We start from the raw sequence: 57,671 nt of genomic DNA, 5'->3' as shown, positions 1-57,671 counted from the left end.
TTATGGCGGTAGACACTTCACCATATCGCCATCAAGTCGTGATCGACAAAGGTCAGATTGATGGGGTGTATGAAGGTCAGCCGGTGATCAACGAAAAAGGCATTGTCGGCCAAGTCACTTTCGTTGCTGCTCATAATAGTCGTGTATTACTACTCACTGATGCAAACAATGCGATTCCTGTTCAGGTTATTCGTAATGACATCCGTGTGATTGCTTCGGGCAATGGCATGATTGATGAGATCCAGCTAGAGCACATTCCAACCAGTACCGATATACAAGAAGAAGATCTGTTGGTGACATCAGGTCTTGGTGGGGTATATCCAGAAGGTTATCCAGTCGCCTATGTTACGGCCGTTGATTACGACCCGAAACGTGAGTTCGCTGTGATTAAAGCAGAGCCTGTGGTTGAGTTCGATAAGCTCAGATACCTGCTGCTTGTATGGCCTGATGAAAACAAACAGATGCAAGCGGATCAATCGAGCATAGAACAAGCATTGTTAGAGGGCGAAGATGGCCAATAGCGTTTTGAGAAGCAAGGTAGTAATTTTCTGCTCATTTTTAATAGCACTGATTCTGCAGACGATCCCTTGGCCTGGTAGCTTAGATTTATTTAGACCATCTTGGTTACTGCTGGTTACGTGTTACTGGGTTTTGGCTCTACCGCATCGTGTTAACGTGGGTAGTGCTTTGATTTTAGGCTTATTGTGGGACCTTTTGATCGGCTCTACTCTGGGTATTCGAGGCATGATGATGGCAATAGTGATGTACATTATTGCGATGAACTTCCTCGTCATTCGTAACATGGCGTTATGGCAGCAAGCGATGATCATTGCCGCGTTAACGGTCTTGTTTGAGGTGTTGATCTTCTTTGGTGAATATTTGATCCAAGATGTTGTTTTCAATCCGTTATCGTTATGGAGCGCATTGATAAACTGTATACTTTGGCCTTGGATGTTTTTATTAATGAGACGCGTGCGTCGCCATTGGCATGTGAGGTAGCGTGACGATGGAAAAGAAACATTTAGTTTTGGCATCCGGCTCTCCACGCCGCAAAGAATTGCTATCTCAACTCGGTTATGAGTTTTCTGTCCTCGTAACCGATGTTGAAGAGTGTAAACACGCTCAAGAAACCGCCGAAGAATATGTTAAGCGACTATCTTTAGATAAAGCTTTAGCTGCGTTGTCTTTATTGAAAGATAACCCTTCTGAAAGGCAGCATGTCGTTCCTAGTTCTGATACTGTAGATCATGGCTCTGATATAGTCGTTCTTGGTTCTGACACAGTCGTCGTAAGCCAAGGGCAAGTGCTTGAGAAACCCACCGATTTTGCTGACTCTAAGCGCATGCTTACTCAGTTAGCGAATGAACGTCACCAAGTGATGACGGCGGTTTCTGTGGTTTCAGAAGAAAAACAAAGAACAGAAATCATTATTACCGACGTATGGTTTAAACCCCTCAGTGAAAAAGAAATAGAACAATACTGGCAAACAGGGGAGCCATGCGATAAAGCCGGTAGCTATGGGATCCAAGGTTTGGGCGGACGCTTTGTCACCCGAATCGAAGGTAGTTATTACGCCGTTGTCGGCTTACCTTTATTTGAAACGGACCAGCTACTGCAAGAATTCTTATAATTACTAACCTGAGGTGCACCATGAGTGCTGAATTGTTGCTGAACGTGACCCCGAGTGAAACTCGTGTGGCCATGATTGAAGGGGGGGCTCTTCAAGAGATCCATGTCGAACGAGATGCTCGACGCGGTATCGTAGGAAATATCTATAAAGGACGTGTAAGCCGTGTTCTTCCGGGAATGCAGGCGGCTTTTGTGGATATAGGCCTTGAGAAAGCAGCTTTTTTACACGCCTCTGATATTGTCCCACACACTGAATGTGTCGCTGAAAACGAAAAGAAACAATTTCAGGTTCGTGATATTTCAGAGCTTGTCCGTCAAGGGCAAGACATTGTGGTGCAAGTGGTCAAAGACCCTCTTGGTACTAAAGGTGCTCGCTTAACCACTGATATCACTCTACCGTCTCGTTATCTGGTATTTATGCCGGGCGCAAGTCATGTTGGTGTATCTCAACGTATCGACAGCGAGTCTGAACGTAACCGTCTTAAAAAAGTCGTGTCTCGTTACTGTGACGAACATGGTGGCTTCATCATCCGCACTGCCGCAGAAGGTGCAGATTCAAATGAGTTGGCACAAGATGCCGCATTCTTGAAGCGATTATGGCTAAAAGTATTAGAGCGTCGTGGTAAGCACAAGGCGCGTACTCGCTTGTACGGTGAGCTTTGCTTAAGCCAACGTATCTTACGTGACTTCGTCGGTACTGAGCTGAGCAAGATTCAGGTCGATTCTCGTCTAGAATATGAAAACCTAAAAGAGTTTACCTCTGAATACGTGCCTGAGCTGACAGACAAGCTTGAGCTGTATGAAGGTGATAAGCCTATCTTTGATATGTACGATACCGAGAACGAAATTCAGCGTTCATTGGAGCGTAAAGTCGAATTAAAGTCTGGTGGATATCTGATTATCGACCAAACTGAAGCGATGACCACGGTTGATATCAACACTGGCGCGTTTGTTGGTCGTCGTAATCTAGAAGAGACGATTTTCAACACCAATGTAGAAGCGACTCAAGCGATTGCTCGTCAGCTGCGTCTACGTAACTTAGGTGGCATCATCATTATCGACTTTATTGATATGTTGTCTGAGGAACATCGTAAGCGAGTACTAACTTCTTTAGAGGCTGCGCTCGACAAAGACCGTGTGAAAACCAATATTAATGGCTTCACGCAGCTTGGGTTGGTTGAGATGACTCGTAAACGTACTCGTGAAAGTATTGAGCATATCCTATGTTCGAGCTGTCCTGCTTGTGAAGGCCGCGGCAGTGTGAAGACAGTTGAAACCGTTTGTTATGAAATTCTTCGAGAGATCACGCGAGTGAATCGTGCGTACGACGCCGATAAATTTGTGGTCTATGCGGCAGCTGCCGTAGCTGAGGCGTTAGAGGGCGATGAATCTCATGCGCTTGCGGAGCTTGAAGTCTTTATTGGTAAGCAAGTTAAAATCCAGGCTGAGCCTCTGTACATACAAGAGCAGTTTGATGTTGTTATGATGTAATGGAAATTTTGTGAGCTCAAGCGTTACTCTGATTCTACGTGCATGTTTATGGTTAGTGGTTACTCTCTTAGTAACGCTAGCCATTGCCGTTACTACACTGCGTGTAGCCTTGCCCAATTTAAACAAGTATCAATCTGAAATTGAGCTTTGGGTAAACCAACACTCCGGTTTTGATTTTTCGATTCAAGATGTGGGCGGTTTTTGGCGTAACACTCACCCCTCTATTGCTCTGCAAGGCGTTAAAGCTAGCCTCCCCAATGCAGAAGATGTGACCTTCTCTGTTGAGCGTGTTGAAGTCGAGTTTGACTTGATTCAATCGCTCGTGCAGATGCGCCCGGTTGTGGCCGATCTAGTCATGAATCAAATGTATCTTGATATCCGCTCAATTGATCTGTTTGCCGGACAAAATGGCAAAGACGAACCTACAGATCCCGAGTCTTCCAAGCGAGTGATACAAGAGCTCGATAATTTACTGCTAAAAACACTCGTCGATGTAACTGCAAAAGATTCTTCTATTCTTTATCACTCTGTTTCGGGTGAAGAACGTCAGCTCGATATAGAAACCTTAAAATGGCAAAATTCAGACAAACATCACCTTGCTGAAGGTGTGGTGAGTATCAAAGATGCCAATCTAAACTCTCTGTCAGTGAGTGCTAACTTTATTGATGGTGGGTCACTGACTGATGTGACTGGTGAGTTTTATGTCAGTGCCGACAGCATTTCTGTTAAGCCATGGCTTACGCATTATATGCAGGCGGAATCCGGCATTGAAACGGGTACTGTGAGCTTGAATAGCTGGCTTACGCTGCGAAATAGCAAGCCAGTGAGCGCTTATGTTGAGGTTTTACCCTCAGAACTGGCGTGGAACGAAGATGGCGAGCATGACCTCATGCTTGAGTCCGGTGTCTTTAAGTTGTCGCCGACTGATGATGGTTGGCAAGTAAATGGTCACTCACTAAACCTTAGAACGGATGACACACCTTGGCCGGAACTCGACGTAGCGTTCAAGTGGAATCAAGGTCCATGGCAACTCAACATTTCTGAGCTGGATATTGCGACTATTACTCCGTTGATTAAGCTGCTGCCTGACTCTGAACAATCAACCAAAATGATTAACGTATTGGCGCCGGGCGGCTCTGTTTCTGATATCCGTGTTTCCATGGGTTCGGGAATTGACAGTTTACGTTATTCAGCCAGTTTTTCTGATCTTGCTATCGAGCAGTGGGAACTAGTCCCAGGCTTTAGCCAAGTGTCTGGTAGTGTGTTTGGTTCGGCCTCGGAAGCGAAAGCTAGCCTGCATGTTATTGACGATGTGTTCCCTTATGGTGACGTATTCCAAGCGCCTTTGAATATCAAACAAGGTCAGGTTGATATTGTTTGGCAGCAAGATGAAAACGGCTGGAAGCTGTGGTCAGACAAAATCACAGCTGCCACCCCCGATTTACAAGTACTAGGCGCATTCCGCTTAGACTTCCCAAAAGATGCGAGCCCGTTTTTATCCTTCTACGGCGAAGCGGACGCTTACAATGTCGGTGAAACATGGCGCTACTTACCTACACTGGCTCTTGGGCAAGATCTAACAGACTACCTTTCAACTGCGATTCAAGCCGGTAAAGCGGATACCGTAAAACTGTTGTGGCATGGTGATTTGTCTCAATATCCATACACTAACCACGATGGTATTTTCCAGGTTTGGGTTGGCTTAGAAGATGCGAAATTCAGCTTTGATACCGCGTGGCCACTGATTACTGATCTTCAGCTTGATCTGTTGTTTGAAAATGATGCGATGCATCTGGATTCTCGCTCAGCTCAACTGATGGATGTGACGGCAGATCGAATCACAGGACGCATTCCTTATTTAGGGGAAGGCGGCCATATTGAAATTGAAGCTAAAGCGACGGCGTCTGGCAACGCAGTACGCGATTACATGACGTCTTCGCCACTGGTGGGCTCGGTAGGCGCAGCCTTAACCGCACTTCAAGTGAGTGGTGATGTCTCTTCTGAGTTCCAGCTGAATATTCCGTTTGATTCTGAAAAAGAAGCAAGAGCATGGGGTTACGCCGACTTAAGTGGCAACCATGTTGAGATTGAAGCGCCGCCAATGGTGCTCGAGAACACCACGGGTCGAATTGAATTTGATAATGACGTAGTGACGGCAAATGGCCTCGCTGCGGATCTGCTTAACCAAGGTATCTCGCTTGATTTTAAGGGCCTTAATGATGGTCCTGGCTATGCAGTTGATATTGATGTGTTAGGTGATTGGGACGTCAAGCCTCTAGAACCTTACATCGGTGAGCAATGGTTAAGCCGCTTATCAGGTCATGCGCAATGGCAAAGCCAGATTGATATCCAGCTGAATGATATCGGCTTTACCTACCAACTAGACTTACAGTCAGACCTAAAATACTTGGCGAGTGATTACCCATATCCATTGGCGAAAAAATCACTAGAAAGTGGCTCTGCAAGGCTACAGACATCGGGTAACCAAGAGACGATTACCGCGCGCCTGCAATTGCCAAACACCAAGTACCAAGCTGAGATTGATATCACAGGCGACGTGCCTGAGTTAACGGCGACCAACTTAGTGCTTGGTCGCGGTGGCTACAAAATTAGCCCGGTGGTGGGCCATCACGCACTGATTCGTACAGACAAATTCAATGCCGATGATTGGTTATCGGTTGTAATGGAACCGGTAAAGCCTTCAACGGCTGTACTTAGTCAAATGAACACGCCAACCATACCTGCGCCAAGCCGCATTACCTTTGAGAGTAAAGAGCTGATCTTGGGTAGTATCTCTTGGAATGACGTCGATTTTAGTGCTCGTAAGAACAAACAGGCGTGGCAAATGGAAGTGTCTAGCCAAGAGCTAGAAGGGGATATTAACTACCTGCCTCCTTATGATTTGACAGTTTCACTGGATCGTCTGCATCTGTTTGTTCCTGAGTGGAGTGATAAGAACAACCAAGATCAGCAACTGCTGCAACGTAAAGAACAAGCTGCGCCATTGATATCCAAATTGGATAGAGAGATCCACGATGCGATGCCAAACCTGACCCTGACGCTGAACGACTTTTGGCTGCAAGGCTATAAGGTCGGTAAAGTCGATGTTGAGATGGCCAGACAAGATAATCGCATTGATTGGAAGAAGATTCAGGTTCGAAGCGGCGGCAATAAAGCGGATGTCAGCGGTTGGTGGGAACTGGACGGTGACAAGAGTCATTCCGCGCTAACGGTTGATGTTGAAGGCGAAAACAACAGTGAGCTCATGGGGCGCTTTGGTATTACTTCCGGGATTCAAAAAGCGCCATTCGCGTTGGAAGGTCAACTAAATTGGGATGGTTCGCCTTGGGGAATCAAAATGGATACCCTTGATGGCAACGTTAAAACCAAGTTTGGTAAAGGCATTATCTCGGATGTGAGCGGCGCAGCTCGATTACTTGGCCTGTTTAGCCTAGATTCGATCATCCGCAAGATGCAGCTCGATTTCTCAGATGTGTTTGATAAAGGTATGGCCTTCAACAGCATCACCGGAACGGGCGAGATTCAAAATGGTATCTTCCTGACCAATGATCTGAACATGGATGCGGTCGCAGGTGAGATGAAAATCAAAGGTATCGCTAACCTCAACACGCGTCAGGTTGATGCTGAGGTGAACTTTACCCCAGATATTACCTCGGGTATTCCCGTATTAACGGCCTTTGCGGTAACCCCTCAAACGGCGCTGTACGTATTGGCGGTGACCACGGTTATCTCGCCAGTTGTGGAAGTCTTTACCCAAGTAAATTATTCGGTGAAAGGACCATTGGATTCACCAACGGTGAGCGAACTTTCTCGTAGCTCTGGCGAGTTTCAGCTGCCAGAGAAGCTGAGAAAATTAGCCGAATAGGCCTTAAATTAGCCGAAAAGACCTTATGCCCGAGTCAGCGAATATACGGTGAAATGCTGATTTCTGAATCATAATGAATGGAGGAGCGATACACATGGATTGTGTTGGGTTGATTCAAATGACATCTGGCCCTAGCCCTGAGTTGAACTTTGAGTACCTTGCTCAAGAAGTTGCAAAGTGCAAAGGGTTGGGGGCTAAGTGGGTTGTGTGCCCTGAAAACGCGTTAGTCTTTGGCAGTAAAGCCGACTATCACCAGTATGCTGAGCCTTTAAATGATGGTCCACTGCAAAAGAAAATCTCTGAGCTAGCAAAGCTTCACAGAATTTGGATCGTCATTGGCAGTATGCCGATAAGCACAACTAACGGAGTGACGACCACCACCTTGGTGATTGATGATTTTGGTTGCCTCGTTGCTCATTACGACAAGCTACACATGTTTGATGTGGATGTCGCTGACGCCCATAAGTGCTATCGAGAGTCGGATATTTTCACTCCGGGCAACCAAGTTGTGACAGCGGAAACGCCTTTTGGTCGCTTAGGTTTGAGTATTTGTTATGATGTGCGCTTTCCACACTTGTATTCAGAGTTACGTAAGCAAGGGGCACAAATCATTGTGGTGCCTGCGGCTTTTACAGCGGTAACGGGTCAAGCGCACTGGGAAGTACTATTAAGATGCCGCGCGGTTGAAACACAGTCGTGGATTGTCGCGGTAGGTCAAGGCGGAAAACACCCTTGCCAAAGAGAAACATGGGGACACTCAATGGTGGTTGATCCATGGGGACGAGTGGTCGCACAGTTAGACCAAGATCCTAAAAGTATGGTGGTTGAGATAGACACATCCAGTTGCGAGTCCATTAGGCAAAATATGCCCATCGCGCAACACTCTCGATTTACCAATCAATTTTAATTACAAACAAGAGCCATCTATGAGCATTAATCAAATTGAAGAAGCGCTACTGAACCCGACAGGGCTTACGGAGCAAAATATCGCAGATACATTGGCGAGTATTGCTACCCGCCAAATTGATTATGCTGATATCTACTTTCAGTCAAGCTGGCACGAATCTTTAGTGCTAGAAGACAGCATTATTAAAGACGGCTCTTTCAATATCGATTGCGGTGTTGGCGTTCGTGCAGTATCTGGTGAAAAGACTGGTTTTGCTTACTCTGACCAAATCCAATTGGATGGTCTTAAGCAGAGCGCAATTGCGGCTCGTGGTATTGCTAAACAAGGTCAAAACGGCAAGGTTCAAGCGTTCAAACGCAACTCTAATCAAGCTTACTATGATGCAGTTAACCCGCTTGCGAGTTGGGAAAAACAGCAGAAAACAGAATTACTAAAATCATTAGATGCTTACATTCGCACTAAAGAGCCGATGGTGACTGAAGTATCGGTGAGTTTAAGTGGTGTGCATGAGCAGATGCTGGTTGCTGCGACTGATGGCACTTACGCTGGTGATATTCGTCCGCTGGTTCGCTTGTCTATTAGCGTACTTGCACAGAAGGGTGATCGTCGTGAGCGTGGTAGCGCTGGTGGTGGTGGCCGTTTTGGTTACGACTTCTTCTTAAGTGATGACAAAGGCACTCAAGTTGCTTACCAATTTGCGGATGAAGCGATTCGCCAAGCATTAGTTAACCTTGAAGCGGTTGCAGCGCCTGCTGGTGCCATGCCTGTGGTTCTTGGTTCTGGTTGGCCGGGCGTTCTGCTGCATGAAGCGGTAGGCCACGGTTTAGAAGGCGACTTCAACCGTAAAGAGTCGTCAGTATTCTCCGGCAAAGTTGGTGAGCAAGTAACTTCAAGCCTATGTACGATTGTCGATGACGGTACATTAACGGATCTACGCGGTTCATTGAACGTCGATGATGAAGGTGTTAACGGTCAGTACAATACGTTAATCGAAAACGGCATCCTAAAAGGTTACATGCAAGATAAGCTGAACGCTCGTCTAATGGGTGTAGCACCGACAGGTAATGGTCGTCGTGAGTCATACGCGCATCTTCCAATGCCACGTATGACGAATACATACATGCTACCGGGCGAACACACACCGGAAGAGATCATCGCGACGGTTGAGAAAGGTATCTACGCACCGAACTTCGGTGGCGGTCAGGTCGATATCACATCAGGTAAGTTCGTATTCTCAGCGTCTGAAGCGTACATGATTGAAAACGGTAAGATCACTCACCCAGTGAAAGGCGCGACGCTAATCGGTTCTGGTATCGAAGCGATGCAGCAGGTGTCTATGGTGGGTAACGACCTAAGCATCGACCGTGGTGTGGGTGTGTGTGGTAAGGCTGGTCAAAGTGTGCCAGTGGGTGTTGGTCAACCAACATTGAAACTAGACTCGCTAACCGTTGGTGGTACTGAGTAATTCAGACTAACCTCTGCCGACTTACTTCAAAATATTAAATTGAAAAGCGCCTCCAATGTGAGGCGCTTTTTGTTTTTAGATTACTGATTCAGTGAGCGTATAGAGTCACTACATGTTCTCTTCCGCAAACTCAGCTAGTCGGCTACGCACCACACCATTGAGGTGGATGTTGGCACTGCCTTCGAAGTTTTTAAAACGCTCAACCATGTAGGTTAAGCCTGAAGTCACAGGGGTTAGGTAAGAAGAATCTATCTGCGCTAAGTTACCTGAGCAGACGATCTTAGTACCTTCACCACAACGGGTGATGATGGTTTTTATCTGTGAAGCGGTGAGGTTCTGACACTCATCCAAAAGCACAAAGGCATTTTGAATCGAGCGGCCACGCATGAAGTTGATTGATTTGAACTGGATATTGGCTTTGTCACAGATGTACTTCATCGAGCCTTCTGTGCAGTGGTCGTTCTTGTGCAGCGCTTCCAGTGTATCGGTCACTGCGGCTAACCAAGGCAACATTTTCTCTTCCTCTGTACCCGGAAGGAAACCTATCGATTCACCAATATCAGGGGTGTTGCGGGTTACGATGATCTTATCGAATTGCTTACGTTCAATGGTTTGTTCAAGTGCAGCAGCCATAGCAAGCAGTGTCTTACCACTACCTGCGGCGCCAGTGAGAATCACAAGATCAATATCAGGGTCGAGCAGCGCATCAATCGCCATGCCTTGATAGACGTTCTTTGGTGTGATGTCCCATGCTCTGCGATTCATCAATCTTTCGCGGCTGAGGTCTCTCAGGGTAATGCTTTCCGGCTCAATCTCCTCGACTCGAGCGGCAAAGTCACTTTCTTCGTCAATCACATATTGGTTGAGGAAGGTTGGCTCGAACGGCGCTCTTGCTAAGGTGTGCAGCGTCTTGCCGCCTAAACTTCTGCTCTCGACATTATCGATACCATCCCAAAATGAGCCTTCCAGTTGTTGGAAGCCTTTGGTGAGGTATTGGATATCATCAATCAGTTGGTCAGTTTGATAGTCTTCAACAAAACGTACACCGGCGCCTTTTGCTCGTAAACGCATATTGATGTCTTTGGTGATGAGAACCACTTCGCGTGGTGCGCGTTTATTTTGAAGATAGAGGACAGCGTTGAGGATTCGGTTATCGCCCGCCTTGTCATCGGCAAAGGCTTTGATGCTTTCTTGAAGTTCGTAGTCAGCGAGTATTGAAATACTGCCAGATGCATTTATGTCTTTAGAAAAAGGGATGCCTTCCGATATTTGGTCTGGTGTGGCTTCCCTGAACAGGTCTTCGAGCGTTCGAATCGCAATTCTCGCATCTCGAGCAACGTCTCTTTTACTGTCTTTGATTCTGTCGAGTTCTTCTAGCACTGTCATGGGGATAACGACATCGTGCTCTTGGAAAGAAAATATAGCGAAGGGTTCGTGAAGTAGGATATTGGTGTCTAAAACAAATAGCTTCCGGTTGGTCTCGCCCATAGCATCTCCTTGCCGACGTGCGGCTTGCCTTGCATTCATTGAACGTAGATAAAGCTCATATAAAGATTAGTATCTGATTCTGGTGATAGTCAACTACTCACCTAAACTTCATCTAGAGGAACAGCACCATATCGTTACGAGTGAATATGGTGTATTCGTTTGAGAGCAGCAATCTGCTACCTATAGATTAACCATGAATTTTTGACAGTTTGATTGCACTGGCGAAAACAGAAAAAAAGCATGAAATCATCTCCTTTAGGCGTGACCTAAATCACAGCATCGAGTAAGATTAGCGACCTTTTTCTGCACCATTTTCTCGAGATATTTATTATTGAGAGCGCACTTAAAAAGTGGCTGCAAACTAGACATTTTTGGCTATATTTTTAGTTCAGGAGCGATAACGTTCTTGTTTGAAACTGCAGTTAAGAAGACCAAATTCCAACTATAAGATTGAGGTAGTCGATTCATGACATTTGCTTTGGGGCAACGCTGGATAAGCGATACGGAGAGCGATTTAGGTTTAGGTACCGTTGTAGCAATGGATGCTCGCACAGTGACACTAATGTTTGCAGCGTCAGAAGAAAACCGTGTTTATGCACGTACTGATGCTCCCGTAACCCGAGTAACGTTTAATGTAGGCGATGTCATCGAATGCCAAGAAGGTTGGTCTCTGTCTGTCGAAGAAGTTATCGAAGACAAAGGGCTGCTAACCTACTTAGGTACTCGCGAAGATACCCAAGAAACAGAAGTCACTCTGCGTGAAATCTTCTTAAGCAACCAGATCCGCTTTAACAAGCCACAAGATAAGCTATACGCAGGTCAAATCGACCGTATGGATAACTTTGTGTTGCGTTACCGTGCGCTAAGCAACCAGTACCAACAACACAAGAGCCCGATGCGTGGCTTGTGTGGTATGCGTGCTGGCTTGATCCCTCATCAGCTATACATCGCTCATGAAGTGGGTCGTCGTCACGCTCCGCGCGTTTTACTGGCTGATGAAGTGGGCCTAGGTAAAACCATCGAAGCGGGCATGATCATCCACCAACAGGTGCTGTCTGGCCGTGCTGAACGCATTCTGATTGTGGTTCCTGAAACTCTACAACACCAATGGTTAGTAGAGATGATGCGCCGTTTCAACCTGCATTTTTCTATCTTCGATGAAGAGCGTTGTATTGAAGCGTTTGCTGAATCAGACAACCCGTTTGATACCCAGCAGTACGTTCTGTGTTCTTTGGACTTCCTACGTAAGAGCCGTAAGCGCTACGAGCAAGCACTTGAAGGCGAGTGGGACTTGTTGGTTGTCGATGAAGCGCACCACCTTGAGTGGAGCCAAGACAAACCAAGCCGTGAATACCAAGTGGTTGAAGGCTTAGCGGAAAATACGTCTGGTGTGCTACTACTAACAGCAACGCCTGAACAGCTTGGTCGTGAGAGCCACTTTGCACGTCTGCGTCTGCTTGATCCTGATCGCTTCTACGATTACGAAGCATTCGTTGAAGAAGAAGACCAATACGCACCGGTTGCTGATGCAGTAACGGCTCTGTTCTCTGGAGTGAAGCTTGAAAACAGCGCGAAGAACCAGATTACGGAACTGCTTTCTGAGCAAGATGTTGAGCCTCTATTCCGCGTTATCGAAGGTGATAGCAGCGAAGAAGAGCAAGCGTTAGCTCGCCAAGAATTGATTGATAACCTTATGGATCGCCATGGTACTGGCCGTGTTCTTTTCAGAAACACACGTGCTGCAATCAAAGGCTTCCCTAAGCGTAATGTAAACCTACTGCCGATGGAGATTCCAACGCAGTACACAACCTCAATGCGTGTATCTGGCATGATCGGTGGCAAAATGGCTCCCGAAGCTCGTGCAATGAAGATGCTGTATCCAGAAGAGATCTTCCAAGAGTTTGAAGGTGAAGATTCAAGCTGGTGGCAGTTCGACTCACGTGTTAACTGGTTGATTGAAAAGATCCAAGACAAGCGCAGCGAGAAAATCCTAGTGATCGCCTCTCGTGCAAGTACGGCTCTTCAATTAGAGCAAGCACTGCGTGAGCGTGAAGGTGTACGTGCAACTGTATTCCACGAAGGCATGTCGATTCTAGAGCGTGATAAAGCTGCGGCTTACTTTGCTCAAGAAGAGGGCGGCGCTCAGGTTCTTATCTGTAGTGAAATCGGCTCTGAAGGTCGTAACTTCCAGTTCGCTAACCAACTTGTGATGTTCGATCTTCCATTCAACCCAGACTTGCTTGAGCAACGTATTGGTCGTTTGGACCGTATTGGTCAGCTGCGTGATATCGACATTCATGTTCCTTACCTAAAAGGCACATCACAGGCGATTCTTGCGCGTTGGTTCGATGAAGGTCTGAACGCATTTGCAGAGACGTGCCCAACGGGTCGCACGGTTTACGATAAGTACTCAGATGTTCTTATTGAGATGCTGGCTTCTGGTAACACTGAGCAACTTGATGAAGTGATTGAAGAGTCTGCCAAGCTAAATCAAAGCCTGAAATCAGATCTAGAAAAAGGCCGTGATCGCCTATTAGAAATGCACTCAAACGGCGGCGACAAAGCGCATGAAATTGCAGAGAAGATTGCCTCGACTGACGGCGACACTAACCTAGTAACGTTTGCACTAAGCCTGTTCGATACGATTGGCTTGAACCAAGACGACAAGGGTGAGAATGCTCTGGTTGTAACGCCGTCTGAGCACATGATGGTGCCAAGCTACCCAGGCTTACCATACGAAGGCGCAACCATCACGTTTGATCGTGATACTGCGCTTTCTCGTGAAGACATGAACTTCATTAGCTGGGAACACCCAATGATTCAGGGCGGTATCGATCTGCTACTGAGTGAAGGTGTTGGTGCATCAGCGGTATCACTACTGAAAAACAAAGCGCTGCCAGTGGGTACTATCCTGCTTGAGCTGGTTTACCTTGTGGATGCGCAAGCGCCGAAACGCAGCGGTATCAGCCAGTTCTTGCCTAAGACGCCAATTCGTTTGATGATGGATGGCCGTGGTAATGACTTATCAGCTCAGGTTGAGTTCGACAGCTTTAACCGTCAATTAAGCCCTGTAAACCGTCACCTAGCGAGCAAGCTAGTTAACTCGGTACAAGGTGAAATTCACAAGCTAATCGAAGCGGGTGAGACGCACGTACTTCCTAAAGTGGAAGAAGTGCGTGAACAAGCTCAACGAGATATGCAGACTAACCTGAACGGTGAATTAGAGCGTCTACAAGCGCTTAAAGCCGTGAATCCTAATATTCGTGATGAAGAGCTAGAGGTAATCGAAGCTCAAATCAATGAACTGACCGGTTACATCAGCAAAGCTCAGGTTCAGCTAGATTCATTACGCTTGATTGTGGTTTCTCACAACTAGTTTTGAATTAGCGAAATGCTTCAACGAAATAAGGCCTTCATTATGAAGGCCTTATTTGTATCTGTAGCTTAATTAACAATTCAAGTAGCTGGTTACATTAACCACTTCCACCAAACAAATACCGCTAGGAAACCAAATAGGTAAACAAGACCTGCTACAGACAACCATTTTAGTTTGCTGCCAATGGCTAGTGCTTCTGGAAGCTTAGCCTTATTCACTAGGATGAAGTTAAGCAGCGCGAAGAATGGCGTTGTTGCAAACGCGAGTACCATTGCGAAATCGAGCATAGGCATCAGTGCTGCGCTAAAGAACATCACAATCGCGAGTGCCGCGATAGAGACAATGATTATCCAGCCTTGCAGCATTCTTGGGCTTGAATCTTTTTTGAATAATAGACGTTGTGATTCAGCAAGCACGCGTGAGTAGCCATCGATAACGGTAATGGTGCTACCAAAGATACAGAAGAAAGCGATAAGAGCGATTAACGGGCGAGACCATTCACCAATTGTCGAAGCGTAGATGCCGACCAATTGATGAGTAAAGCCAACACCGGAGCGAGACAGTTCAACTCCCGAACCGTGAAGTACTAGCGCGCCTAACGCAACGAATACTAAAGCAAGCAGCGCCGTACCAATGTAGCCAACGTTAAAGTCGAACAGCGCTGATTGTGCGGTCACTTCCTGCTTCTCTTTTTGGCTTTTTAGCCACATAGAGGTGATGCTTGATATTTCGATAGGCGCAGGCATCCAACCCATGGTCACCACGATAAAACCAATAGCAGCCAATGACCAAGGCGACGGTGGAACAAAAGCAGCATCAGGTTCGACTGGAGAGCCGATAGCAATGGCGACTGCAGCTAAGGTTGTGATGGTTAAGATCGCCATGATCGCTTTAGATAGTGTATCTAGAGCACGATAATGGCCAGCAAACAGAATGATCAAACAGGTCGCTAAAACGATCATGCACAAGGTGCTAGTGGCTAAATCGAAAGGAACAAAGTAACTGAGTAGGCTTGCACTGAATAATAGCAGGGCAGCGGTATTCACGACCGCAGATATGGCACTCAAGATCGAAAAGATCACAAGGTATGGGCGGCCTAGGTTAGAGTAACCTTCCACCAAGCTTTGACCCGTTCCTAGCGTGTATTGGATGCCGGCTCTGAAGAATGGATATTTAAATACGTTAACGAGGATAATGAGAGCGGCAAGCTGCCAACCATAAATCGCACCCGCCTTGGTTGAGGCGACTAAGTGAGAACCACCTACAGCCGCTGCGGCCATCATAACGCCTGGGCCAAGAGACTTAATTAAACTTGATAGGGGAGCTGAGGTTGGTGTTTTTGTGTTGGTGGTTTTAACCGTACTTTCCATCATTTTTCCTTTGATGCTGACTTCTTATTATCTGTTACCCTATCAATACCATGTTTTGTAAAGCCGTCAACTTTTATGTACGAAAATATTGAAAATTGTATTTATTTATAAACGAATCAACCGTGAATTATTTGTTCACTAGCAATTAAGAGGCTTCAATGGCGTTAGAACAGTACACACCACCACGTGAACCGTGGATTGATATTGTTTATCAAGATGACGATATTCTTGTGGTGAACAAGCCTGCAGACCTGCTTTCTGTTCCGGGTAGGTTACCTGAGCATTACGACAGCATGTGGAGTCGGTTAGTTGTCGAATTTCCAGAGATTCAAGTCGTTCATCGATTGGACATGTCGACCTCAGGCTTGATGCTGCTCGCTAAACACAAACAAGCTGAGCGTCATTTGAAGAAGCAATTTCAATATCGACTGACACACAAACTCTATTACGCCCGAGTATGGGGTTCAGTAGAAGAAGCTGAAGGTTTGATTGACCTCCCTCTTATTTGCGATTGGCCAAACCGGCCGAAGCAGAAAGTGTGTTTCGAGGATGGTAAATCATCTCAGACTCGTTATGTGGTAGAACAGCAAGAACTCCAAACGACTTTACTTAAGTTACTGCCAATTACCGGGCGTTCTCACCAATTGAGAGTGCATTGCATGGAAATAGGCGCACCGATTGTGGGTGATGAGTTTTATGCAACGCCAGATGCATTTATCTATAGCGAGAGGTTAGCTCTGCACGCGTGTGAACTCAGTTTTTATCACCCGGCCAATGATCAGTTATTCAAAGCCTTTGTTCCGTGTGAGTTTTATCCTCAAGCATCGCCACAAATCGAACAGCACTTTGAAATTGCGCCTGAGCTTCCAGACTACAGTAAGCTAAAAGCTTAGAATGGACTGATTCATAGATCTAACCAAGGAAGAAGAATGCCAACGCTGAAAGTTGTGTTTCTCGATAGAGCGACTATCCCATCTCAAATTCATTTAAAGCCTCTGAGCTTTGAGCATGAATGGGTAGAGTATGATTTCACAGCTCCTGAGCAAGTATCAGAGCGAGTTGAAGAAGCTGATGTGGTGATCACTAACAAGGTAGTGCTCAATGAGTCGAATCTCGCTGGTGCGAAAAAACTCAAGTTGATCGCGGTTTCAGCGACCGGTGTCAATAATGTCGATGTGGAATACTGCAAATCTAAAAACATTGCAGTGACAAACGTGCAAGGCTATGCGATTCAATCGGTTCCTGAACATGTCATCGCAATGCTGTTTGCACTTAAACGAAACCTTGTTGGTTATCATAAAGACATTGAGGCGGGCGAGTGGCAAAAGGACAAGCAGTTCTGCTTCTTTACTCATCCGATTCAAGATGTGGCTGGCAGCACACTGGGGTTGATGGGGAGTGGCAGCTTAGGTCAAGCCACCGCAATGTTAGCCAAAGCGATTGGTATGAAGGTGATGTTTGCCGAGCGAAAAGGAGCAGAGTCTTGTCGAGAAGGGTATCTACCTTTTGATACGGTATTGAAGCAAGCGGATGCGATCAGTCTACATTGCCCATTGACTGATGCGACCCAAAATCTGATTTCAGAGCGAGAGCTCACAATGATGAAATCGAGCGCGGTATTAATTAATGCCGGGCGCGGAGGTCTAGTAGATGAACAAGCCCTAGTTGAGGCTTTGAAAAAACATGAGATTGCAGGCGCAGGTATGGATGTGTTTACACAAGAGCCAGCCGACAACTCAAATCCACTATTGGCTAATAGCCACTTACCGAACTTATTACTCACTCCACATGTGGCGTGGGGCAGTGACAGTTCAATTCAAAAGCTGTCTGATATCTTAATCGACAATATTGATGGGTTTGTTGCGGGTAATCCGCAGAACTTAGTGAGTTGATTGAAGAATTAAATTGCGTGAACGAAAAACAAAAAAGGTTGGCTTTTAGGCCAACCTTTTTAGATCGTTGTGTCGATTAAGTGATTTAGCCTTGCGGCTTAACTACCAATACATTGATTGGTGAGTTCTGTACCACTTTGCTTGCAACAGAACCAAGCACAACTTTGTCGATTTTCGAACGCTTATGGCTAGGCATCACGATAAGGTCAGCGCCCAGTTTTTCTGCGTAATCTAGAATCGTTGTGTAAGTCTTGCCTTCGGCAACGTGAACTTTATACACCACTTCATCGTCAATGTGCTTGTCAGCAAACTCTTTCAGCTGATTTTTAACATCAAGCTTCATTTGGTTCGCTGCATCTTTCGGGAAGTAAGACGCCACCATCGACATGTGAATGCCTGGTAGTACGTTCAGAATGTGGATTTCAGCATTGCTGTGTTTTGCGTGCCATACCGCCAGTTCGACTGCCTTATCAGAAAAGCCTTTGTCATTAAGATCAACAGGAACAAGGATTTGTTTATACATGTATTCGTCTCTTTTTAATCAGCGCTAAGCTTTCACTTAGCACTGTAATTATCCTTTCCATGTAATAAAGCCAAATAGCGCTAAGCACTACTCAGCCTTATCCATTACGCGCTAATCTCATCCTTACGAGCACGTCTTCTTTGGTTCATCGCTAAACCAATCAAAATGATCAGAGCTGGTAAGAATACCCACTCTTTCATTGGTCGATCTGCATCTTGGATAACGGATTTGATTTCCCAATCGAAATCAATACCAGCCGCTTCTGCTGGGCTACCGAACTCAACCATATCAACAATCATCTTGCCTTCTGATTCAGTCAGCATTAGACCCATAGAGGCAATACGATCTTCACTTGAGGTCGCAGAATCTTCAAACGGCAGGCGAACTGTCTTTTCAGAATAGTCACCTTCTAAGTTTTCGCCACCCACTCTAAGTTCAAGTGATTGTCCCACATCCAGCTTTTCCGTGATTTGAGCAATCTCAACTCCAGGTGAAAGAACTTTCTCTGGGTAAATCATGTCCCACCAGAAGCCAGGGCGGAAGAAAGTGAAGGTTAATGCAATAAGCAGCACCGTTTCCCACCACTTGTTCTTGGTGAACCACCAACCTTGTGTTGCAGCTGCGAAGATAAGTACCGCAGTCACAGATGAGAAAATCGTTAGTGCTAAGTGCCACCAAGAATCAATGCCCATCAGTAGTAGTTGAGTATTGAAGATGAACATGAAAGGTAGAATTGCGGTACGGATATCATAGGTGAAGCCTTGGATACCAGTACGAATCGGATCTGATTTCGCAATTGCCGCTGCTGCAAACGCCGCGAGACCTACCGGAGGTGTATCATCCGCAAGAATACCGAAGTAGAACACGAATAAGTGAACCGCAATCAATGGAATGATCAAGCCGTGCGCAGCGCCTAGGGTCACGATTACCGGAGCCATCAGCGTTGATACAACGATGTAGTTCGCCGTTGTTGGCAAGCCCATACCTAAGATCAAGCTGATTACTGCAGTGAATAGCAACATAAGAATGATGCTACCGCCTGAGATAAACTCAACGAAGTCCGTCATTACTAGACCGATACCCGTTAGAGTCACCACGCCTACAACCGTACCTGCAGCCGCTGTCGCGACACCGATACCAATCATGTTACGTGCGCCTGAAACCAAGCTCTCTGCGAGATCAACGAAGCCAGCTTTAGTTTGCTCTGCAAGATCGTCTGATTTGTTCATCAGAGTCATTAACGGACGCTGAGTGATCAGAATGAAGATCATGAACACGGTCGCCCAGAATGCCGACAGACCTGGAGAGAAACGTTCAACTGTTAAACACCAAACAAGCACCACGATAGGCAATAGGAAGTGCAGGCCAGACTTAATTGTTGGACCTGGATCCGGAACTTCTTTGAGATCCGCATCGATTTCCATGCCGCCTTCAGCTGCGTATTTTGCTGATACACGAACCAGAGCGACATAAGCGACTAATAGAGCCACCGTTACGATTGGTGTTGCAGCATCGCCAAAGACATCTTTCGTCCAACCGACACCGTAGTAAACTGCGGCACTGATAACACACAGACCTAAAATGGTACCCGTGAAAGACAGTAAGCTTTGTACGATAGTTGGTGTGTGGCGACGAGGTAGGCCAGTCATACCTGCTTTACATGCTTCTAGATGAACAATGTAAATCAGAGCGATGTAAGAGATCAGAGCGGGCAGTAGCGCGGCTTTGATTACTTCTACATACGAAATGCCCACATACTCAACCATCAAGAAGGCTGCTGCACCCATGATAGGTGGTGTTAATTGACCATTGGTTGAAGCCGCGACTTCTACCGCACCGGCTTTTGTGCCCGGGAAACCAACACGCTTCATTAGCGGGATAGTAAAGGTACCCGTGGTTACCACGTTCGCGATAGATGAACCTGATACCAAACCAGACAGACCTGATGCGACAACGGCTGCTTTCGCTGGGCCGCCTTTCATGTGACCAAGCAGTGAGAATGCAACTTTAATAAAGTAAGCACCGGCGCCAGCACGTTCTAGCATTGCACCAAACAGTACAAACAAGAATACGAATGACGTTGATACGCCAAGTGCCACACCGAATACACCTTCAGTTGTTAGCCACAGATGCGACATTGCCTTGTTCAGGCTCGCACCTTTGTGGGCAATAACGTCCGGCATGTGAGGGCCGCCAAAGGTATAAAGTAGGAATACTGCTGCCACAACCATAAGAGGTGGACCCAAAGCGCGTCGTGTTGCTTCAAGCAGTAAAACCATACCGAATACAGCCGCAACAATATCGAATGTTGTTGGTGCGCCCGATCGCTCAGCGAGTTCAGTATAGAAAATATAGATATAAGAAGCTGAAAAGCTACCTACAAGCGCTAATATCCAATCGACTGCGGGGATGCGATCCCTAGGCGAATTCTTCATAGCTGGATAAGCGGTAAAGGCTAGGAAAATAGCAAACGTAAGGTGAATTGCTCGAGCTTCAGTGTCGTTTAAAATTGCGAAGTTAAAAATGAACGGCAGCGGAGATGCATACCAAAGTTGGAACAGTGACCAACATAGAGGCACAAACCATAAAATACGGCCTTGGATACCACGAGGGCTACGCGCACCAGTATCTGATTGTGCCACCATTTCTTGCACATCTGGAGACGGTGATGTTGTCTGCGTCATGTACTTTATCCTTATTATTGATGGTCTGCCTTTTCTTACGAACAACCAAACGTTATTTATTTCCTATCTAGTGTAGTGAATGGATAGGGAAATGCGTTTTTTGTTCGTCTTTGTCTTAGGCTTGATACGAAGGTAAGTCCTCCAAATTGGAGAAACTTAAAGGGCTGTTCTTTTCACTTAAATTATTTTTATAAAACGTGAAAAGCCAATAAGGAGGGCTAGCCTCCTTATTGGTGTAGTAGGCTTAAAGTAGAGTTACTTTAGAAGGCCCACTTCTTTGTAGTATTTTGCTGCGCCTGGGTGAAGCGGGATAGAGATACCCGCTTTAACCATGTCTTCTTTTTTCAGGTTAGCAAATGCTGGGTGTAGGCGTTTGAAAGTGTCAAAGTTTTCAAATACTGCCTTAGCAACGTTGTATGCAACTTCTTCAGAAACGTCTGAAGTTGTTACCATAGTAGCTGCAACACCGAAGCTGTTTACGTCAGCGTCAGTACCACGGTACATACCAGCAGGAACTGTGCTGTAAGCGTAGTATGGGTTTTCAGCTACGATCTTGTCGATCTGTGGACCTGTTGCTGAAACCAGTTTTGCATCACAAGACGTTGTTGCTTCTTTGATTGATCCGTTCGGGTGACCAACCATGTAGATGAATGCATCAATCTTGTTATCACAAAGTGCTTGTGAACGCTCAGAACCTTTAAGTTCAGAAGCAAGCTTGAAGCTGTCGTTAGTCCAGCCCATAGCGTCCATTACAACACCCATCGTTGCACGGTCACCAGAACCTGGGTTACCAATGTTTACACGCTTACCTGCTAGGTCAGACACATTGTTGATGCCAGCATCAGTACGAGCGATGATGTTGAACGGTTCTGTATGTAGAGAGAACATCGCGCGAAGTTTCTTGTATTCGCCCTGATCTTTGAACTTACTTGTACCGTTGTAGCCGTGGTATTGCCAGTCCGATTGAACAACACCGAAATCTAGTTCACCAGCACGGATGGTGTTAACGTTGTAGATTGAACCACCAGTAGACTCTACAGAACAACGAATGTTGTGGTCTTTGCGGCCCTTGTTCACTAGCTTACAAATCGCACCACCAGTTGGGTAGTAAACACCCGTAACTGAACCAGTACCAATCGTGATGAACTCTTGAGCGTTAACAGCGCCAGCGCCCATTACAGCAGCTGCAATAGCACCAACTTTAATAAGTTTGGTAAATGCCATGAATTTCCCTTCCTTTATTCATTATTAACCCTGAAACAAGTGTAGTTGCTTCAGGAGTTTCCTATTTGGAAACGGCACCTTTTTCAATCCATGTGATGAAAAAGTGGCTGAATAATATCAAAAATTGGCAGAAAATTACTCGAATGTTAAAAGATATAGCTAAAAAATCTAACAAATGATGTCTTGATCTCGTGTTTGATTTGCTACTGAGTTTTTTAAAATCAATGGTTTAGTGTGATTTTGGAAGGGAGGTATGGATATTCTAGGATGTGATTTGGATCACGAAGCAAATAGATACTCGTGATCCATTAATAAGGCTGATAGTTATGAAACAGCGATCAATTATCCTGCGTATTCAAACAGTTCACACACTGAATCAAACAGTTGCTTAGTGGTAACCGATAACGTTGGGGTAATGAAGATAGTATCATCACCTGCGACTACGCCCAGTATACCTTCCGACTTACCTAGTGAGTCTAATAAACGAGCAATCAGCTGCGCCGCACCAGGACCTGTGTGTATCACCACCAATGCATTGTTGTGGTCAATATCTAGTACTAATTCTCTTAGAGAGCTAGAAACGGTCGGAACACCTAGCTCAGCAGGAAGACAGTAAACCATCTCCATTTTTGCGTTACGAGTTCGAACGGCACCAAACTTGGTTAACATACGCGAGACTTTAGACTGGTTGATGCTTTCAAAACCTTCGTGTTTTAGGGCATCCACAATTTCGCCTTGTGAGCCAAAACGTTCTTCTTTTAGTAAGGCTTTAAATGCACGAACTAAGTTGTCTTGCTTTTCTGTATTGCGCATATGTCATTCTTATTCATTAACAAAGATGTTTGCATATTTTCGCATACATATTCAATTTTAGCCAAAACATCCCTGTAATTTGTTAGTCATATCACTGTAAATATTTAATAGAATAATGTGTTATTTGCGACGACTTATTTTGTTATTTCAGTCGATTATCGCCATAATGCGAACTTGCTGTGTAGCACGGTTTTATTGACTTGCGCGAAGTCGCAAAGCTAGCGTTAATTGATTGTAATCACTTTGTGATTAATATAGTTTTTTAACTTAGATTTAGCTCAAGAATTACCCTACAAAGAATCTATAAGAGAAAGCTCTCAAGGAGAATAACAATGAAAGTAGCTGTTATTGGTGCCGCTGGTGGCATCGGTCAAGCCCTAGCCCTACTACTTAAGAACCGCCTACCTGCTGGTTCAGATCTTGCACTTTACGACATCGCTCCGGTAACACCGGGTGTTGCTGCCGATCTTAGCCATATCCCAACGCCTGTTTCGATCAAAGGTTACGCGGGTGAAGATCCAACACCAGCACTAGAAGGTGCGGATGTTGTACTTATTTCAGCGGGTGTTGCTCGTAAGCCTGGTATGGATCGTGCGGATCTTTTCAATGTGAACGCTGGCATTGTTAAGTCTCTTGCAGAGAAAATCGCAGTTACTTGTCCGACTGCTTGTGTTGGTATCATTACTAACCCAGTAAACACAACAGTGCCAATCGCGGCTGAAGTACTGAAGAAAGCGGGCGTTTACGACAAGCGTCGTCTATTCGGTATTACGACTCTTGATGTGATTCGTTCTGAAACGTTCGTTGCTGAACTAAAAGACAAAGATCCAGGCGACATCCGTGTTCCTGTTATCGGTGGTCACTCAGGCGTAACGATTCTTCCTCTACTTTCTCAAGTTGAAGGCGTAGAGTTCACTGATGAAGAAATTGCAGCGCTAACGACTCGCATCCAAAATGCAGGTACTGAAGTAGTAGAAGCTAAAGCTGGCGGCGGCAGTGCGACACTGTCTATGGGTCAAGCGGCTTGTCGTTTCGGTCTTGCACTAGTTAAAGCACTTCAAGGTGAAGAAAACGTGATTGAATGTGCATACGTTGAAGGTGAAGGCGAGCACGCTCCATTCTTCGCACAGCCAGTTAAACTAGGCAAAGAGGGCGCTGAAGCGATCCTTAGCTACGGTGAGCTAAGTGACTTCGAACGTAACGCTTTAGATAGCATGCTTGAAACGCTAAATGGTGACATCGAGATTGGTGTTGAATTCGCTAAATAAGCGAAACGCTATTTAACTCAGACTTAAGCTAATTAATAAGGGCCGGTCATTATGATCGGCTTTTTTGATCCTGAAGTTCAAGCTACTCGTATTTAGCTTTACAATTAATGTGAAGGTAAATGTTATGGCTACTGTTCAGAAGGGTATGAATGTCGAATATTTGGGGCACTTAGGAAAAGTATTGGTAATTGATGAGCAAGAGCAGTACGCGCTAGTAGAGACTTACAACGGGCATGAGCAGTACGCGGTGCCAATGGAAGAGCTTGAAGAGATTGAAGCACAACTGCCGTTATCATTAGAAGCCAGTCGATATTGAATTTGGCTCACCTACAAATATTTGTTGAAAACCAAAAAAAAAGAGCCCTGAGGCTCTTTTTGTTATTTATATAGAAGCTAGAAGCGAGTTGTCTATTAACCTGCTTACTTACTGCGTTTAACAGCTAAGTGTGCGAGCGTGGTTAGAGCTTGCTTATATTCTGAGCCAGGAAGTACAGAAAGCTCAGCGATGGCTTTATCGGCCTCTTCGTAGGCTTTATTTGTTGTGTACTCTAAAGAGCCTGTCTCTTTCATTACAGCCATAATATCGTCAAGACGTTCCATGCCGTTCGCTTTCTCAATCGCTTCACGAATCATGCTTGCTTGTTCAGGAGAGCCATTATGCATTGCGTAAAGTAGAGGCAGTGTTGGTTTGCCTTCGGCTAGATCGTCACCAACGTTTTTACCCATCTCTTTACCATCTGCAGTGTAATCCATCACATCGTCAATCAGTTGGAAAGCGGTGCCTAGGTATTTACCATAGTTCTGCATTGCTGTTTCGATCTCTGGTGATGACTCAGTAAGAATCGCACCGATTTGGGTCGCAGCTTCGAACAAACGAGCAGTCTTAGAGTAGATCACCTGCATGTAGCTTTCTTCTGTGGTGTCTGGGTTATTGCAGTTCATTAATTGTTGAACTTCACCCTCGGCAATCACGTTTACCGCTTCACTCATTAGCTCAAGGATCTTTAAAGATCCTAGCGTTGTCATCATTTGGAATGAGCGTGTGTAGATAAAGTCACCCACCAAAACGCTAGCGGCATTACCAAAAGCGGCATTGGCCGTCGCTTTACCGCGTCTCATGTCTGATTCATCGACAACATCGTCGTGAAGCAGGGTTGCGGTGTGAATAAACTCGATAAAGGCTGCAGAGGTGATATGAGCTTCACCTTGATAACCAAGTGCGCGAGCAGATAAAAGAGCAAGCAAAGGGCGTAGGCGTTTGCCACCACCGCTAACGATATAAAAACCAAGCTGGTTGATTAAACTTACGTCAGAATTAAGTTGGGCTTGAATTGTTTCATTCACTTTTGCCATATCATTGGCAGTAAGCGTTTGGATAGCTTTAAAATCCATTGTTCATCCGGCTGAAGTTAGACCCTGTAAGGCTTATACGTTGTATTTAATTGTTGAATAATACACTAAAAAACGTTGATTAATACATCGCTAAAGGGCATGATTGCCGCACTTTTCTTTGGCGAACAGGTTTTCGCCAATTTTTTAAAAATATGGCTTGTCATAGCGCCATGATTCCCGTAGAATCTGCGCCCTATTGATTAGTTTAGCGCACACCCGAGTTGTACAATTAACAACCATAGGCTGTGCGGAAAAAGCGGAGTAAAATATGTACGCTGTTTTCCAATCTGGTGGCAAACAACACCGAGTAAGCGAAGGTCAAACACTTCGTTTAGAGAAATTAGACGTTGAAACTGGTGCAACTGTTGAATTTGATAAAGTTCTTCTTGTTGCTAACGGCGAAGAAATCGCTGTTGGTGCACCTCTTGTTGAAGGTGGCAAGGTTACTGCAGAAGTAGTACAACACGGTCGTGGCGATAAAGTAAAAATCGTTAAGTTCCGTCGTCGTAAGCACTCGCGTAAGCAAGCTGGTCACCGTCAGTGGTTCACTGAAGTGAAAATCACTGGCATTAACGCTTAAGTATTAGGAGAGTTTAACAATGGCACATAAAAAAGCTGGCGGTTCTACTAATAACGGCCGCGATTCAGAAAGCAAACGTCTTGGTGTTAAGCGTTTTGGTGGTGAATCTGTTCTTGCAGGTAACATCATCGTTCGTCAACGTGGTACTAAGTTCCACGCTGGCACAAACGTTGGCATCGGTAAAGACCACACTCTTTTCGCTCTTACTGAAGGTAAAGTGAAATTTGCTGTTAAAGGTCCTAAAAACCGTAAGTTTGTAAGCATCGAAGCTGAGTAATTTAATCTTTAACTAGATTATTTTATTAGCTTTCAAGCTGAATTCAAAAGCCCTGCCGATTCGGCAGGGTTTTTTATTTATAGCAAGAATAAAAAAGCAGACGCTCTTGTTTTGGTTTTGAGAAGCCGTTTTATTTTTTGATAAACAGATTAGTTTTTAAGAAATAAGAAGCAAAGAACCTCTCCTTATTTGTTCCTTGGTTGCAGGTCGGCCTAGATCTTAGGTGATCGATCTAAACACGGATCTGCTAGAATTTATATCACTCCTTGATGAGTGGTAACGCAACGTAAGTGCGGAGTTAAAAAATGAAATTCGTTGATGAAGCGGTAGTAAAAATAGAAGCCGGTGATGGCGGTAATGGTACAGTTAGCTTTTGGCGCGAAAAATTCGTCGCTAAAGGTGGTCCTGATGGCGGCGACGGTGGTGACGGCGGTGATGTTTACATCCAAGCGGATGAGAACTTAAACACACTGATCGATTACCGTTTCCAACGTTTTTACAATGCAGAGCGTGGCGAGAATGGTCGCGGCGGTAACTGTACTGGTAAACGTGGTAAAGACATTACGCTGAAAGTACCAGTTGGTACGCGTGCAGTTGATATCCACACCAACGAAATCGTTGCTGAAGTTGCTGAACACGGCAAGAAAGTAATGGTTGGTAAAGGTGGTTGGCACGGTCTTGGTAACACGCGTTTTAAATCGTCTGTTAACCGCGCTCCTCGTCAAAAGACAATGGGTACTAAAGGCGAAGTTCGTGAACTGCGTTTAGAGCTTCTTCTATTAGCTGACGTTGGTATGCTTGGCCTACCAAACGCAGGTAAATCTACTTTTATTCGTTCAGTATCTGCTGCGAAACCAAAAGTGGCTGATTACCCGTTCACTACTTTGATCCCAAGCTTGGGTGTGGTAAGTGTTGTCCCTGAAAAGAGCTTCGTTGTTGCCGATATCCCAGGACTAATCGAAGGCGCAGCTGATGGCGCTGGCCTTGGTATCCGATTCCTTAAGCACCTTGAGCGTTGTCGTGTTCTTCTGCATATGATCGACATTATGCCGATCGATCAATCTGATCCTATTCAGAATGCACTAACGATCATCGATGAGCTTGAGCAATACAGTGAAAAAGTTTCACAAAAACCTCGCTGGTTAGTGTTCAATAAAGTTGACCTAATGCCAGAAGACGAAGCAGACGAAAAGATTCAAGAAATCATCGATGCTTTGGGCTGGGAAGGCGAGTACTTCAAGATCTCTGCTGTGAATAAAATCGGCACCAAAGATCTTTGCTTCAAACTAGGTGAGTTTATGGAAAACCTACCTCGTGAAGTTGTAGAAGTTGAAGAAGAAGAAAAAGTAGACTTTATGTGGGATGACTACCATAAAGATGCGATGAGCGGTAAGAATGTCGTTACTGAAGATGACGACGATTGGGACGATTGGGATGACGAAGAGGATGACGGCCATGTTATCTATGTTCGTGACTAATCCTCTTAGTTTCTCATAACGCATCGGTCGCTTCTTACAAGTACACTGATAGTTTTATTAAACCGCAATGAAAATTGCGGTTTTTTTGTATCTAAATCATGACGTCTTACTGTTTTTTATGCAAAATTTATCTTTAGATAATTAACGCCTATGGGAAGGAAATCATGGCATCAAAGCAAAGAGCGATCTCAAGACTCGTCGCTCAATCAGGACAAATGTTATTGGCGCACGGGGCAGAGAGCACACTGGTCGGCGATATCATGCGTCGCATCGGTATTGCTTGTGGGGTGAATGAGGTTGAAGTCGCACTGTCAGCCAATGCGCTTGTTGTAACTACCGTAATGGATGATCACTGTATTACCACTACTCGAAGTTGTGCTGATCGTGGCATTAACATGCAGGTTATCACCGACATTCAACGCATTTGCATCATGATGGAGAAGGGAATTCTCGATTATGATTTGGCGTATAAAAAGATTCAAAACATCAGCCCCGAGCGCTACAACCGTTGGTTAGTGGTTGTGATGATAGGGTTGTCGTGCGCCTCTTTTAGCCACCTTGCGGGCGGAGACTGGCAAGTCTTCATGATGACTTTTATTGCTTCAGCTTGCGGTATGATCGTCAGGCAAGAGATTGGGCACCGCCATTTCAATCCGCTATTAAACTTTGCTATCACAGCATTCGTTACCACGACCATTTCAGCTCAAGCCGTACTTTACAATATTGGCGGCCAACCCACGATCGTGATGGCTTCATCTGTATTAATGTTAGTACCTGGTTTTCCTCTGATTAACTCCGTCGCTGATATGCTTAAAGGCCATATTAATATGGGGTTAGCGCGCTTTACCATGGCCAGCTTATTAACTCTGGCGACGAGCTTGGGCATTGTCGCGGCGATGAGTCTATCAGATGTTTGGGGGTGGGCAAGCTAATGAGTATCTTCGAACTGTTTTTAGGTTTACTCAACGATATGTTTTTCGCAGCGATTCCGGCTGTCGGATTCGCATTGGTGTTTAACGTTCCGCAACGCGCTTTAATTTATTGTGCACTTGGCGGCTCTATCGGTCATGGTAGCCGTTATTTGATGATGCACTTTGGGATTCCAATTGAGTGGGCAACCTTCTTCGCTGCGACTGTGGTCGGCATGATAGGGGTGCATTGGTCGCATAAACTGTTGGCGCACCCTAAGGTATTTACAGTTGCGGCTTTGATTCCTATGGTTCCGGGTGTCTTTGCCTTTAAAGCAATGATTGCCATGGTTGAGATTAATAGGGCTGGGTATAGCCCCGAACTGTTAGCGATGTTAATGGAGAATTTTTTGAAATCGATGTTCATTATCGCAGGGCTGGCGGTTGGCTTAGCTGTACCAGGGCTGTTATTCTACCGACGCAGACCTATCGTCTAGCATCAATTCTTTTAGTTAAGGACAGGACTTTCGATTTATGATCATCAGTATGATTGCAGCAATGGCCAATAACCGTGTAATAGGTAAAGATAATCAGATGCCTTGGCATTTACCTGCGGATTTTGCATGGTTTAAACGCTCGACTATGGGTAAACCAGTCGTGATGGGACGTAAGACCTACGATTCTATTGGACGCCCTTTGCCGGGTCGGTTGAATGTCGTAATCAGCCGTGATGAGAGTTTAAAGATTGAAGGTGTAACGACGGTAACTTCTATTGAACAGGCTCTAGAGCTACTCAGTGATGTTGAAGAGGTGATGATCATTGGTGGCGGCTCTATTTATGAGAGCTGCTTACCTAAAGCGGACAAGTTGTATCTGACTTACATCGATTTCGCCGTCGATGGAGATACACAATTTCCTGACTGGGGTGAAGGCTGGAAGCAGAGCTTTAACGAGAGCTATCAAGCTGACGAGAAAAACAAACACAACATGGAGTTTGTGATTCTCGAGCGTTAACTGTGGTTATCAATAGCTAGTCTCTGAAAAATGCTTGCGTTACCCTACCAAGGTAGCGCAAGTTTCTCGTATCTTTATAGCGCTTTCTGAGTGAAAAACTGTTTATCTTCCCAGCGAAGAATTGTCAATTCACCTCCCCAGACGCATCCAGTATCAAGTCCAATTACGTCTTTTCCGTTATAGCCTTCAAGCGCAGCCCAGTGTCCAAAAACAACGGTTTTATCGAGCTTTATGCGTTGCGGAAGGTCAAACCATGGCACTAATGGTTCATCGGTAATCTCATTCGGTGGTAGCTTACATGCCATGTCGAGACGGCCATCTTCAAAACAGAAACGCATTCTTGTCAGGCTATTGATCGCATAGCGATAGCGCTCAATATCATGTAAATCCTGATGCCATAAATCAGGCGCGTTGCTGTACATGTTTTCGATTAGCCATTGCCATTTATCGGACTTTAACAAGGATACGATCTCTCGATTTTCAACACGTGCTCTTTCTAGATTCCACTGCGGTGAGATACCCGCATGGCACATCACGAACTCTGGGTGTTCTTGAAGCAAAGGCTGTTGTCTTAACCATTCGATTAGCAGTTCACGATCTTCAGCATCAAGAATCGCTTGAGTCTTATCTTTTGGTTTCGCTGGAAATAGTCCTAAGGACACCGCCAGAAGATGTAAGTCGTGGTTGCCTAATACAACCTTAGCTGCGTCACCAAGGTTACGAATAAAGCGTAACGTCTCCAATGATTTAGGGCCTCGAGCAACTAAGTCTCCGGCGACCCATAAAGTATCTTGGTGTTTATCAAAGTTAATTTTTTCAAGTAGTCCTTGAAGTTCGTCGAAGCACCCTTGGATGTCTCCGACAATGTAATTCGACACAATAATTTCCTGTAGATACGGATGTACGGCTAATTAAGAATATTAGGGATTGCGAGTCTGAATGGGTCAACTTCGGTAATAAAATCAATGCCCTTGTTATCGGTCATCACATAGTGACCTTGCATAACGCCAACAGGGGTTTCGATGACCGTACCACTTGTGTAGGTGTACTCGTCGTTGGCTTCAATCACGGGTTGTTGGCCAACTACACCATCACCCTCAATGGTGAGCTGCTTGCCGTTAGAGTCGGTAATTAACCAGCGGCGAGACATAAGTTGCACCGTTGTTTTACTTAGATTTTTGATGGTAATAATGTAGGCGAAGACATAACGATTCTTCGTTGGCTCAGATTGTTCTTCTATGTACTTAGAGTGAACCTGGCATTTGATACAAGGCGTAGATATATCCATATTCGCACCTTTTGTTGTTGATATACTTAATGTAATTAAAGTATTACATAAAAAAGGCTCCTAACCGAAGTGTAGGAGCCTTTTTTATTTATTTGTCAGCGTTATGACTGTCGTACAACCAGTTTGCCATGTCGACAAACTGCTCGAGCGTTAAGTTCTCAGGACGCATGCTTGGGTTGATACCTAGCTCTTCAAGCACTTCCTTATCGATTAAGCTCTTGTAGCAGTTACGAACTGTTTTACGACGTTGGTTAAAGCCTTCACGACAGACGCGATCTAGCCATTTCAGATCTTTTGCCGGATAAGGCAGCACTTCGTATGGCTGTAGGCGCACGACTGCTGAGTCTACTTTCGGTGGCGGAACGAAGGCCGTTGGTGGAACTTCTAACACAGGCGTTACTTTACAGTAGTATTGAGCCATTACAGTAAGACGACCGTAAGCTTTACTGCCAGGGCCAGCAGCTAGACGGTTAACCACTTCTTTTTGAAGCATAAAGTGCATGTCTTGCACGTCTTTATGGAATTCAAAAAGGTGGAACATCAATGGTGTAGAGATGTTATATGGCAAGTTACCAAAGATGCGTAGCTTATTGTTTGGCTTAACCAGTTCTTGGAAATCGAACTTCATCGCATCGCCTTCACGGATCGTTAGCTTGTCCGCAAGATCTGGATGGTTACGAAGACGTTCTGCAAGGTCTCTATCCAATTCGATAACAGTAAATTTATCGACAAGCTTACCCACAGGCTCAGTAATTGCGCCTAGACCAGGACCGATCTCTACCAAGTTTTGACCTGGTAGTGGGTTAATACTCGATACGATGCCATCAATAATGTATGGATCGTTAAGGAAGTTTTGACCAAAACGTTTACGCGCTTTGTGCCCTAAGTGGACATCATTTCTCATTGCTTTTTCTCTACTAATTCAATGGCGTGCGTGAGCGCTGTTCTAAAGCTCCCTGTATCGGCTTGGCCTTTCCCTGCCAAGTCTAAGGCGGTACCGTGGTCGACTGATGTGCGAATAAACGGTAAGCCAAGCGTGATGTTCACTGAGCGACCAAACCCTTTGTATTTCAATACCGGGAGTACTTGGTCGTGATACATACCTAAAACAGCATCTGCATCTTGCAAATATTTTTCATTAAAGATGGTGTCTGCTGGCAATGGGCCAACTAAATTGATGCCATCTTTTTGGCGAATTTTTTCTAGCGTCGGGGTGATAGTTTCAATCTCTTCACGCCCTAAACAACCATCTTCACCAGCATGTGGATTCAAGCCACACACATAGATAGTTGGTTTCTCAATAGCAAATTTTTCAACCAAGTCTTTATTTAGAATAGCAATAATTTGCTCTAATCTGTCTTCGGTCACAGCTTGAGATACATAAGCTAGTGGGATGTGCGTTGTTACTAGCGCAACACGCAGCCCTTCAGTTGCCAACATCATCACCACCAGTGGTGTATTGGACTTCTCTGCAAAGAACTCGGTATGGCCGCTAAAAGCAACGCCAGCTCGGTTAATTACACCCTTGTGAACGGGGCCGGTGACAATAGCATCAAATTCATCATTCATACAGCCAATTGCTGCGGTTTCTAAAGTATTTAATACGTAATGACCATTAGCCTCATTGAGTTGACCTGCAACTGCCGTTTCAGCAAGTGGAACGTGTTTCACTACCAGTGTGCCAGCGCGTTGCGGTTGCTTAGCTGCATTTGCATCGTAGTCCAGAAGATCGACTTCGATACCAAGAATTTTAGCTCGCTCGGATAGCAGTGTTTTATCAGCACAAACCACGAGTTGATGAGGCCAACTTTCTTGAGATAGAGCCAAAGTTAAATCTGGGCCTATCCCTGCTGGTTCACCTGCGGTTATGACAATACGTTTAGTTGTTGTCATCTTGGTCGTCCTCAACCATCTCAACAAAGGCACTTGCTCTTACTTCTTGTAGCCAAGCACCAGCTTCTTCGTTGAATTTACGGTTAAATAGAATTTGGTAAGCTTTGTTTTTCAAAGCTGAATCGGTACGGTCGACTTCGCGACGGTCTAGTACTTCAACAATGTGCCAACCGTGTACGGTTTTGAATGGCGCACTGATTTTGCCTTCTGGTAGCGTTTCTACTTGGTGTTTGAATTCTGGTACATACAAATCTGGTGTTTGGTAGCCTAGCTCACCATCTTGTACTGCAGAACCTGGATCTTGGCTGTATTGCTGTGCAAGGTCGCCAAAGCTCGCTTCACCTGCGTTTACGCGGCGCGTGATCTTTTCAAGTTGTTCTTTCGCGCCATCGTCACTCAAGATTACGGTTGGCTTAATCAAGATATGACGAGCATTCACTTCCGTTACTGCTACGGTTTCTAAGCCTTTCACATCTTCAATTTTTAGAATGTGGAAACCTACACCGCTACGGAAAGGACCGATGATGCTGCCTTTATTTTGCATTTTGATCTGGTCAGCAAAAATGGTTGGCATCTCTTCTTTACGCATCCAACCCCAATCACCACCTTGCAGCGCTTTAGGACCCTTAGAGTAAGTATATGCCATGGTGCTGAAATCTTTGCCTGAGTTCAGTTCTTCAACCAGTTCAGTAGCTTGAGCTTCTAACTCTTCTTTGGTTTGGTCATCATTAAAGCGCAGTTGAATGTGGCCAATTTTATATTGAACGGTCGCGTTAGTCTCTTGCGCTAAGATATCTGCTAGGTTATCAACTTCCGCAGGAAGAATATTGATACGGCGACGAACTAAGGCGTTACGAGCTTCACTTGCTGCAATCTCTTTTCTTACTTGCTCTCGAAATGCATTGTAGCTAAGGCCTTCTTCAGCAACCGATGCGGTAAGTTGTTCTACCGTTTGGTTGTTGTCTTTAGCGATACCTTCAATTGCTTGATCAAGTCGAGCATCATCAATACGAACACCGATACGTTCTGCTTCTTGAGTTTGAATAGTATCGATGATCAGTTTTTCTAGTACTTGCTCATTGAGCACATCTTGCGATGGCAGTGTTTGACCGCTTTTTTTTGCGTTGGCACGCAGTGTCTTCATCGAAGCATCGATGTCGCTTTGTAAGATAACGCCTTCGTTAACGATAACTTTTACGCTGTCTAGCTCAACCGGTGCTGCAAAGCTTGTTGATAAAGTACAAGTCGCTGCAATAGCAATTAATGTGCGTTTCCACAATGTCATGTGTAATCCTTTAAATTTACTGATTTCTTATCAGTAAAGAAAATTAGTTGTTTAAGAAGAATGGGCGACCGTAGCTCAAAGAGTTATCTGAACTGCTATCCCCAACAGCGCCTGAATCAGAGCCTAAGTTAGTACCAAAGCCGATAATACCGAAATTCACACCAAAGTTATTTTCATATTCAGGCGTGACATTTGGATCACTAATGTTATTTGTCAGCTGGTTACTATACGTAAATCCGATATACCAACAATCGGATTTATAGTTCAAGCGAGCCAACCATTCTAGATTTTCTTGTGTGGTTAAATCATAGAAATATTGAGCACTGGCATTCCACTTCCGCGAAATCTGGTAAGCACCAAGTAAGCCTGCTTGTGAGATACCATCTCTAGTTATGGATGATACGTCAAAATCTACAGTTTCATTTATGTACTCTTCTGTTACATAGCGGTAGTTGGTTTGTATATAGCCGCCGGCAAAACGGTACTCAATGGTACTGTTAGCAAGTTGCATCGAAGATGAATCAATGTCGTATTGCACACCGCCATGGTAGAAAAGGTAATCATCGTAGTTGAAATCCATTTCAATAGCCCAAGACGAATAATTAGTTTTCTTATTAGAGTCGTCGTTGTCTAAAGTCTGTTTTGTATCTTTATCAAAATAGAAAATTTGACCAAAAGATATGTTTAAGCGCTCTCGGTACTCATCATCAAAAAAGCGAGATGATGCGCCATAGCTAATTTGATTTGCTGACGCAATGCGGTCTACACCACTGTATTTACGGCTTCTAAATAGGCCGTAGTAATCGGTTTGTAACAGCGTAGTATCATAAAGACCAATATCGCTTTGATCCTCTTCAGGAACATACAGGTACTGGACTTGAGGCTCCAAGGTTTGAGTATAGTTACCTACAATCGTGGTATCTCGCTCCAGAACAATACCAGCGTGGCTTCTAAATTCAGGGATAACTCGACTTACCGATTCTTCTAAATCTTTGTACTCGTCACTTGTTGTATCAACGCCATCAAGATCCTGTTGGTAGTATGTACCAAGTAATCGTGCTTCGGTTGTCCAAGTGCCCCAAGTGTTACCTACTGGGATTGTAATACCAGGTTCAACGTGAACACGAGTGGCTGATGGTTTGCCTGATGCGTCGGTATCGAACATTGATATATGACTGATTAAGTCAAAATCTAGGTAATCCATTACCTCTGGAGCATAGTAGTTATACTCGAGTTGTGGCATTAGACGATAAGGCAAGTTATTGCTGGTGGTAAGAACTTGGAAGTCTCGAACAAGTACAGACGCATCCCAATTTTGAGAACGGTATGTTGCTTGCCCTTCTTGAAGCAGTTGTCCATCTTCACGGTTACCGATATTTGAGCTCATGTCCGAAAAGTAGTCAATATCACTGACTTTAGAGTAATCAATTTCGAATAACCAAGATTGTTGGAATATTCCTGAATGTTCTAGTTGGAAACCCCAACGATCGCCTAGATCAGTGTACTTTTGATCGTCTGGTAAATATTCAGACTCGATACTACCGGAACCAAAATCGCTTAAATATCTGAATTTACTGTTGAGTTGAGTGCCACGCTCTTGCATGTACTTGAAGGTAGTTTCCAAATCGTAGTCTGGTGCTAAGTTCCAATAAACAGGAATTTCAGCTTCAAAACCATCGCTTGAACCATACGAAACTGTTGGGTACAAGAAACCGGTTTTACGTGTATCACCCACCGGTACTGTTAAGTAAGGTAAGTAAAAGACGGGAACACTTTGGATTTCAAAACGTGGATTATAAAAAGTGGCTTGTTCTTCGTCTTGGTCGACACTGATGCTCGATGCTCTTAGACGCCAAGCATTATCGCCGATAGGGCAAGAGGTAATGGAGCCATCTTCAATCTCATAAACCGCTTTACCTGTTTTTGCTATATAAACAGCATCTCCGCGACCGGGCTCGCAAAGGAATTCGTAATCGGTGTTCTCAAGCGTCATTTCATCTGTAGTCAGATTATTGGTCGCTCTGTCTGAGATAGATTTGATTTGACCATCACTAAAGTTTACGTTGCCTTCAGCTACAACGATATTTTCTTGTTGGTGCAGGGTTACGTTATCGGCAAGGATGGTCTTGTTCCCTTGCGTAACGACTACGTCACCTGAATATATTGCTTTGTCACCATTGATAGCTTCTAGGCGATCTGACTCAACGTGAGCGGGTAGCTGTGTCTCGTTTTCTGCAGCGGGCTCGATCAAGCATTGATCTATAGAGGGCATTTCCTGCACACTACTATCGGTGACTGTTTCAGCTTGAGTTGTCGACACGTATAACGCCGTACTTATAGACGCGGCTAACAAGGTGCGGGAAAAAGATTGCATGAAGTTGAACTATCCTGTGTCACTAGATGAAGGGTTGATCTAGTATCAATCCAATTAATAAAGCATTTTCCTTATGATAAAGGAAATAATAGCATTCAGCATCATCAGACAGCATTACTCAGATAAAATTCATAGATAGAGAACACATAATGCAAATATTTGGCAAAATTTTGGGCGCGTTTTTTGGCTTTTTATTTGGAGGGCCACTCGGTTTAGTTTTTGGTCTGTTTTTAGGACACCAATTCGATAAAGCTCGCGGATTGAACCAATCAGGCTTCAATAGCTCTGGTTTTGGTCGAGGTCCAAGCCAAGCAGAAAGACAGAACGAGTTTTTTAAATCCGCTTTTGCGGTTATGGGGCACGTTGCTAAAGCGAAAGGGCAGGTAACGCCAGAAGAGATTCAACTCGCTTCTACCATGATGGAGCGTATGAACCTGCATGGCGAACAGCGTAAAGCAGCGCAAGATGCATTCCGTGACGGCAAAGAGAGCGACTTCCCTCTGAACGACGTACTTGAGCGAGTTAAAATCTCATCGGGTGGTCGTTTTGATCTTCTGCAGTTCTTTCTAGAGCTTCAGGTATCTGCCGCATTTGCGGATGGAAGTTTGCACCCGAGTGAACGTCAAGTTCTGCATAAAATAGCGCAAGGGCTTGGGTTTTCGGCAGCACAACTAGAACGCCGCTTGCAGATGCAAGAAGCTGCGTTCCGTTTCCAACAGCAAGGTGGAAGCTTTGGTGGCCATCAGGGGCATGGGCAATCATCAGGTTGGCAACAGGCTTCGCAACAGAACCAACTTGGCGACGCATATAAGGTTCTTGGTGTGAGTGAAAGTGCTGACGGTAAAGAGGTGAAGAAAGCCTACCGCAAGCTGATGAATGAACATCACCCAGATAAACTGATGGCGAAGGGCTTACCGCCTGAGATGATGAATGTTGCGAAAGAGAAATCGCAAGAAATTCAGAATGCTTATGACCTGATAAAGAAAGTAAAAGGTTTTAAGTAATTGAACACTAAACCGAGTAATAACAAAGTTACTCGGTTTTTTATTAAAGGGAATTATATGACGGTAACGTATCAGGATGTTCTAGAGTTTTGGTTCGATGAGTTGACGCCTAAAGATTGGTTTACTGGCGGCGCCGAGATTGACACTTTGATAGAGTCTCGATTTTCTGAATTGCATAAAGCAGCCATTCAAGGCGAGCTATTTGAGTGGCGCCAAACTGCGCAAGGACGATTGGCTGAGATTATCGTACTTGATCAGTTTTCTCGAAATATTGGTAGAAAAAGTCCGACAGCATTTTCTGCTGATCCGATGGCGTTGGCTCTAGCCCAAGAGGCGGTAGCGGGTGGTTTTGATCACCAGCTTAACGAGCAACAGAAAAGCTTCCTGTATATGCCTTATATGCACAGTGAATCTTTGTTAGTCCATGAACAAGCCGTGGAACTCTTTTCTCAAACGGGATTAGAGCATAATCTGGACTTTGAGTTTAAGCACAAGGTTATCATTGAGCGATTTGGTCGCTATCCGCACCGTAATGAGGTGTTAGGGCGAGCTTCGACTCCCGAAGAGATTGAGTTCTTGCAGCAACCGGGCTCAAGCTTTTAATTGTAGAAATACGGTCAAAGAATTGAGAAGAGGCTAGAGGTTAATAAAAACCTCTCGCCTCTTTTTTACTTTAGTGATCAACTTTAGCCTTAGAGCTAGTTTGCTTGGTTGAGCGACCAATCGTATTCATAACTGATGTTTTGAGTATTGGTTACTGCTTCAATTCGATATTGTTCTAAGTGCTGAATAAGCTGTTTCTTCGTACCAAAATCCACAGCAAACCATTCGTAAATCGATGATAGTTGAAGCTTATTGTTTGTAACCATCACGCCTTTGTCACTGCTTACAAACTCAGTTGCAGCTTGCTCTAGCAAGGCTTCAGTATTTTTAGAGGTAAAAGCGTCAGGTTGTAAGTTAGGGCAACCTAGGCTGGCACAGTTCACTGCATAATGCGTGCGAGGATCTTGCCAAATTGGTCTTAGGATTCGGTGTTCAATGTCATTGAGTGTCAGTGATTTCCCATTAACGACTACCACATCATCTCCCCACGGACCGAAACTAAATAGTCCGCCAAGTTTAGTTATGGATTTGATCGGGTAGGCATCAAGAATCAAATCGACAGTCACGGCGTTATATAGATTAACCCAGTAGGCATACTGCTCCGCTTTTGAATAGTTGAGCGGATTCACCTGTTCGAGTTGCTTGATGTATTGCTTAAGTTTGGTCTTATCGGCAGTGTTCACCGCTTTATAGCTAACTAACGTATTTTGCCCCTGTTTAACCAAGTAGCTATCGAGGAATTGCTGCCAATCTTGATGAGATACCTGTTCTAGGTTGGTTTCGTCGCTTTGCTTCCAGTATGGCCAAAGATCGGATTTAGGCGCAGACCAAGCTAAGGTTGAGAAAAGTAGGCTGACAATAAAAAGTAGTTGTTTCATGGCATTCTCCTGATGACTGACTACTAAGACCTTAAGGCTTACCATTTTCTTTCATTGCTCTTCATTTAAATAAACATATGAAGTTAAGTTAAAAGCTTAGCCAAATAAAAAAGGTTGGCACTTGGCCAACCTTTAGATTTATTCAGAAACGTCTCATTATTTTAGGAAGCTAGGAATCTTAGCTTCAAACTCTGAAATCTTATCGGCGTGTTGAAGTGTTAGGCCGATGTTATCTAGGCCATTCAGTAAGCAGTGACGACGGAACTCATCAATTTCAAACGAGTACTCTTTGCCGTTCGCGCTGACTTTCATTGCTTCTAGATCAACCGTAATTTCTGCACCTTCATTCGCTTCAACGAATTGGAATAGCTCATCCACTTCTTGCTCAGTCAATCGAACTGGCACCATTTGGTTGTTGATCGAGTTACCGTAGAAAATGTCGGCAAAGCTTGGTGCGATCATTACTTGGATACCGTAATCGGCAAGCGCCCACGGTGCGTGTTCACGAGATGAACCACAACCGAAGTTTTCACGAGCTAAAAGAATTGAAGCGCCTTGGTAGCGAGCTTCGTTCATTACAAAATCAGGGTTTGGCTGTTGGCCTGCATCGTCTAGGAAGCGCCAATCGTGGAACAAGTGCTTACCAAAACCGATGCGGTTTACTTTCTGTAGAAACTGCTTTGGAATGATCGCATCAGTATCGATGTTGGCCGTATCTAGAGGAACGACTAATCCGGTGTGTTGTTGAAAACCTGACATGTTAAATCCTCTAATTAAAGTTCACGAATATCGACAAAGTGACCAGCGATAGCCGCTGCGGCTGCCATTGCTGGGCTAACTAGGTGCGTACGACCATCACGGCCTTGGCGACCTTCAAAGTTACGGTTTGATGTAGAAGCACAGCGCTCTTGTGGACCTAGACGGTCGTTGTTCATCGCAAGACACATAGAGCAACCCGGTAAACGCCATTCAAAGCCTGCTTCTTTAAAGATTACATCTAAACCTTCAGCTTCTGCTTGTGCTTTAACTTGCTCTGAGCCCGGAACGATCAATGCTTGAACATGTTTCGCTACTTGGCGGCCTTTCGCTACCGCAGCGGCTGCGCGCATATCTTCGATACGAGAGTTAGTACAAGAACCCACGAACACTTTATCTACGTTGTAATCAGATAGAGATTTACCGGCTTCAAGACCCATGTAAGCCAGCGCTTTTTCAGCTGATGCTTTTTCTACAGGGTCTGCGAAGCTTTCTGGTGCAGGGATTGGTGTGTCTACTGAGATAACCTGACCTGGGTTGGTACCCCAAGTGACTTGTGGTTTGATGTCTGCCGCTTCTAATGTAACAACTGCATCGAATTCTGCATCAGCATCGGTTTTTAACGTATCCCAGTATTCGATTGCTGCTTCTAGGTCTTCGCCTTCTGGAGAGAACTTGCGACCTTTGATGTACTCGTATGTCGTTGCATCTGGAGCGATTAAGCCTGCTTTAGCGCCAAGCTCGATTGCCATGTTACATACTGTCATACGACCTTCCATCGTAAGGTCGGTAATTGCCTCACCACAGAATTCAACTACGTAGCCAGTACCGCCAGCAGCCGTTGTTTTACCGATGATCGCTAGCACGATGTCTTTTGCAGTGATGCCAGGAGTAACCTTGCCTTTTACTTCGATCTTCATGGTTTTAGCGCGAGCTTGTTTTAGCGTTTGCGTAGCTAGAACGTGTTCCACTTCTGAAGTACCGATACCAAATGCTAGTGAACCAAATGCACCGTGTGTAGCCGTGTGCGAGTCACCACATACGATGGTCATGCCCGGTAGCGTAATACCTAGCTCAGGACCCATTACGTGCACAATACCTTGGTATTTGTGGTTTAGATCGTAAAGCGTGACACCAAACTCTTCACAGTTCTTCGATAGCGTTTCCATTTGGATACGAGCCATCTCACCAGAAGCGTTGATGTCTTTAGTTTGTGTCGATACGTTGTGATCCATGGTCGCGAAAGTCTTGCCAACTTGGCGAACTTTGCGGCCTTTCTCACGTAGGCCATCAAAGGCTTGAGGTGACGTTACTTCGTGAACTAAGTGACGATCGATATAAAGAATTGGTGTTTCGCCCTTCGCTGCAACCGCAACGTGAGCGTCATAAACTTTTTCGTATAAGGTTTTTGCGTGCTGGTTTGTCGACATAGCTTTTCTTCCTTGGGAGCATCAGTCCCAGTGTTTGTTTCGAGCCAAGTCATGCGGTTTACGCTGACTTGGCTTGATATTATTCTTATGTACTTGCTTCTAATCGGAGCCTTTAGCTTATGAAGCTAAGATGTACTCAGCGATCTTGTCACCCATTTCAGAGGTAGTCAGCGCTTGGTTTTTTCCAGCAAGGTCTGCCGTTAGCTCGCCTGCAGAAAGTGCTTTAGAAACCGCTGCTTCGATGTCTTGTGCTGCCGCTTCTTCGCCTAGGCTGTAACGAAGCATTAGGGCTGCAGAAAGGATTTGCGCGACTGGGTTTGCGATGTTCTTACCTGCGATATCTGGTGCGCTGCCACCTGCTGGTTCGTATAGGCCGAAGTTGCTTTCATTTAAACTTGCAGAAGGAAGCATACCCATAGAGCCAGTGATCATTGCGCATTCATCAGAGATGATGTCACCAAAGATGTTTGAACATAGCATTACGTCAAACTGAGATGGGTCTTTGATTAGCTGCATGGTCGCGTTGTCGATGTACATGTGGTTTAGCGTTACATCTGGGTAATCTTTTGCGATCTCTTCAACGACTTCACGCCATAGGATAGAGCTCTGTAGAACGTTCGCTTTATCGATTGAGTAAACGTTTTTGTTACGTAGGCGTGCCGATTCAAACGCAATCTTTGCAATACGTTCGATTTCGTAGCGGTGGTAAACCTCTGTATCAAAAGCTTTTTCAGTTGCGCCTTCGCCTTCACGGCCTTTAGGTTGGCCGAAGTAGATACCGCCTGTTAGCTCACGGACTACCACGATGTCGAAACCGTTACCTGAGATGTCAGCACGTAAAGGAGAGAAAGACTCTAGACCTTTATGGATTTGAGCTGGACGTAGGTTACAGAACAGTTGGAAGTGTTTACGTAGAGGAAGTAGGGCACCACGCTCTGGTTGGTCGTTCGGTGGAAGGTGTTCCCATTTAGGACCGCCAACAGAACCAAAAAGTACTGCGTCAGATTCTTCACAGCCAGTGACTGTTGCTTCTGGAAGTGGACAGCCGTGGTTATCAATTGCAATACCACCAACATCATACTCTTCGCGAGAAAAGCTAATCGCGTGCTTCTTTTCGATCGCGTCTAGCACTTTATGCGCTTGTTGCATTACTTCTGGGCCAATGCCATCACCAGGTAGTACGGCAATTTTGTATGATTTATCAGTCATGTTAATCCTTTAATTCTTTGTTACTGAGCTATTTAGCTCGTTTTAAATTTTGTCCCTAAAGCCAATAACATCGGCTCTAGGGCTCTGTTATTGGGTGTTTAAACTGTTGCGATTCTTTGCTGTTTCATTTCAGCAATGGTGTCTGCGCGTTGAATGCTATTAATAACGTGCAGTAGCGCCTGACCAGAGGCCTCAACGATATCCGTTGAAACGCCTGTACCGTGGTACTTGCGGCCTTTGTAGTTCGCAATAATATCAGCTTGGCCTAAGCCATCTTCGCCTTCACCTTTCGCGGTAAGGTCGAATTTATCCAATGCAATTTCGTAACCCGTTAAGCGGTAGATACATTGGTATAAAGCATCAACCGGGCCGTTACCGACAGCCGCTTCGCATTTCTCTTCATCACCACATTGCAGCTTGATGCTGGTGGTAGACATAACACTACCAGATTGTACGCTTAGGTAGTTAAGTTTATAGAAGTCATCTTCGTCACGTAGATTTGCGAAGTGCATTAGTGCTTCTAGGTCGTAATCGAATACTTGGCCTTTACGGTCAGCCAGTTTCAAAAAGTCTTCGTACAATGAATCTAGGTTGTACTCATTGTCTTTGTAGCCCATTGCGTCCATGTGGCTCTTAACGGCTGCACGACCACTGCGGCTGGTTAGGTTCAATGCTTTGTTTTTCAAGCCAATAGACTCAGGAGTCATGATCTCGTAAGTGTTCTTGTTCTTAAGCATGCCGTCTTGGTGGATACCTGAAGAGTGGCTGAATGCGTTAGCACCGACGATTGCTTTGTTGTCTTGAATTGGCATGTGGCAAAGCTGGCTAACCAACTTACTGGTACGGTGAATCTCTTGATGATCCAAACCAGTATGAACACCTAGTAACTCTTGGCGAGTTTTGATGATCATTGCGATTTCTTCTAAAGAACAGTTGCCCGCACGTTCACCGATACCGTTAATAGTACCTTCAACTTGACGAGCACCGGCTTGTACCGCAGCAATTGAGTTAGCAACCGACATACCCAAGTCATCGTGACAGTGAACAGAGATGATTGCTTGGTCGATGTTTGGAACGCGATCAAATAGCGTTTTGATAATGCCACCAAACTCGTTAGGTACTGTGTAGCCCACTGTGTCTGGAATGTTGATGGTTTTCGCGCCCGCGTTGATTGCCGCTTCAACCATACGACATAGGTTATCGATAGGCGTACGACCTGCATCTTCACAAGAGAACTCAACATCGTCTGTGTAGTTGCGCGCATGCTTTACCGCTTTTACTGCCATATCGACAACATCGTCGTAGCTACGGCGTAATTTATCTTGCACGTGAACCGTTGATGTAGAAATGAAGGTGTGAATACGGAACTGCTCAGCGACTTTTAACGCTTCTGCAGCGGCATCGATATCCTTCGCTACAGCACGAGAAAGTGCACAGATTCGGCTGTCTTTAATATTTTTTGCGATGGTTTGTACTGACTCAAAGTCGCCTGGTGATGACACCGGAAAGCCCGCTTCAATAACATCTACACCCAGTCGTTCAAGTGCATAAGCGATCTGTAATTTCTCTTTTACCGTTAAGCTTGCAGCCAACGCTTGCTCGCCATCACGTAAGGTCGTGTCAAAAATTATCACTTGATCGTTCATGGGTGCTTCCTTATATCGATAATGAATCGATTGCTATCCAAATTATTATTAAGAATGATGTTCTTTTAAAAGTGCCAGTTACAAAAAAACCCGCTCAGCGCGGGTTTTAATATTTGTGTAGTTCTTGACCCACAACTTACCCGCGCGATTGGTTCACGATAAGGAGAAGTTTCAGCAGTCGAGAAGAAGAAAAAATCATTACACAAATATCCGTAAATAAACTGTTAACACCATATTTACCGCAATTTATTCTGAGCGTCAAACAAGAAAATCCAATATAAGCGTGCTTTGGCGGTGTTTTTTTTTGGTTTGTGCTGCTTGCGTGTTGTTTGCTGGTGTTATCAGCTGATTGAGTGTTTTGTACTGGGCGGTTAGTTTATCGTTTGGCTGATGTGTAGGTTAAAACTTTGTAGTAAATCTTTTTGATGGAACGATTCACCAATAAAATTAAAAGGGTGGCTAAATTAATTAATCATTTGATTAAATAGTGAGTAATTAATCTTCTACAACCATGTCGATTTATCCCTATAATTAATCGTGTGATTAATTATAGGGATAGGTCTCAGTGATGGCAGCGCGTAAAGCAGGGCGACCTCAACAGAATCTAGATGTACGGCAGTTACTCATTGAGCACGCTCGAGATCTGTTCGTGGTTCAACCGTACGACAAGGTATCGACTCGCTTAGTTGCTGAGCGAGCGGGTGTGAATATTGCGATGATTCGCTATTACTTTGGCAGTAAAGCCGGATTGTTTGAGGCGATGCTGCGTGAAACATTACGCCCTATGCAATTACAAATGCAGAGACTCGTTGATGAAAGCAGTCATGAGAACTTTCTTGATTTAATGCGGACTTACTACAAAGAGATGGTCAAAGTGCCGAAGTTTCCTCGCTTGATAGCCCAAGTGATGAATATGCCTCCCTCTGAAGTGCAAAGAGAGTTGCTCGAAAAGGTTTTCCTCGATGTTGCAAAGCCAGCCCAAGATGTCATTTTTGAAAAGTTGGTTGAACAAGGCATCTTAAAACAGAACATGGATCCAAAATTGTGCCGTATTTCGTATGTAAGCTTGATGGTGTTTCCTTTCATCGCTCCGCCGCCTTTATTGGCAATTCATGGGATTGAGATTAATGAAGAATTTCTTAATCGTTTAATCGAACACAACATTCAATTGATGACTGAAGGCTTTATTAACGCACCGAGCCCTTCTTCCGTGCAGGACCAAAGATAATGAAAATAAATAAAAAACTACTCTTCTTTCCAGCACTTGCGGTTGGTGTTATTGGCCTTGTCGCCGCGATTAACTTGAAGCCGGATCTTCCAACCAAACCTGCGGGTGATAGGGCTCGCTTAGTTGATACTGTGAGCCTAGAACAACAACTGATAGCGCCGTTAGCGGTCGGCTTTGGCAAAGTAGTGCCTAAAGTTGAATGGAAAGCGATTGCTGAGGTGACAGGACAGATCGTGTATCGACATCCAGATCTTGAAAAAGGCCAGGTGATCCCTGCAGGAACGGTCGTGCTCAAGGTTGATCCATTGGATTACGAATTGAAACTGATACAAGCAGAGGCGGATCTAAAATCAAGCCAAACCTCATTAGCGAAATTGAATCAAGAAGAAGACAACCTTAATCAGACTCTTAAGATCGAAAAGAATCGCTTAGTGATCAGTAATAAAGAGTTACAACGTAAACAGGATCTGCGTAAGAAAGGGCTCACCTCTCAATCGGATGTCGATCTACAAAAACAAAGTGCGCTATCTCAACAGAAGTTGGTATTAGATATCGCGAACCAAATCGCATTAATGCCAGACGAAAAACGTGTTGCGCAAGCGGTGATTAAGGTCAATGTATCTAAAGTCAAAGAGGCGCAGCGCTCTCTCGATAAGACTACCGTCACTTTACCAAGAGCGATGCGAGTTGCTCAAGTTTATATCGAGCAAAATCAAGTGGTTAACCTTCAGCAAGAGATGTTTATTGCTCACGGGATTGATGTCATGGAAGTGGAGGCGCAACTTTCTATTCACGATATACAAACTTTAGCCTCCAGTTTTAAGCAGTTCCCTCGCGATACCGCAGGAATTCCTAATCCTTATGAAGCGCCAATCAAAGCAAGCATCCAACTTAACAGCGGTAACCTGAATCTTAGCTGGCCTGCGAAGGTAGCAAGAATCAGCGAAACGGTTGATGAAAACCAAGCGACGGCGGGGATTATTCTCGAGATCGCTCAAGACTATTCACAACTGCAGCCAGACAGCGCAACGCCGTTGGTTAATGGTATGTTTGTAAAAGCCGAGATTGAAGGTGTAGCGAATCTGAGTTGGGTTGTGCCGGAGCGAGCACTGCATGGTGATAAGGTTTACTTGATGGATGACAATCAGCGTTTGCAAGTGGTGAATGTTGAAGTGCTTTATCGCAGAGACAATCAAGTGGTTGTGAGTGGCGAGCTACAAACCGGAGACAAGTTGGTTCTAAATGATGTCCTGCCAGCTATCGAGGGCATGTTATTGAAAGAGTCGAACTCTGAAGAGGCTGAGCTTGAATCGGATACTCAGGAGAGTGCGTCATGATCAAGTTCTTCTCTAGGCACCCAACAGCAGCCAACTTGTTGATGCTTGGATTGTTGATCATGGGTATAAGCTCATTATCAACCATCAAACGTGAAACCTTCCCCGCTTATGATCCGCCTTACATTATGGCAGCCATCGTTTATCCCGGCGCCTCTCCACAAGAAGTGGAAGAGAGCTTGTGTGTACGAATGGAAGATGCAGTAGACGGCTTAGCCAACATTGAAGAGACTCAATGTGAAGCGATCGAAGGCAGCGCCCGTTTAATTCTCAAGTTAAATGAAAAAGCGGACATCGGCCGAATGCTGGTGGACGTGCAAACCCAGATCAACTCGATCAATGACTTCCCAACTGAGATTGAATCGCCTGTTGTTCAAGAGCTAGATTGGAATGAACCAGTTGTCGATATCGCTATAACAGCCGAAACGTCGTGGCCGGAACTTAAGGCCTACGCGGAAGATCTTAAGCGTACCATGAAGCTTGATTACGATGTCTCTTTGGTCGAGGTTAGCGGCTTCTCGGATCATCAATATCGAGTGGAACTGGATACCCAAGCTATTCGTCAGCTGGGTTTGAGCGTCGGTGATATTGCGGATCAGATTGGCCGTCAAAATGTAAAACTGCCGAGTGGTAACGTTGAAACACCAGACAAAAACTTTCTGATTCGTTTCGACGAGAGACGAATTACGCCTGTTGAACTGGAAAGCATCGTGGTTGGATCTGCGCCTAATGGTTCGGTGATTCGCTTAAGGGACATAGCCAAAATAACCGACCGCTTTGAGCTTGATGAACAGAAGGTACTGTTTGATGGTAAGCCTTCTGCGCTATTGAAGATCAGCAAAAACAAAGAAGATGATGCGCTGCGAATCAAAGAGAACGTGACCCGATTCGTTGAAGATCAAAGCACGATTGCCCCTGATGGTGTGACATTGCAAATGACCAATGATCTCTCGTCTGTGCTTTGGGATCGTTTAACCATGATGGTACGCAACGGCTGGCAAGGTATTGTGCTGGTGTTCGCAACTATGTGGCTGTTCTTCAGCTTACGTTATTCATTTTGGGTGGCGGCAGGGTTGCCAGTTGCCTTCCTTGGTGGCTTGTTCTTAATGGCCAACCTTGGTTTGTCGATTAACATTATGTCGCTGGTCGGGTTGTTGATGGCAATCGGTATTATGATGGATGACGCCATCGTGATCGCCGAATCGATAGCCTCCCATTTAGATCGGGGGCAAAACGTTGACGATGCGGTGTACAACGGTGTTAAGAAGGTGCTTCCCGGAGTGTTGTCTTCTTTCCTAACCACGGTGTGTATTTTCGGTAGTTTACTGTTTCTTGATGGTGAGATGGGCGCGGTGCTTAAGGCCGTTCCTCAAGTATTGATTTTGGTGCTGTCGTTGAGCTTGATTGAAGCCTTCCTGATTCTACCTAATCACTTATCTCATTCATTACATAAAGAAAAAAATGATAAGCCAGCGTTGCGCTTTAAAGTGGTGTTGCTTGAGAAGTTTGAGAACTTCCGTAATACCACTTTGATGAACATGGTTGAGAAAGTCGTGACCTTCCGCTACGCCTTTATGGGCGGAGTGATTACGCTGTTGTTGCTTTCAGTCGCCTTGATTGCTGGTGGTGTTGTTAAGTTTCAACCTTTCCCAGAGCTGGATGGTGATATTGCCGAGGCGCGTATTATTCTTCCGCCGGGGGCGTCACTGTCTCAAACCGAGATAGTGGTCGATAAGATTGTAGCATCAGCCGAGCGTTTAAATGCGCAGTGGAGCGAAGAGGTCGAAGAAGGCAACACCTTGGTTGAGCACATTACTAGCCAATTTAATGCCAACGCAGATGCCAACGAATCTGGTCCGCACTTAGCTACCGTGCGCTTAGACTTACGCGGAGCTGAGAGCCGTAACACGGTTATTGATGACTTTATTGATGCATGGCGAGAAGACATCGGTGACTTGGCTGATCCTATCTCGTTAGTTTTCAAGCAACCGACCATGGGACCGGGCGGCCGTGCGATTGAGATTCGTGCTAAGCATGATGACCTGAGCGCATTGAAATCGGCTTCTTTGGATATTCAGGAATACCTTAATCAGTTTGATGGCGTGCACGGCGTGCTGGATGACATGCGTATGGGTAAAGAAGAGATTTTGGTGAAGCTGCGTCCGGGCGCTGAGACCTACAATGTGAATGGACAGATGATCGCTTCCCAATTACGTGCGGCTTTCTTTGGTCAGACAGCGGATGAGATTCAAATCGGTGTTGAGAATATCTCGATTGAAGTGCGTCTTGATAAGGAGCAAGCGGGCGACATACAGCAGCTAGCTAACTTCCCAATCATTACCGCAGATGGCAGTCAGATCCCGCTAGCAACCTTGGCGACATTAGATTTCCAACGTAACTACGTGCGAATTCAACGTATTGATGGGCTGAGAACCATCAGTATCTTTGGTGATATTGATAATAAGAAAGCGAGTTCATCCGCGATTCTGGCTCAGTTCCAAAAAGATGAAGCCGCCAAACTTATTCAGAAGTACCCGGGTTTACGCTTTGATTTCGAAGGGGAGGCCAAGGATGCAGCCAAGACTGGCGCTTCGATGGGCAAAGGATTCTTGCTCGGCTTATTCGGCGTGTTTGCGATTCTTAGCTATCAGTTCAGAAGCTATTTAGAGCCTGTGGTCGTGATGTTAGCGATTCCACTCGCTTTTATTGGGGTGGTCGTTGGTCACTGGATACTTGGCCATTCTTTGAGTATGCCAAGCATGATGGGCTTTGTGTCGCTTGCCGGAATTGTGGTTAATGATTCCATCTTGTTGGTGCAGTACATTCGTCACCATGTCGATGAGGGAGATAGCGTGCATGACTCGGTGGTGAAAGCCAGTCGCGAGCGTTTCCGAGCGGTATTCTTGACCTCAATGACGACTGCGGCAGGTTTGCTACCGCTGTTGACGGAAACCAGCTTACAGGCTCAGGTTATCCAGCCACTGGTTATTTCGATCGTATTCGGCATATTTGCCTCGACCTTATTAGTATTGTTTATGATCCCAGCGGCCTACGCGATATTGGCGGATTTCGGTTTGGTGAAAAAGCACGAGCCTCTCTCGCTATAGACATTGGAAGCAAGAAAATAAGTAATAAACACTAAAGCGGCCTAGTGCCGCTTTATCTTTATAGGGTGTTTTTTCATATCCTTGGCCCGAGCGGCTGCACTGCGCATCCCAAGGAAATTTCATTTTAGTTCATTCAAAACGTCACTTAACTGTCATTTGTTGAGCATAACTTGAGCCTTAACTGAATAAGGATTGTTAAGGAGATCGTATGCGTACAATCGAACCTATTGTCCGTTGGGATGTGGCATTTTCTGTTTTCTGTTTAAAAAACCGTTATAGCGGGCAACATGCAACGCTCAGTAAAGCGGTGTCTCATACTGGAGATGGACACCTTTACGTGTTAATTGCATTGATTGCTTTGTTGGCTGATAGCAGTACTGGCCGAGATTTTCTATTGGTCGGTTTAACCGCCTTTGCCATCGAGTTGCCTATCTACTGGCTCGCGAAAAATACCCTCAAACGTCGCAGACCGGCAGAGTTCTCTTCACTGCTTTATTCCCACATTGTGCCATCCGATAAATACAGCCTGCCATCTGGGCATTCCGCGGCGGCTTTTGTTATGGCGACCCTAATCGGACATTTCTATCCGAGCTTATATCTCTTTAGCTTGGTGTGGGCAACTGCGATTGCTGGCTCTCGAATCTTACTTGGTGTGCACTTTTTAACAGACGTACTGATTGGCGCAGCCTTGGGCATCGCTTGTACCAGCCTAGCTATCAGCTTCATCCTGTAATTATTTTGTTGGCAACCACTGCCGAGCTTAAGTGGTAAATTTAAAGGAACATGCATGAAAATTTTATATGGCGTACAAGGCACAGGAAATGGGCACATCGCTCGAGCGAGAGCAATGGCCGTCGCTTTTCGTCAGCAAAATATTGATGTCGATTTTCTGTTCTCTGGGCGAGATGAGAGCAAATACTTTTCGATGGAAGCGTTTGGCAACTATCAGACCCGCAGCGGCTTAACTTTTTACAGCGAGCAGGGGCAGGTTAAATACGGCAAAACATTCATGAAGAACAACATCTGGCGATTTCTCCGTGAGATTAACCAGATCGATCTTACGCCTTATGACTTAGTGATTAATGATTTTGAGCCTGTCACTGCATGGGCGGCTAAGAGACAAGGTGTGCCATGCATTGGGATAAGCCACCAGAATGCGTTTCGTTATGATGTACCCAAAGAAGGGGGCAACTGGATTGAACATTCAGTGATTCAACATTTCGCCCCAACCGAGCACTCTATTGGCTTGCACTGGTATCACTTTGAACAGCCGATTTTGCCGCCTATCGTTCACACGCTGGTTGGTGAGCAACAAACCAAAACAGCACAAGACTTTACGTTGGTCTATTTGCCATTTGAGGATCTTGAGTCGATCTCAGAGCTGCTGATGAAGTTCATTTCGCAAAACTTTGTCTGTTACCACCCGGATGTGATTGAGCATAGCCGAGTCGAAAATATTGAGTTCAAACCACTGAGTCATGCGGGCTTTCAATTCGACCTCAATCAGTGCTCTGGTGTGGTCGCAAATGGCGGCTTTGAATTGCCATCTGAAGCCCTAACTTTGGGGAAGAAATTGCTTCTCAAACCACTCGAAGGACAGTTCGAACAACAGAGCAATGTGGCGACGCTAGAGGCCCTTGGGTTAGCTCAAACCATGACGTTTTTAGATGCGGCTATCTTGCGCGCTTGGCTCAGTGAAAAACAGGCCGAAGTGGTCACCTATCCAGACGTGGCAAGTGCACTCGTTGAGTGGGTATTAGCAGGGAATTGGTCTAATCAAGATGATTTAAGAAAGCAACTTTGGGACAAGGTCGACTTTCCAAGTTATGCATCGCTCACCTAACTCATAAGTGCTATCTCTGAATTGACCGGTTGAACAATTCACGAGCTCAATAAATTGTAACAAATGTAACCAAACGATAGAACAGCTAAATAAGTCGAAATTAAACTCATAAGTGACGCATTTTATGTTTTTTTATAACTCTATAAATAATTGATTTTTAGATGTTGTTTAATCATTAAGGTAAAATAAAATTATTCTTTATCAATCTTGTTGGTAGCTCGAGATGTATTGGTTAATAGTAATGTCAATCCGAAAAACATCGGTCTGATAAATATAAGAATTAGTGGTTATCTATTCTCATACCATTACCAATTTAACGCTGTCGAACCGACAAGAGGCAACTTGAATGTTAGATAAGAAAGACGCAATGAGTGCTATTGCAAGCTACAGAATGGAAAGCACACTTCGTGGAGTCGACTTAAATCTTTTGACTGTATTTGATGCAGTTATGCAAGAGCAAAACATTACACGTGCAGCTCACAATCTGGGTATGTCTCAGCCTGCTGTAAGTAACGCTGTTGCTCGTCTAAAAGTGATGTTTAACGACGAACTATTCATGCGTCAAGGTCGTGGTATTCAACCGACTCAACGTGCTCGTCAGTTGTTTGGTCCAATCCGCCAAGCGCTACAGTTAGTACGCAACGAACTACCAAGTTCTGTGTTCTCTCCAGAGTCGTCTTCTCGCCTGTTCAAACTAGCGATTTGCAGCCCTTGTGATATGCGTTTTGCTCCTAAGATTATGTCGACAATCAACGAGCAAGCACCTAGCGTGAAACTGCACATGGATGCTGAATTCGATCGTCAACTTTCTGAGCGTATGCGCTACCAAGAAATCGACTTCGTTATTGATTACGCTCGTTTTGATGAGCAAGGCTTCTCAAGCACTGAAATCTTCCAAGACGAATTAGTTGTGGTTGCTTCTGCTTCTCACCCACGCATTAACGGTGAAGTAACAGCGGCAGAGCTGCTTAACGAAAAGCACGCGAAATTGTCTCGTATCCACGGTCAACGTAGCTTCTCTGAGCAAGCTTACCGTGACCTAGATTGCACGCCTTTCTACGAAGGTACGAGCTTGAGCAACGTTCTTTACGTTGTAGGCCAGTCTGAACTAGTAACAATTGCTCCTCGTTGGATGGTAGAACATGCAGCAAACAAAGAGCAGCTTCAGATTCTAGATTTCCCATTCGATAATGCGGCGATTTCTGGCTTCCTAAGCTGGCACGAATCAAGTGAAAAGGATAAAGGACACATTTGGTTACGAGATCAGTTAATGATGATCTGTGGCGAAGTAGTGGCACTTAACTAGACACTAATCCCTATGATTTATAAGCCCTAAGCTAGGAGACTGGCTTAGGGCTTTTTTATGCGCGCTATTTTAGTAGGTAGAAAACTAAGCGTTAGACGTACTATTACTTATAACTTTGAGCTTCATCAGTTGCCTTTTCCATGATCAGAGGTACACTTGTGCGCTCAAAAAAGCTTACAGGTGTAAGCCTAAAGGTAAAGAGATGGCCAATTTAGATTTTCATATCGTAAAAAGACTTCGTGACCAAATTGCCCAAGGCGGCAACCGTACAGCTTTGAAGCACAAAGTAGACAATGTATGGCAAGGCATTAGCTGGGAACAGTTTGGACAACAAATCGATACGCTTTCATTAGCACTATTGGCTCAGGGACTGAGAGTTCAAGATAAGATCGGTATCTATTCAAATAATATGCCTCAATGGACCGTGGCAGATTTTGCATCTTTACAAGCTCGTCTTGTGACTGTGCCGATTTATCCAACCAACACAGCAGCACAGTCGTCTTACATCATCCAAAATGCGGATGTGAAGATCTTATTCGTTGGTGAGCAAGTTCAATTTGACGCGGCGGTGAGCCTATTCGAAGAGTGTGAACAGCTAGAAGTGGTTGTCGCGATGTCTGATGATATCGATCTTCAAGGCCATAGCTTTGCGGTATCTTGGGCTGATTTCATGGCGCGCGGTGTTGAAGCTCAGCAAGCTGAACTTGATGCTCGTCTTGCAGATGCAAGCATGGACGACTTACTGACTCTTATCTATACCTCTGGTACTACTGGCCAGCCGAAAGGCGTAATGCTTGATTACACCAATATTGGCTATCAATTAGAAGGCCACGATGAGCGTCTAAGTTTAAGCAAAGACGATGTCTCATTGTGTTTCTTACCGTTATCACACGTATTTGAGCGTGCGTGGACGTTCTACGTTCTCTATAAAGGCGCAACCAACTGTTACTTGCAAGATACCATGCAGGTGCGTGACGCGCTGAGCGACGTGAAGCCAACCGTAATGTGTGCGGTTCCACGTTTCTACGAGAAGATTTTCTCTGCGATTCACGAGAAGGTTTCGAAAGCGCCGTTTATCCGCAAGGTTCTATTTACTTGGGCGGTGAACATGGGAGCGAAACTCTCTGTTTGTCACCAAGAAGGTCGCACTCCTTCGCTAATGCTGAAGAAGAGCCATGCATTAGCAGATAAGCTAGTACTCTCTAAATTGCGTGCGCTGCTGGGCGGTAATATCAACTTCATGCCTTGTGGTGGCGCGAAGCTTGATGAGACGATTGGTCGTTTCTTCCATGCTATCGGCATCAACGTAAAACTTGGCTACGGCATGACAGAAACCACAGCAACGGTGTCTTGCTGGGATGACCGCTGCTTTAACCCTGATTCTATCGGTATGTCGATGCCGGGCGCAGAAGTTAAGATTGGTGCTAAGGACGAGATTCTTGTTCGCGGTCCAATGGTGATGCGTGGCTACTACAAGATGCCAGAAGAGACAGCTAAGACATTCGATGAGCACGGTTTCTTGAAAACCGGTGATGCGGGTCATTTTGATGAAAATGGTAACCTGTTCATTACTGATCGTATCAAAGAGCTGATGAAAACTTCTGGTGGTAAGTATATTGCCCCGCAAGTGGTTGAAGGTGCGATTGGTAAAGATCACTTTATCGAACAGATTGCTGTTATCGCTGATACACGCAAATTCGTTTCTGCGCTGATTGTTCCTTGTTATGACTCGCTAGAAGAGTACGCCAAAGAGCTTAATATCAAGTATCACGATCGCGTTGAACTTGTTAAGCACCACCAAATCGTCGAGATGCTAGAAAAGCGTGTGAATGACCTACAGCAAGAACTGGCGAAGTTTGAGCAAGTGAAGAAGTTCAAGCTACTGCCAAAAGCGTTTTCTATGGATGATGGCGAACTGACGCCGACCCAGAAACTGCGCCGTAAGGTTATCAACGATAAGTATCAAGACGAAATCGAAGAAATGTACACTGAAAAGTCGAAAGATAAGTAGTTTTCTACTGAGATAAATTTTCAGTTGTTTAAAAATCCCCCTACGAATGTGATTGCATTTTTAGGGGGATTTTTTTGTATCTAATGACACAGCACAATGTGCGAAAGCGCACACCAGCAAGCTCGCGGTTTATCGATAAATAGCGATCTATTAAAATATTAAGTGCTTTTTTTTGTTCGATAACTAGTGTTTAAACCTAGCGTGGGGGGCTGAGTTGGGTTTTATTTAATGCTTTGAGCTAATAGTTGGTTTTTTGGCACAGTTGCCGAATAACAGGTGTTAGACCAGATGATAATAAAGCGTTAAAGTTGTTTCGTATTACTGTTTGTTGTTATCACGACAGACAGCCATAGCCGAAAAAGTGGAAGTATTTCGAATTAGGCTACGAATAAGCCCTAGACTATGAAAAAACCAGCCCAACATGTTCACCAAATATGATTGGAAACTGGTGAGGAGAGCAATATGACAACAAAACCTGAAACAGCCATGTCATCCGGCGCTGAAATGTTATCCGGCGCTGAGATGGTGGTGCAGTCTCTAATTGAAGAGGGTGTAGAACAAATCTTTGGTTACCCAGGTGGTTCTGTACTTGATATCTACGATGCGTTGCATGCTAAAACTGCTGAAATTAAACACGTATTAGTGCGACACGAACAAGCCGCTACCCACATGGCAGATGGCTATACTCGTTCTACCGGTAAACCGGGTGTAGTACTTGTGTGTTCTGGTCCAGGTGCGACCAATACCGTTACTGGTATTGCAACCGCCTACATGGACTCAATCCCAATGATTGTTATTTCTGGTAACGTACCAAATAACCTCATTGGTAACGACGCCTTCCAAGAGTGTGACATCGTGGGTGTATCACGCCCGATCGTTAAACACAGCTTCTTAGTTAAGAAAGCGGAAGATATCCCTGAAGTCGTTAAAAAAGCATTCTATATTTCAACGACAGGGCGTCCCGGTCCTGTGGTTATTGATCTGCCGAAAGATATCTTAAACCCACAAATCAAGCTTCCTTATGAATACCCTGAAACGCTCAAAATGCGTTCGTATAACCCAACGGTTACGGGTCATAAAGGTCAGATCAAAAAGGCGCTAAAAGCCCTTCTTGAAGCGAAGAAGCCGGTACTTTATGTCGGTGGTGGTGCGGTTATTTCTGAGGCAGATAAGCCGCTGTTAAAATTAGCAGAGGCACTGAATTTACCTGTGGTAAGCACCCTAATGGGGCTTGGCGCTTTCCCTGGCACCCATAAGAACTCTTTGGGTATGTTAGGCATGCATGGTTTATATGAAGCCAATATGGCGATGCACAATGCGGATTTGATCTTTGGTATTGGCGTACGTTTCGATGATCGAACGACTAATAACCTAGATAAGTACTGCCCTGATGCGAAGATCATGCACATTGATATCGACCCATCTTCGATCTCTAAGAACGTAAAAGTGGATCTACCGATTGTAGGTTCTGCTGAAAAGGTTCTAGAGAGCATGGTGAACTTGCTCGTTGAGCAAGGCGGCACTAACGATGCAGAAGCGATTGAAAGCTGGTGGAGTGAAATCAAGCAGTGGCAAGAGCGTGACTGCCTAGCTTACGAGAAATCGTCTGAGCGCATCAAACCTCAACAAGTAATTGAAACACTGCATAAAGTAACCAATGGCGATGCCTATGTTGCTTCTGACGTAGGTCAACACCAAATGTTTGCTGCTTTATACTACCCGTTTAACAAGCCACGTCGTTGGATTAACTCTGGTGGTCTAGGCACGATGGGCTTTGGTCTGCCTGCTGGTATGGGCGTTAAGTTTGCAAAACCAGACGAAGAAGTGGTTGTAGTAACCGGTGACGGCAGTATTCAAATGAATATCCAAGAGCTGTCGACTGCGCTGCAATACAATATTCCCGTTAAGATTATTAACCTTAACAACCGTTTCCTAGGCATGGTAAAACAGTGGCAAGACATTGTTTATCAAGGTCGTTACTCTAACTCATATATGGACTCTGTTCCTGATTTTGCTGCTATTGCTGAGGCTTATGGCCACGTTGGTATGCGTATTTCATCTCCGGATGAACTGGAATCAGGTTTGGAAAAAGCACTAGCGATGAAAGACCGTTTGGTATTTGTCGATATTAGTGTGGATGACACTGAGCACGTATACCCAATGCAAATCAAAGGCGAGGGTATGGATAACATGTGGCTAAGCAAAACGGAGAGAACATAATATGAGACACATTATTTCACTACTAATGGAAAACCAACCTGGTGCGCTTTCTCGTGTAGTTGGCTTGTTTTCTCAGCGTGGCTACAACATCGAGTCTTTGAACGTATCGCCAACCGATGATCCGACGCTGTCTCGTCTTAATGTAACCACTAACTCGAGCGAAATGCAGCTTGAGCAGATCCAGAAACAGCTGCATAAGCTAATCGACGTACTAAAAGTGCAAGAAGTGTCTGAACTTGAACACATTGAACGTGAGCTGTTGATGGTAAAAGTACGTGCGAGCGGCTTTGCTCGTGCGGAAGTGAAGCGCACAGCGGATATCTTCCGTGGTCAGATCGTTGATGTTACGGCTTCTCAATATACGGTTCAAATGGCGGGTACTAGCGAGAAACTGGATGCCTTCATTCAGGCGCTGTCTGAAGTGACGGAAGTGCTTGAAGTAGCTCGAAGTGGTGTTGTTGGCATCGCACGAGGCGAACGTGCGTTGAAAGCCTAGACGATAAGTCTTTAAAAAATAACTTTAAAGCCGCTTTTTTAAGGTTCATCGCGGATTAGCGGGAACTAAAAACAAAAACGGTAGTAAGTGATATG

The 57,671-nt window shown here is 45.0% G+C and carries 47 protein-coding genes (1 of these 47 running past the window's edge); 29 read left to right on the top strand and 18 right to left on the bottom strand.

Annotated elements, in window-relative coordinates; translation table 11 throughout:
* The 7 genes from mreC to tldD all read left to right on the top strand — a co-directional run.
* Positions 1-521, top strand: the 3' portion of a protein-coding gene (gene mreC, locus AB6E78_RS09980) for a rod shape-determining protein MreC (protein ID WP_004735927.1). Its footprint begins 367 nt before the window's first position; the window shows 521 of its 888 coding nt (coding positions 368-888); its start codon lies beyond the left edge, outside the window; the stop codon is at positions 519-521.
* Positions 511-999, top strand: a complete 489-nt coding sequence (gene mreD, locus AB6E78_RS09975) for a rod shape-determining protein MreD (RefSeq protein WP_017061361.1) — start codon at positions 511-513, stop codon at positions 997-999. The genes mreC and mreD overlap by 11 nt, the downstream gene beginning before the upstream one ends.
* Positions 1,000-1,006: 7 nt before the next feature.
* Entirely contained in the window at positions 1,007-1,630 is a 624-nt protein-coding gene (locus AB6E78_RS09970; protein WP_017066953.1) for a nucleoside triphosphate pyrophosphatase, read from the top strand.
* A 20-nt stretch (positions 1,631-1,650) separates the two neighbouring features.
* On the top strand, positions 1,651-3,120 hold the full coding sequence (gene rng, locus AB6E78_RS09965; protein ID WP_372111100.1) for a ribonuclease G: 1,470 nt from the start codon (positions 1,651-1,653) through the stop codon (positions 3,118-3,120).
* A gap of 10 nt (positions 3,121-3,130) precedes the next feature.
* A complete protein-coding gene (locus tag AB6E78_RS09960; protein ID WP_372133356.1) occupies positions 3,131-7,006 on the top strand; it encodes a YhdP family protein in 3,876 nt (1,291 codons plus the stop codon).
* A 94-nt stretch (positions 7,007-7,100) separates the two neighbouring features.
* Positions 7,101-7,913 (top strand): carbon-nitrogen hydrolase family protein, encoded by an 813-nt coding sequence (locus AB6E78_RS09955; protein ID WP_372111105.1) that lies wholly within the window; start codon positions 7,101-7,103, stop codon positions 7,911-7,913.
* Between the two features lie 19 nt (positions 7,914-7,932).
* Positions 7,933-9,378, top strand: coding sequence for a metalloprotease TldD (tldD, locus tag AB6E78_RS09950; protein ID WP_017061366.1), 1,446 nt, complete (start codon positions 7,933-7,935; stop codon positions 9,376-9,378).
* A gap of 108 nt (positions 9,379-9,486) precedes the next feature.
* On the opposite strand, the gene AB6E78_RS09945 is transcribed toward tldD, so the two are convergent.
* A complete protein-coding gene (locus AB6E78_RS09945) occupies positions 9,487-10,866 on the bottom strand; it encodes a PhoH family protein (protein WP_017062953.1) in 1,380 nt (459 codons plus the stop codon).
* Between the two features lie 466 nt (positions 10,867-11,332).
* Between AB6E78_RS09945 and rapA the strand changes: the two genes are divergently transcribed.
* Positions 11,333-14,242: an RNA polymerase-associated protein RapA gene (rapA, locus tag AB6E78_RS09940; protein ID WP_017062952.1), complete on the top strand. Its 2,910-nt coding sequence runs from the start codon at positions 11,333-11,335 to the stop codon at positions 14,240-14,242.
* Between the two features lie 92 nt (positions 14,243-14,334).
* Here rapA and AB6E78_RS09935 read toward each other — a convergent pair whose 3' ends face one another.
* Positions 14,335-15,612 carry an NRAMP family divalent metal transporter gene (locus AB6E78_RS09935; RefSeq protein ID WP_372111108.1) on the bottom strand — a complete coding sequence of 426 codons (1,278 nt, stop codon included), beginning with the start codon at positions 15,610-15,612 and terminating at the stop codon, positions 14,335-14,337.
* 158 nt (positions 15,613-15,770) lie between these two features.
* Here AB6E78_RS09935 and AB6E78_RS09930 point away from each other — a divergent pair, with 158 nt between their 5' ends.
* Both AB6E78_RS09930 and AB6E78_RS09925 read left to right on the top strand, forming a co-directional pair.
* The gene (locus AB6E78_RS09930; RefSeq protein WP_372111110.1) at positions 15,771-16,505 is read left to right on the top strand and encodes a pseudouridine synthase; all 735 of its coding nucleotides are present in this window, start codon (positions 15,771-15,773) and stop codon (positions 16,503-16,505) included.
* A 36-nt stretch (positions 16,506-16,541) separates the two neighbouring features.
* Positions 16,542-17,504 carry a D-2-hydroxyacid dehydrogenase gene (locus AB6E78_RS09925; RefSeq protein ID WP_372111113.1) on the top strand — a complete coding sequence of 321 codons (963 nt, stop codon included), beginning with the start codon at positions 16,542-16,544 and terminating at the stop codon, positions 17,502-17,504.
* A gap of 85 nt (positions 17,505-17,589) precedes the next feature.
* Here AB6E78_RS09925 and AB6E78_RS09920 read toward each other — a convergent pair whose 3' ends face one another.
* The 4 genes from AB6E78_RS09920 to argR all read right to left on the bottom strand — a co-directional run bounded on the left by AB6E78_RS09920 (position 17,590) and on the right by argR (position 22,748).
* Positions 17,590-18,027 carry a universal stress protein gene (locus tag AB6E78_RS09920; protein WP_017061372.1) on the bottom strand — a complete coding sequence of 146 codons (438 nt, stop codon included), beginning with the start codon at positions 18,025-18,027 and terminating at the stop codon, positions 17,590-17,592.
* Positions 18,028-18,131: 104 nt separating this feature from the next.
* Positions 18,132-20,711, bottom strand: a complete 2,580-nt coding sequence (locus AB6E78_RS09915) for a TRAP transporter permease (RefSeq protein ID WP_102428414.1) — start codon at positions 20,709-20,711, stop codon at positions 18,132-18,134.
* A 255-nt stretch (positions 20,712-20,966) separates the two neighbouring features.
* On the bottom strand, positions 20,967-21,935 hold the full coding sequence (locus AB6E78_RS09910; RefSeq protein WP_017061374.1) for a TAXI family TRAP transporter solute-binding subunit: 969 nt from the start codon (positions 21,933-21,935) through the stop codon (positions 20,967-20,969).
* Positions 21,936-22,277: 342 nt separating this feature from the next.
* Entirely contained in the window at positions 22,278-22,748 is a 471-nt protein-coding gene (gene argR, locus AB6E78_RS09905) for a transcriptional regulator ArgR (protein ID WP_004740827.1), read from the bottom strand.
* A 332-nt stretch (positions 22,749-23,080) separates the two neighbouring features.
* Here argR and mdh point away from each other — a divergent pair, with 332 nt between their 5' ends.
* On the top strand, positions 23,081-24,016 hold the full coding sequence (mdh, locus tag AB6E78_RS09900) for a malate dehydrogenase (RefSeq protein WP_009847834.1): 936 nt from the start codon (positions 23,081-23,083) through the stop codon (positions 24,014-24,016).
* A 124-nt stretch (positions 24,017-24,140) separates the two neighbouring features.
* Positions 24,141-24,332, top strand: a complete 192-nt coding sequence (locus tag AB6E78_RS09895; RefSeq protein ID WP_017061375.1) for a hypothetical protein — start codon at positions 24,141-24,143, stop codon at positions 24,330-24,332.
* A gap of 104 nt (positions 24,333-24,436) precedes the next feature.
* On the opposite strand, the gene ispB is transcribed toward AB6E78_RS09895, so the two are convergent.
* Positions 24,437-25,408: an octaprenyl diphosphate synthase gene (gene ispB / locus AB6E78_RS09890; protein ID WP_372112558.1), complete on the bottom strand. Its 972-nt coding sequence runs from the start codon at positions 25,406-25,408 to the stop codon at positions 24,437-24,439.
* 268 nt (positions 25,409-25,676) lie between these two features.
* Here ispB and rplU point away from each other — a divergent pair, with 268 nt between their 5' ends.
* From rplU to folA, 6 genes are all read left to right on the top strand, one after another.
* Positions 25,677-25,988, top strand: a complete 312-nt coding sequence (gene rplU, locus AB6E78_RS09885) for a 50S ribosomal protein L21 (RefSeq protein WP_004740823.1) — start codon at positions 25,677-25,679, stop codon at positions 25,986-25,988.
* 19 nt (positions 25,989-26,007) lie between these two features.
* Positions 26,008-26,265 carry a 50S ribosomal protein L27 gene (rpmA, locus tag AB6E78_RS09880; protein WP_004735905.1) on the top strand — a complete coding sequence of 86 codons (258 nt, stop codon included), beginning with the start codon at positions 26,008-26,010 and terminating at the stop codon, positions 26,263-26,265.
* A 305-nt stretch (positions 26,266-26,570) separates the two neighbouring features.
* The gene (gene cgtA / locus AB6E78_RS09875) at positions 26,571-27,743 is read left to right on the top strand and encodes an Obg family GTPase CgtA (RefSeq protein ID WP_017061377.1); all 1,173 of its coding nucleotides are present in this window, start codon (positions 26,571-26,573) and stop codon (positions 27,741-27,743) included.
* A gap of 164 nt (positions 27,744-27,907) precedes the next feature.
* Positions 27,908-28,675: a threonine/serine exporter ThrE family protein gene (locus tag AB6E78_RS09870; protein ID WP_017061378.1), complete on the top strand. Its 768-nt coding sequence runs from the start codon at positions 27,908-27,910 to the stop codon at positions 28,673-28,675.
* Positions 28,675-29,148, top strand: coding sequence for a threonine/serine exporter family protein (locus AB6E78_RS09865; RefSeq protein ID WP_008220023.1), 474 nt, complete (start codon positions 28,675-28,677; stop codon positions 29,146-29,148). Before AB6E78_RS09870 ends, AB6E78_RS09865 begins: the two co-directional genes overlap by 1 nt.
* Before the next feature lie 37 nt (positions 29,149-29,185).
* Positions 29,186-29,665, top strand: a complete 480-nt coding sequence (folA, locus tag AB6E78_RS09860; protein ID WP_172380432.1) for a type 3 dihydrofolate reductase — start codon at positions 29,186-29,188, stop codon at positions 29,663-29,665.
* Between the two features lie 74 nt (positions 29,666-29,739).
* Here the strand turns inward: folA and AB6E78_RS09855 are convergent, their stop codons facing one another.
* From AB6E78_RS09855 to lptD, 6 genes are all read right to left on the bottom strand, one after another.
* The gene (locus tag AB6E78_RS09855) at positions 29,740-30,543 is read right to left on the bottom strand and encodes a symmetrical bis(5'-nucleosyl)-tetraphosphatase (RefSeq protein WP_017062943.1); all 804 of its coding nucleotides are present in this window, start codon (positions 30,541-30,543) and stop codon (positions 29,740-29,742) included.
* Positions 30,544-30,572: 29 nt separating this feature from the next.
* Positions 30,573-30,953 (bottom strand): Co2+/Mg2+ efflux protein ApaG, encoded by a 381-nt coding sequence (gene apaG, locus AB6E78_RS09850; RefSeq protein WP_004735899.1) that lies wholly within the window; start codon positions 30,951-30,953, stop codon positions 30,573-30,575.
* Between the two features lie 88 nt (positions 30,954-31,041).
* The gene (gene rsmA, locus AB6E78_RS09845) at positions 31,042-31,857 is read right to left on the bottom strand and encodes a 16S rRNA (adenine(1518)-N(6)/adenine(1519)-N(6))-dimethyltransferase RsmA (RefSeq protein WP_017062942.1); all 816 of its coding nucleotides are present in this window, start codon (positions 31,855-31,857) and stop codon (positions 31,042-31,044) included.
* A complete protein-coding gene (gene pdxA / locus AB6E78_RS09840; RefSeq protein WP_017062941.1) occupies positions 31,854-32,846 on the bottom strand; it encodes a 4-hydroxythreonine-4-phosphate dehydrogenase PdxA in 993 nt (330 codons plus the stop codon). The genes rsmA and pdxA overlap by 4 nt, the downstream gene beginning before the upstream one ends.
* Positions 32,833-34,131 (bottom strand): peptidylprolyl isomerase SurA, encoded by a 1,299-nt coding sequence (surA, locus tag AB6E78_RS09835; RefSeq protein ID WP_136979300.1) that lies wholly within the window; start codon positions 34,129-34,131, stop codon positions 32,833-32,835. The genes pdxA and surA overlap by 14 nt, the downstream gene beginning before the upstream one ends.
* A 43-nt stretch (positions 34,132-34,174) precedes the next feature.
* Positions 34,175-36,505: an LPS assembly protein LptD gene (gene lptD / locus AB6E78_RS09830; protein WP_372133361.1), complete on the bottom strand. Its 2,331-nt coding sequence runs from the start codon at positions 36,503-36,505 to the stop codon at positions 34,175-34,177.
* Positions 36,506-36,654: 149 nt separating this feature from the next.
* Between lptD and djlA the strand changes: the two genes are divergently transcribed.
* Both djlA and AB6E78_RS09820 read left to right on the top strand, forming a co-directional pair.
* Complete coding sequence (djlA, locus tag AB6E78_RS09825; protein ID WP_017061385.1) at positions 36,655-37,509, top strand: co-chaperone DjlA; 855 nt, start codon at positions 36,655-36,657, stop codon at positions 37,507-37,509.
* Positions 37,510-37,566: 57 nt separating this feature from the next.
* Positions 37,567-38,112, top strand: a complete 546-nt coding sequence (locus AB6E78_RS09820) for a DUF924 family protein (RefSeq protein WP_017061386.1) — start codon at positions 37,567-37,569, stop codon at positions 38,110-38,112.
* Between the two features lie 95 nt (positions 38,113-38,207).
* On the opposite strand, the gene AB6E78_RS09815 is transcribed toward AB6E78_RS09820, so the two are convergent.
* The 5 genes from AB6E78_RS09815 to leuA all read right to left on the bottom strand — a co-directional run bounded on the left by AB6E78_RS09815 (position 38,208) and on the right by leuA (position 44,031).
* On the bottom strand, positions 38,208-38,990 hold the full coding sequence (locus tag AB6E78_RS09815; protein ID WP_017061387.1) for a DUF547 domain-containing protein: 783 nt from the start codon (positions 38,988-38,990) through the stop codon (positions 38,208-38,210).
* Between the two features lie 156 nt (positions 38,991-39,146).
* Positions 39,147-39,749: a 3-isopropylmalate dehydratase small subunit gene (leuD, locus tag AB6E78_RS09810; protein ID WP_017062937.1), complete on the bottom strand. Its 603-nt coding sequence runs from the start codon at positions 39,747-39,749 to the stop codon at positions 39,147-39,149.
* A gap of 14 nt (positions 39,750-39,763) precedes the next feature.
* Positions 39,764-41,176, bottom strand: a complete 1,413-nt coding sequence (gene leuC, locus AB6E78_RS09805; protein WP_372073167.1) for a 3-isopropylmalate dehydratase large subunit — start codon at positions 41,174-41,176, stop codon at positions 39,764-39,766.
* Between the two features lie 117 nt (positions 41,177-41,293).
* Positions 41,294-42,385, bottom strand: a complete 1,092-nt coding sequence (gene leuB, locus AB6E78_RS09800; protein ID WP_017061390.1) for a 3-isopropylmalate dehydrogenase — start codon at positions 42,383-42,385, stop codon at positions 41,294-41,296.
* Between the two features lie 98 nt (positions 42,386-42,483).
* A complete protein-coding gene (gene leuA / locus AB6E78_RS09795; protein WP_017066940.1) occupies positions 42,484-44,031 on the bottom strand; it encodes a 2-isopropylmalate synthase in 1,548 nt (515 codons plus the stop codon).
* Positions 44,032-44,599: 568 nt separating this feature from the next.
* Between leuA and AB6E78_RS09790 the strand changes: the two genes are divergently transcribed.
* The 9 genes from AB6E78_RS09790 to ilvN all read left to right on the top strand — a co-directional run bounded on the left by AB6E78_RS09790 (position 44,600) and on the right by ilvN (position 57,576).
* Positions 44,600-45,259: a TetR/AcrR family transcriptional regulator gene (locus AB6E78_RS09790; protein ID WP_017062933.1), complete on the top strand. Its 660-nt coding sequence runs from the start codon at positions 44,600-44,602 to the stop codon at positions 45,257-45,259.
* Positions 45,259-46,596 carry an efflux RND transporter periplasmic adaptor subunit gene (locus tag AB6E78_RS09785; protein ID WP_372133364.1) on the top strand — a complete coding sequence of 446 codons (1,338 nt, stop codon included), beginning with the start codon at positions 45,259-45,261 and terminating at the stop codon, positions 46,594-46,596. Before AB6E78_RS09790 ends, AB6E78_RS09785 begins: the two co-directional genes overlap by 1 nt.
* Positions 46,593-49,700, top strand: coding sequence for an efflux RND transporter permease subunit (locus AB6E78_RS09780; RefSeq protein ID WP_372133367.1), 3,108 nt, complete (start codon positions 46,593-46,595; stop codon positions 49,698-49,700). Before AB6E78_RS09785 ends, AB6E78_RS09780 begins: the two co-directional genes overlap by 4 nt.
* Positions 49,701-49,908: 208 nt before the next feature.
* Positions 49,909-50,433, top strand: coding sequence for a phosphatase PAP2 family protein (locus AB6E78_RS09775; RefSeq protein WP_123285532.1), 525 nt, complete (start codon positions 49,909-49,911; stop codon positions 50,431-50,433).
* Positions 50,434-50,487: 54 nt separating this feature from the next.
* Entirely contained in the window at positions 50,488-51,543 is a 1,056-nt protein-coding gene (locus tag AB6E78_RS09770; protein ID WP_017068817.1) for an MJ1255/VC2487 family glycosyltransferase, read from the top strand.
* A gap of 346 nt (positions 51,544-51,889) precedes the next feature.
* Positions 51,890-52,849 carry a transcriptional regulator LeuO gene (gene leuO / locus AB6E78_RS09765; protein WP_137001755.1) on the top strand — a complete coding sequence of 320 codons (960 nt, stop codon included), beginning with the start codon at positions 51,890-51,892 and terminating at the stop codon, positions 52,847-52,849.
* A gap of 202 nt (positions 52,850-53,051) precedes the next feature.
* Positions 53,052-54,860 carry a long-chain fatty acid--CoA ligase gene (locus tag AB6E78_RS09760; RefSeq protein WP_102393664.1) on the top strand — a complete coding sequence of 603 codons (1,809 nt, stop codon included), beginning with the start codon at positions 53,052-53,054 and terminating at the stop codon, positions 54,858-54,860.
* Between the two features lie 462 nt (positions 54,861-55,322).
* On the top strand, positions 55,323-57,080 hold the full coding sequence (locus AB6E78_RS09755; RefSeq protein ID WP_017062926.1) for an acetolactate synthase 3 large subunit: 1,758 nt from the start codon (positions 55,323-55,325) through the stop codon (positions 57,078-57,080).
* A gap of 1 nt (position 57,081) precedes the next feature.
* Positions 57,082-57,576, top strand: coding sequence for an acetolactate synthase small subunit (gene ilvN, locus AB6E78_RS09750; protein ID WP_008219984.1), 495 nt, complete (start codon positions 57,082-57,084; stop codon positions 57,574-57,576).
* Positions 57,577-57,671 lie beyond the last annotated feature (95 nt).

This window comes from Vibrio sp. 10N.247.310.98, from assembly GCF_041467395.1.
In the GTDB taxonomy this organism is placed as follows: domain Bacteria; phylum Pseudomonadota; class Gammaproteobacteria; order Enterobacterales; family Vibrionaceae; genus Vibrio; species Vibrio crassostreae_C.
The sequence above is the reverse complement of the archived record's forward strand: the minus strand, read 5'-3'. Positions and strand labels throughout refer to the sequence as shown.

Coding starts and splice junctions, on each gene's coding strand:
- AB6E78_RS09925 (WP_372111113.1), top strand. CDS start 16,542: ATGCCAACGCTGAAAGTTGTGTTTCTCGATAGAGCGACTATCCCATCT.
- AB6E78_RS09915 (WP_102428414.1), bottom strand. CDS start 20,711: ATGACGCAGACAACATCACCGTCTCCAGATGTGCAAGAAATGGTGGCA.
- AB6E78_RS09785 (WP_372133364.1), top strand. CDS start 45,259: ATGAAAATAAATAAAAAACTACTCTTCTTTCCAGCACTTGCGGTTGGT.
- lptD (WP_372133361.1), bottom strand. CDS start 36,505: ATGCAATCTTTTTCCCGCACCTTGTTAGCCGCGTCTATAAGTACGGCG.
- AB6E78_RS09790 (WP_017062933.1), top strand. CDS start 44,600: ATGGCAGCGCGTAAAGCAGGGCGACCTCAACAGAATCTAGATGTACGG.
- pdxA (WP_017062941.1), bottom strand. CDS start 32,846: ATGACAACAACTAAACGTATTGTCATAACCGCAGGTGAACCAGCAGGG.
- leuO (WP_137001755.1), top strand. CDS start 51,890: ATGTTAGATAAGAAAGACGCAATGAGTGCTATTGCAAGCTACAGAATG.
- AB6E78_RS09910 (WP_017061374.1), bottom strand. CDS start 21,935: ATGGCATTTACCAAACTTATTAAAGTTGGTGCTATTGCAGCTGCTGTA.
- AB6E78_RS09930 (WP_372111110.1), top strand. CDS start 15,771: ATGGCGTTAGAACAGTACACACCACCACGTGAACCGTGGATTGATATT.
- surA (WP_136979300.1), bottom strand. CDS start 34,131: ATGACATTGTGGAAACGCACATTAATTGCTATTGCAGCGACTTGTACT.
- argR (WP_004740827.1), bottom strand. CDS start 22,748: ATGCGCAATACAGAAAAGCAAGACAACTTAGTTCGTGCATTTAAAGCC.
- mreD (WP_017061361.1), top strand. CDS start 511: ATGGCCAATAGCGTTTTGAGAAGCAAGGTAGTAATTTTCTGCTCATTT.
- AB6E78_RS09920 (WP_017061372.1), bottom strand. CDS start 18,027: ATGTATAAACAAATCCTTGTTCCTGTTGATCTTAATGACAAAGGCTTT.
- mdh (WP_009847834.1), top strand. CDS start 23,081: ATGAAAGTAGCTGTTATTGGTGCCGCTGGTGGCATCGGTCAAGCCCTA.
- AB6E78_RS09895 (WP_017061375.1), top strand. CDS start 24,141: ATGGCTACTGTTCAGAAGGGTATGAATGTCGAATATTTGGGGCACTTA.
- ilvN (WP_008219984.1), top strand. CDS start 57,082: ATGAGACACATTATTTCACTACTAATGGAAAACCAACCTGGTGCGCTT.
- AB6E78_RS09755 (WP_017062926.1), top strand. CDS start 55,323: ATGACAACAAAACCTGAAACAGCCATGTCATCCGGCGCTGAAATGTTA.
- AB6E78_RS09820 (WP_017061386.1), top strand. CDS start 37,567: ATGACGGTAACGTATCAGGATGTTCTAGAGTTTTGGTTCGATGAGTTG.
- tldD (WP_017061366.1), top strand. CDS start 7,933: ATGAGCATTAATCAAATTGAAGAAGCGCTACTGAACCCGACAGGGCTT.
- cgtA (WP_017061377.1), top strand. CDS start 26,571: ATGAAATTCGTTGATGAAGCGGTAGTAAAAATAGAAGCCGGTGATGGC.
- AB6E78_RS09870 (WP_017061378.1), top strand. CDS start 27,908: ATGGCATCAAAGCAAAGAGCGATCTCAAGACTCGTCGCTCAATCAGGA.
- rsmA (WP_017062942.1), bottom strand. CDS start 31,857: ATGAGAAATGATGTCCACTTAGGGCACAAAGCGCGTAAACGTTTTGGT.
- AB6E78_RS09970 (WP_017066953.1), top strand. CDS start 1,007: ATGGAAAAGAAACATTTAGTTTTGGCATCCGGCTCTCCACGCCGCAAA.
- AB6E78_RS09935 (WP_372111108.1), bottom strand. CDS start 15,612: ATGGAAAGTACGGTTAAAACCACCAACACAAAAACACCAACCTCAGCT.
- AB6E78_RS09770 (WP_017068817.1), top strand. CDS start 50,488: ATGAAAATTTTATATGGCGTACAAGGCACAGGAAATGGGCACATCGCT.
- apaG (WP_004735899.1), bottom strand. CDS start 30,953: ATGGATATATCTACGCCTTGTATCAAATGCCAGGTTCACTCTAAGTAC.
- AB6E78_RS09955 (WP_372111105.1), top strand. CDS start 7,101: ATGGATTGTGTTGGGTTGATTCAAATGACATCTGGCCCTAGCCCTGAG.
- rplU (WP_004740823.1), top strand. CDS start 25,677: ATGTACGCTGTTTTCCAATCTGGTGGCAAACAACACCGAGTAAGCGAA.
- leuC (WP_372073167.1), bottom strand. CDS start 41,176: ATGTCGACAAACCAGCACGCAAAAACCTTATACGAAAAAGTTTATGAC.
- AB6E78_RS09775 (WP_123285532.1), top strand. CDS start 49,909: ATGCGTACAATCGAACCTATTGTCCGTTGGGATGTGGCATTTTCTGTT.
- AB6E78_RS09780 (WP_372133367.1), top strand. CDS start 46,593: ATGATCAAGTTCTTCTCTAGGCACCCAACAGCAGCCAACTTGTTGATG.
- AB6E78_RS09760 (WP_102393664.1), top strand. CDS start 53,052: ATGGCCAATTTAGATTTTCATATCGTAAAAAGACTTCGTGACCAAATT.
- AB6E78_RS09945 (WP_017062953.1), bottom strand. CDS start 10,866: ATGGGCGAGACCAACCGGAAGCTATTTGTTTTAGACACCAATATCCTA.
- AB6E78_RS09815 (WP_017061387.1), bottom strand. CDS start 38,990: ATGAAACAACTACTTTTTATTGTCAGCCTACTTTTCTCAACCTTAGCT.
- leuD (WP_017062937.1), bottom strand. CDS start 39,749: ATGTCAGGTTTTCAACAACACACCGGATTAGTCGTTCCTCTAGATACG.
- rapA (WP_017062952.1), top strand. CDS start 11,333: ATGACATTTGCTTTGGGGCAACGCTGGATAAGCGATACGGAGAGCGAT.
- folA (WP_172380432.1), top strand. CDS start 29,186: ATGATCATCAGTATGATTGCAGCAATGGCCAATAACCGTGTAATAGGT.
- AB6E78_RS09865 (WP_008220023.1), top strand. CDS start 28,675: ATGAGTATCTTCGAACTGTTTTTAGGTTTACTCAACGATATGTTTTTC.
- leuA (WP_017066940.1), bottom strand. CDS start 44,031: ATGAACGATCAAGTGATAATTTTTGACACGACCTTACGTGATGGCGAG.
- djlA (WP_017061385.1), top strand. CDS start 36,655: ATGCAAATATTTGGCAAAATTTTGGGCGCGTTTTTTGGCTTTTTATTT.
- rng (WP_372111100.1), top strand. CDS start 1,651: ATGAGTGCTGAATTGTTGCTGAACGTGACCCCGAGTGAAACTCGTGTG.
- leuB (WP_017061390.1), bottom strand. CDS start 42,385: ATGACTGATAAATCATACAAAATTGCCGTACTACCTGGTGATGGCATT.
- ispB (WP_372112558.1), bottom strand. CDS start 25,408: ATGGATTTTAAAGCTATCCAAACGCTTACTGCCAATGATATGGCAAAA.
- rpmA (WP_004735905.1), top strand. CDS start 26,008: ATGGCACATAAAAAAGCTGGCGGTTCTACTAATAACGGCCGCGATTCA.